Raw genomic sequence first — 52,483 nt, 5'->3', positions numbered from 1 at the left:
TCGAGGCCGCCGTGCGGGCCGCCACCGAGTTGGGGGTCCCGGCCGCCGCTGCCGCGCCCGCCTCCGCCGCGGCGGCGTCGGGGTCGCCGGTGTCGCTGGTCTTCTCCGCGGTCAGTGCCTTGCCGCGCGCGGTGTTCGCCGTGGACTCGGCCTGCTGGGCGGAGCTCTCGTTGGCCGCGGCCGTGGCCGCCGCCGAGTTGGGGCTGTCGCGGAACTGCTGGGCGGTGGCCGCCTGCTGCTGCGCCGCCGCCTCGGCCGCCTGGGCCTTGGCGCGCTGGGTTTCCGCGGTGGCACGGGCGTTCGCGGCGTTCTGGCGTTCCTGAGCCGCCGTCAGGGCGTCCTGGTGGGCGGCGGCGGCAGAGGTCACCGCGTTGGCCTCGGCCTGCTGGGCCTTGACCTTGGCGGCGGCCGCCTTCTGCGCCGCCGTGGCGGCGGCGGTTGCCTGGTCGGCGGCCGAACTCGCCAGCGAGGCAGCCCACTTGGCGTCCCCCTGGGCCGACTCGCGGAGGAACTGCGCGCGCGCCGCGTGTGCCTGGGCACTCGCGGTGGCGAACAGCGTCGCGCTGTCCGTCAAGGTGGCGTTGGTGGCGGCCAGCGCCGTCTGGATCGAGTTCGAAACCGCTTGCGCGGCCGAGGCCGCCGCCTTGGTGACCTGCGCCGACTGCTGGGCGTAGAGCAGGCCGCGGCCCTGCGGCGTGCCGTTGGCCTTGGCGACGGCGGTGGCGGCGTCCTGCGAGGCACCCGCCTTGGCGGCGGCGTCCTGCGCCTGCCCGGCCGCCATCTTGGCAGCCTCGGCGAGGCCGGCCACCCGGGCCTTGATGATGCCCAGGTCACCCGGGATCCGCGACACGTCCGCGCTCCAGGACGGGTCCGAGCGGTACTGCTGGGCCCACAGCAGCTTGCCCGCGTACCAGGCGTAGCTCAGCGCGTCGTTCATCGCCTCCGAGCTGGCACGCAGCGACTCGAGGCCCTGGATCTCGTCGGTGAGGATGTCCGCGCGCTGCTGCGCCTGGGAGTTGAGCTCCGTCTGGTACTCCGCCCAGGCGGTCTCCTCCACGTCGAGCAGCACGCCGTTGATGTCCGGCGGACTGGTCGGGTCGCCGCCGGCCCAGCGGGACTTGACGGCCTCGACCTCGACCCGGAACTCGGGCGAGCCCTTGGCGGGCGCGACCGTCGGGTAGCCGTTGTACTGGATGAAGCGCCGGACGTCGTCCGCCGAGCCGCGGTTGGTGTTGTACTGGTAGATGTCCCAGAGCCAGGCGGAACCCGGGTCCTTGAGACCGTTCTCCTTGGCGATCGCGGTCACCTTGTCCTGCGCGGCCTGGTTGGCGTGCGTGACCGCCGGACCGAAGGCCGCGAGGTCGACGATCCGCCAGTAACTGGACTCGGAGGACATGTAGTTGACGACCTGGCCGACGGGGGTCGGCTCCTGGTCGTAGATCGACAGGTTGTCCAGGAAGTGCCGCCGGCCCGCGGAGCGCTCGGAGCGGTTCTGGTCGGCGATCTTGAGCGCCGCGACGTCCTGGCCGAACGGAGGGGCCGGGCCGTCCTTCAGCCCGCCGGCCCGCCAGCCGTTGTAGGTGGTGAGCAGGTCGGCGAAGTTGCCGGCCAGCGCGGTGCCGGCCTGGGCCTTGATCACGGCGCCGCCACCGTGCATGACCGAGGCCGTCCAGGCCTGGGCCTGGCGCATCGACTGCGCGGTCTTCAGGGCATCGCGGCGCGCGGAGATCTCACCCGACGCGGGCGCGTAGAGCGCCGACGTCGCGGCCACCGGGCCGACGATCGACGGGTGCGGGTACTGCGGTGCGTTCCAGACCTGGGCGCCGGAGTTGTTGCAGTCCCAGAGCTGCAGCTGGGTACCGTCGGTGGTGGAGGACTGCGGGACGTCCAGGCAGCGGCCGGAGACGGGGTTCTGCAGCGTGGTCCGGTTGGCGGTGTCCAGCCGGACGATCCACTGCTGGTTCAACCCGCCGTTGCACTGCCAGAGCTGCACCTTGCTGCCGTTCGGGGTACCGGCGCCGTCCAGGCACTGCAGACCGTGGGTGAGCGTGCCGTTCGGCCGCAGGGCCCACTTCTGGTTGTCGGTGGTACTGCACTTCCAGGTCTGGACCTTGGCACCGTTGGTCATGACGCCGTTGTCGTCGTCCACGCACTTGTTCAGCAGCGGATTGGCGATCTGCCCGACGGGCGGCAGCGGCGCCGACGGCGGCGCGAACCACTGTGCCGGGCCGCCGTTGCAGGGCCAGAGCTGCAACTGGACGCGGTCGTCGGTGGAAGCATTGGGGACGTCCAGGCAGCGCGAGCTGTTGGGGTTGAAGAACCGTGTGGTGCCGTTCGGCGCGAACTGCACGACCCACTGCTGGTTCTTGCCGCCGTCGCACTTCCAGAGGTCGATCTTGGTGCCGTTGGTGACGGTCGTCGGCCCGCCGACGATGTCCAGGCACTGCCCCGGCGCGTTGTCCAGCGTGATCGATCCGGTGAAGCCCAGATCGTAGATGTAGTCCTCGCCGGGGTGGAAGCTCCAGTTCTGGTTGGTCGCCCCGTTGCACGTGTACGAGACCACCGACGAACCGTTGTCGGTCTTGTAACTGTAGTCGTCCATGCACTTGTTGAGGCCGACGTTGTGCACGACCCCGCTGGCCTGGGCGTTGAGGTTGTAGACGCCGGCCAGCCCGGTGTTCCCGAGGTTCCAGGCCGGCACGGCCGCTGCCGCCGCCCCCGCCGTCCCGAGCACCATGACGGCCGTGACCAGCGCGGCAATCAGTCCCGACAACCCCCGTCGGGTGGTTCTTGTTCCGTGATGCATGTGATCCTGACTCGTTGCCATCGATCCCCCGCTGACGTCCTGCTGACGATCAGTCTCAGATCGAGGCGCATCATAGAGGGGGCCCGAACTATTAGCCACCAAATATGTTTGAGGCCCGGTCAGGGAACCAACGCGGAGACCGGACCCCAACCGCCGGGCAACGACGGCCGGCCCCGCGCCGGAGCCGGCGATGCCTGCCGACGGATCAGGGCCAGGGGCGGGTTCAGGGCCAGGGGCGGGGTCAGGGGCGGGGCAGAGCGGCGAGTTCGGCTTCGGCAGCGACGGTGCGGGGGTGGTGCGGGCCGTAGTGGTCGCGCCAGGTGGTGGCGCAGGGCCGCCGCGCGGGCTCGATCGCTCAGTTCCGCGAGTCGCCCAGGCAGTCCCCGGATCCCGCGATCGGTGTGTCGCGGTCGTAGGGGTCGATGATGCCGGTTGAGGCGGGCGGCCCCTGAACGGGGGCGCCGGGGAAGGCCGGCCGGAAGAACCCCGTGCTGGGCCCGCAGGAGGTGTCGCCGACGGAGCTGGGGTAGTCCCGGATGGTCAGGGTGCCGGGCGTGATCATGAACTGCCCGGGGTCGGGGACGTCGAAGACGATGGCCCGTCGCACGATGGTGCGCTTGACGACGTCCGGCGGGACCACGTCACCGGCCGGACGTACCCGGGCCACGCTCTCGGCGCTCGGGGCACCGCCGGGACGCGGCGGTGCGGCGGGCGGGAGCGAGGCGTTGCCCGCCAGCGGTCCCGGACGCAGGGCGTAGACGAAGGTGTAGTCCGTACGGATCCGCAGTCCGTTGCGGCCGTCGCCGCCCACGTTCATGGCGCCCTTGACCTTGACCACCGAGCCGACCATGACGGCCTGACGGGGGTCGAAGCGGCTGAACAACCCGAGCGGGTCGTCGACGTCGGAGGGGTGCTCGAGCGAGCGGTCGAGGAACTTTCGCATGGTCCCGGGCGGGGTGCCCTCGATCGGATCGACCAGGGAGATCGCCTGGTCCGGGTAGCCGCCCGCGATCACGTTCGGGTCGAGGTTGGCCGCGACCAGGAAGTCCTTGACCCGCTGCAGGTCCTGGGCGACCTGGGCACCGCTGTAGGCCCCCACGGGTTGAGCTGCGGGCAGGACGATGCCGCCTGCGTTGTCGGACCAGTCGGCGGCGGGCGACCCCTGGAAAGGGTGCTGGATCGTGGGATCGGCCGTCGTGGCGGGCGGATCCGCGCGGGACGTGTGGAGCAGGCCCCGGCTGGGATCGAGGAAGGCCAGCGCCAACACCACCACGACCACCGCCGCCAAGACCAGCGGCACCGTTCGCCACCACTCGGACCCACTCCGAGCCGCGGCCGGCACCGGTTCCAGGACCCAGCGACGGCCGCCCGGATCCACCGGCGGGTCGTGCCGCCACCGCGCGGAGAGCACCCGGGTGCGCGCAGCGGGCTCCTTGACGACCGCGCCGCGGATGAAGTCCTCATCCAGGACGATGCCGTCGAAGGGGTCGGGCCCGGCCGGCACAGGGTCATCGGCGGGACGCGACTGCGGATCTTCGGCTATCGGCACCGCGCCAGTATGCCAACGCCTCCGAGCCGTCGAACCCGCGGGTGGATCAGGCTCGGCACTGATCGGTGGCACCGAGCGGGAGGTGGCCAATCCTCAGCCCGCCGACAAGCCCCACCCACCACCGAGCCACCGACCTGCCAACCTGCCGACGCCGACCCGCCGACCCGCCGGCCCGCCGCAGGGCGGCTCCTGACGGCACCGCAGAATCGGCGCCCCGTCCCGAGTGCTCGGCGCACACACCCCGCCAACCCAGCGAGCAGGCCGACAGCACCCCCGGCCGCGCCCCAGGGCCGCCTGACCGCGGCGAACGCGAAGCTCGCCCGGCTCGACAAACCCATCGCCCGCCGCACCGCCACGGTCAACCTCGGTGTGCCCGCCTTCCGTGACGCTGCCGGACGTCACGCCACGACCGAACGCGCCCCGAGAGAGCTCGATGCATCGCAGCAGAGCACGACAGACCGATGAAGCCCTTCGTCGCGCGGCCGGCGCGAAGGATCAGAACGGCTCGAAGCTCGGGGCGACCGGGCCGATCTCACCGAGATCCGCCAGGTCGTCGAGGTCCTCCGGCTCAAGGAACTCCAGGGCATCCGGATCGACGCCGTGCTGCGGATCCACATCGCCCAGGCGCTCGACGAAGGCGAGCACGAAGTCGGTGAATGGTCCGTCGAAGAGCTCGGGGTCCGTCCCGTTGATATTCGTGACGATCTTCCAGCGGTCCGGGTCCGGGTCGCACGGCCACAAGAAGTGCTCGTCGCCGGAGTGGTCGTATCCCCAGGAGATGAGGCCGCCCGGGTCAGGGTGGAATCGGAACGGGTACTCGTCCGAGTCACGCCGCCATGACTGGCCGAAAGATTCGTGGATCTTCCGCATCCGGTCCAGCAGCGGGCTGGTCCCCCGAGGGTGGAAGACCACGAGTTCTCCGCAGATCGTGCCGGTGCCGTAGGTGTCAAGGAATGCCTTGAAGTCGCGGGGCAGCGCCGAGCCGACGTAGTCCTCAACCGCGGCCCAGTCGTCGCAGGATGCGTCTCGGATCGGTGGCGGGCCGAGCAGTTGCACCAGGTCATTCAATTCCCGCCACACGCCCACCTGCTTGATCGTCGGTTGTCGGCGGTCAACCTACTCAGACGCGGCTGCGGAGATCAAGGGCAGCCTCGTCGGCACGGGCCCTGCCCTGGACGGCTGACCAGCCGGCACTCTCCTCGCGCCCTCCACGCCGGCGGCGGTCACGTCGCGACGTCAGCATCCTCCGGTGTTGGCGGATGGAGGTCGAGAACCACATCGATTCCCAGCGCGCCGACCTCGACGAGCAGGCGAGCCGGCAGGACGCAGCCCCCTTGGTGATCTTCAGGATGCGAGCAGTACGGCTTTTCGGATCGCGGCCACCGGCTCCGGCCTGGGCGGCGCGGGCAGCACCTCCCACCGCCGCCGAGTGACCCGCGCAGAAGGAATTCCGCCGTTGTCCGGCAGCGTTGCCGGAGCCCGCCGTCGCGGTTCCGCAGGGCGCTGAGGTCGGCGGGCCGGTGGCCGGAGAGTTTGTGGGTGCGGTATTTCAGCTGACGATCGACGGGTTCCGGACAGCTGGGATGGGCCGGGTACACGAAGGACGCGGCGCGCCCGTAGTCTCCCGACGGGCCGTTGCGGCACGGCCGTGCCACCGCGACCCAGCGGACCACCAACGTCCCTTCTGTCAAACCGAGTTCAGCGCACTGACTCCCTCGCACCGAGCACTGCCCGCACGTCGACCACCCATCGACCCGAAAGGCACACCGATGCGTCTTCGCCCCCGCCCCCGCCGGCTGCTCAGCGCGGCGCTCGCCACCGCCGCGACCGTGGCCGCCCTGCTCACCCCCACCGCCGCCGGTGTCGCCGCCGCGGCGCCCGCGCGCCCGAACGACGCCTGGGTGCCGTGCACCGCGGCCTCGCCCGTGAACGTGGTCTTCACCGGCGGCTTCAGCTTCATCAACGGCATGCGCTTCTGCGTCGGCGCCTACCAGCTGGTCATGCAGCATGACGGCAACATGGTGATCTACGGCAACACCGGCGTGGCGCTGTGGGACACCCAGACCGAGGGCTTCCCGGGCGACCACGCGATCATGCAGAGCGACGGCAACCTGGTGGTCTACCAGGGCACCCAGTGGCTGTGGAACTCGCGCACCGGCGGCCGTCCCGGCGCCTACCTGTGCTTCCAGACCGACGGCAACCTGGTCGTCTACGGCCCGCCGGAGATGACTCCCACCGACAACTGCGACCCGCGCAACAGCCCCGCCCTCTGGGCCAGCAAGACCTGAGCCCGGCACGGGCCGCGGCGGCACGCCGGGAACCGGGCGGGAGCGCGGGGTGTCGTGGAGGTGACGGCGGCCCGCCGCGTGCGAGGTCGGGGTCGGCACCGTGCCGGCACCCCTGGGCCGACCTGGCGAGACCGTGGCGGCGTGGGGGCGGCCGGGCGCTCTCGTTCGGGTCGTCCGGCCGGCGGGCGACTCGAGGGGGAGGCACCTACGCGCCGGAGCGCGGGCGGAACGGTACGGCGACGTCCGCCACGTGCTCGCCCGGCTCGGCGGTGGCCCAGTTCGGGTAGTACACCTCCCGGTTGGGGCCGCCGCGGGCGTGCCCGTGCTCGGCGAGCCAGGCGCCGACTGCGTCGTGGGCGCCGGCCATCGCCGGGTAGCCCTCGTGCCGCTTCGTCAGCGCGGTGTACGCCTCACGGTGGGCGGGCTCGATGCGCAGCCCGATCCGCTCCGCCGGTTCGACCGCGTTCAGCGTCGGGGCGCAGACCTCGACCAGGCCCTCGGAGTCCTCGCTCACCAGGCCGTGGTAGACGGCGAAGACCGGTCCGGACAGGCACGCCCCCGCCTGTCGCAGGTGGGAGAAGAGCAGCTCGCCGGCCTGCGCGAGGAATCCGGGCAGGTCAGCGGCGGTCACGTGGCGCCGGGTGAACAGCACCTTCTGCGCGGGTACGTCACGTTCGGCGATCTCGTACATGGTCGAGCCCCTTCCACTCAGAACGTCTCGGGCGTAGTCCACCGCGTCCCGGCGGGACGCGTGCGCGCGCTCCTGCTCTTGCCAGTACGCCTCGACCAGCCCGGCCGACACCTCACCACTCGCATCGAGCACCACCGCGATCCGCGCCAGCGGCATGCCGGTGGCGCGCAGCAGTGCGATGCGGCGGGCCCGTTCGACCTGGGCGAGGCCGTAGCGGCGGAACCCGGTCCGCGGATCGACCCGGGCGGGCGGCAGCAGCCCCCGGTCGCCGTAGAGCCGCAGGGCCTTGGGGCTCAGCCTGGTCCTGGCCGCGAGCTCCCCGATGGTGATCAAGTCCTCTTGCACGGGGCCACTGTGCCCTCTGCCCCTGGGGCAGAGGCAAGCCGGGCCGAACGGCAGCCGCGCACAGCCGCCGCGCCCTCCCCGACAGCACCCCACGGCGTCGGGGTGCACCCGCGAACCGTCCTCGGCGTCGGGACGGGGACCGTGCGCCAGGTGCGCGCCTACCGCGATCGCGTCGGACCAGGACCTAGCGTGGTCGGCAATCAGATCGGGAACGACCCATCCCAGCGAGGAGTGACACGATGACCCAGGTGCAGGCCCGCCGCTCGACCATGCGGCCGGAGGACATGCAGCGTGTGGACCGTCTCTCGGAGGAGGTCCGCGGACGTCTGTACGAGATCGCGCTGATCGTTTCGCGGACCGTCGGCGTGCAGGCCCCGACCGGCCACGTCGAGAAGTTCGTGCCCCGCGAGGCGGTACCTCTGACGGGCCGACACGCCGATGCCGACGCCGGTGGCGGTGACTGGGTGGAGATCGGCGAGGTGGACGGCACCGAGTACTGCTACGGCGAGATCGGTGGGCAGGCGTTCGCCGAGAGCCCCTGCGGCGCGGCACAGTGACCCCGGTTCGCCCCGCGGCCCCGCCCCGCGCTTGACGGACCGACCCGTCCGCACCCCCCAAGCCGGGCGGCAGCGCGGTCAGTCGCGGTATTCGCAGAGGTAGGCGGTCTCGACCGCGGTCCTGACCTGGAACCTGCTGTCGGCCGGGACATCGAACCGCTCGCCGGCCTTGAAGGTCTCCCACTGGTCGGAACCGGGCAGCTTGACGGTCAGGACGCCGGAGACCACCTGCATGATCTCCCGCTTCGCGGTGCCGAACTCGTACTCGCCCGGCGCCATGGCGCCAACGGTCGCCGGTCCTTCCTGCGCGGTGAAGGCGATCGACTTGACCGCGCCGTCGAAGTACTCGTTGACCTTGAACATGGGCGTCCTCCCGGGAGCCGAGCAGAGAAGGGCGGCCCGCACGTCGCGGGCCGACCCTCGGTGGGGGAAGGCTACCGGGGCCCGAACGCCGGCCGGCCGGCCGGGCGGCCGGTCCTCCACCATCGCCTCAGCCGGTGATCGGCAGGCCGCCCAGCCGCCGGACGGCAGCGCCCAGCCGCTCCACCGTGGTCCCCATCAACAGCGGCTCCACCACGATCGGACTGCCGTACTTCCCGATCAACCGGTCGGCGCGCGCCCGCGGCCGTGACAGCGGCCAGGAGACGGGCATCGCCGGCAGCACGACACCGGGGCGCGGGACGAAGACCAGCGCCTGCCGCGGGAGCTTCGCCGACAGCAGCACCAGCCGGACCTCGCTCAGGTCGGACCACGGCACGGTCTCGTGGCCGCGCACGGTCACCCCCGAGGTGTCCAGCCGCAACCGCCAGCCGGCCGCCCGCCTGCGGACCAGTGCCACCAGCCACAGCACGAGCAGCATGACGAGCAGCCCGAGGTCGACCAAGCCGACGACGAACAGGAGCCGCCCTCCCGGCCCGGCGCCTTGGAGAGCGGCGCGCAGGACGCCGAGCCCCGCCACCGGCAGCACGATCAGGAACGACAGGCTGGTGGAGGGCCGCAGCTCCACCGGGGACAGGTCCGCCCTGGCCGCATCCATCGGTTGCATGCACGCAACCTAGCGCCCTCCCCCGGGCGCTACGACGCGGGGACCGGCAGCAGCAGGCCGCCGTCGAGGCGGTCCTGCAGGTACCGGCCGTGCGCGGTGCACACGACCACCGTCCCGCCCATGGCGTCCATCGCCACGAAGGCCGCCGGTTCCCCGCACGGACCCTGCGGCCGGTCCCAGCCGGTCCCACACCGCCGGCACCAGGAGTGGCCCTCCTGCGGCCGCAGGGCCTGTTCGCAGCGCGGGCAGATCCCCCACCACGTCGTACAGGGCCCCGCCCACCGGGCGGCCCGCACCCCGGCCAGCCTCTCGGCCGCCGCGGCGATCCGCCGCGCCGCCAGGGCGAGAGCGTCCTCCACCCCACCGGGCCACGCCCCTCGCACCGCACGCGGCAGGTCCGACTGCCGCTCCAGCCGGGCCCGCATCGCGGCGACGTCCCGCGCCAACGCGTCGGCACGCTCCTGAAGATCCCGCAGCTCCACCACGGTCGGCTCACCACCGCCCCCACCTGGGCAGGCATCCGCGAACACGGCCATCACCCCCGACATGACACCGTCTCGCGACGGCCACCCACAGAAAACATCGTGATCAAACCATGACTCGTGCGGGCCGACAAGAGACCGCCGTCACCCCGCCCCGCACCACCGCCCTGCCAGTCGCCCACCGCACCCGCCCACACCCCGAGCCGCCCGGCCAGGCACCCCCGAGGGCCGGCGAGGGTGCGGATGGCGGGTGCGGGTGCGGATGGCGGGTGCGGGGCGGGTCAGCCGGTGACGGTCTCGGCATGCCGGTGGAGCGCGTCCAGGAGCGCGGTCTGCTGCTCGGTCAGCTTCCCCTCAGTACGGGCCCCCGCCTGCTTGCGCAGCCAGCTGCCGGGCCGGAACGTGGGGTCCTCGCCCAGGCCGGTGCGGTTGGCCGGGCCGTCCAGGGTGCCGCCGGCGGCGAGGTAGGCCAGCAGGCGGCGGTAGGAGCGGTTCCAGTCCGGCTCCAGGCGCCACAGCTCGTCCAGCGCGTCGAGCTTGGCCACCTGGTCGGTGGTGAGGCCCGCGGCCTTGCGCTGGCGACGCATCCACGCACCCACCGCGTACGCGTCCAGCTTCGCGGTCGCGGGGATCGCGAGGTGGCCGTGCCGGCGGTGGAACGCGGCGGCGTACGCGAGGCCGCGTTCCCAGGCGTTGGCGTTCTTCGACCAGATCATGCCGAGCGCGTCCAACTCCGAGACGCGGGCGGGGTCGAGCAGGTGCTGGCCGTGGAGGTGGCGCTGGCGGGCGAGCCAGGAGATCAGCTCCGGGTCCGTCGTCCTGTCGGTGGGGTCGAGGTGGCCGTGCCGGAGGTGGAACACGGCGGCGACGGCGTGCATCCGCTGCCACTCGACCGCGCGCGGGTTGAACGCCCGCAACTTCACGGTCTGCAGGATCTGTGCGGCGTGCCGGCGGGCGTTGATCTTCAGCCACTCGGTCGGCGGGGCCGCCGGCGCCGCCGGCTGCTCGGCCTCCCCGGCCGCGCTCGCCCCGGCCGCGGCCGGCTCGGTCGTGGTGGTGTGCGCGGTGCCCTGGGAGCGGTGGGCGCGCAGCTCGGTGATCCGGCCCACCACCCGGGCGTCGTGCGCCGCCAGAGCGCGCAGGACCCGCCAGATCATGCGGAAGGGGGATGCTTCGATCTCGGTGTCGGCCGCGGCCTTCACGGCCTCGCCGGCGTCGTGGACCTCGGCCGGGTCCGCGGTGGCGGTGTCGTCGCCGACGGCGGGCGAGGGGAGGTGGACGGGGATGACGATCCAGGAGACCTTGCCCTGGCGGTGGGACTGGCGCAGCGCGCGGCCGACGGCCTGGACGATGTCGATGACGCTCGACTTCGGGTCGCCGAAGACGATGGAGTCCACGCTTCTGACGTCGATGCCCTCGGACAGGAGTCGGGCGTTGGCGAGGATGCCGCACTCCTCGCCGTCCTCGCCGGTGTGGGCCTTGAACTCGGCGAACGCGGCCCGGCGGTCCCTGAGGCGGTCGGTGCCGGCCACCGCCTTCGCCCAGATCCGCTCCGGGCGGTCCTCGTCGGGCAGCAGCTCGGCGGTGGCGGCCATGGTCGACGCGAACGCGCGGGCGGCGGCGACCCGGGAGTGGAAGGTGATGACGCGGCGCAGGCCGAGGTCGGCGATGGCGCGCAGCACGGCGATCTGCAGCGCCAGGCGCAGCAGTTCCTCGTTGCTGCGCTGGGAGCGCAGGTCCGCGACGGCGGGGAGGTTGAGCAGGTCGCGCAGGTCCTCGTCCGTGACGACCGGCACCAGCACCCGGTAGTCGGCGAGGTAGCCGTGCTCGATGCCCTGGCCGAGCGTCCAGGTGAAGACGGTCTTGCCGTAGATCGTCTCGTCGTCCATGGAGCAGAGCGCGGGCAGCTTCTCCACGCCCTCGGTGTCGGCGTCGGTGAGGTCGGCCAGGCCGTCCTTGGCCCGCCGGTCGTCCGCGATCCGCGGGGTCGCGGTGAAGTACAGCCGGCGCCCGGCCGGGACCTGGGCGACGTCGTGCACCGCCGCCCACGCCTTGCCCTCGGCGCCGGCGGTGCGGTGTGCCTCGTCGATCACCACCAGGTCCCAGGCCGGCAGGCCGCACAGCCGGTGAGCTGCCACGATGCGCTCCAGCGAGGCGTAGGTGGCGTACACGGTGACCGGCTCGCCCGGCTTCTCCCGGGCGATGAGGTCGGCGATGCGGGCGGCCTGCGTGGTCACCCGGGCGTGGACGCGGCCGCCGGCCTCCGCGCTCTCCAACGCCTCCTCGCGCGAGCACGCCGCGATGGCCAACCCGCGGCGGCCTCCCTTCGTCGACCAGGCCTCGGCGGTCTGCTCCAGCAGCTCGATCGTCGGCACCAGCACCAACACCCGCCCCCTCGCCGCCAAGCGCCGGGCACAGCCCGCGGCGATCAGGGTCTTGCCCGACCCGGTCGCCGCGACCACCGTCGCCCGGCCGCCGTCCCGCACCTCGCGCACGGCGGCCGCCACCGCGTCCTTCTGGAACCGGTGCAACGGCAGCGGGTTCACCACGGTGTCGAACGGCCGCGCCGGGAGGGGAGGTGCGGCCTTAACGCGCAGCCCGGCCGGCACGTCCTGCCCAGCGGGGGTGGTGGTCTCCACGGCGGTGCTTCTCCTTCGTCGGCCGGGCGAGCCGAGGCTCGGTTCAGTCGGGGTAGGCGTAGCGGTTGAGGGCGTCGATCAGACTCTCGACCACGTCGCCGAACGGGGTGATCTCCCAGTCGGCATCGAAGCAGTCCTCGGTGAGGAGGACGTCGGCCAGAGCGTCGGTCAGCTCCTGGGCATCCGCTTCGGTGGGCGGTTCGGCCGGGTCGAGGACCACATCGCGAGCCCGGGCGGCGCGGCGCAGCAGCGCGAGTGTCTCGTCGGGGCCGGTGAACCAGGAGGGGCGGTGGGGATCGGGTGCGTGGGGGTCGCGGGTGGGCGTGGTGAGGAGCCGGCGGGCTGTGCCGGCCGAGATGCGCAGGTTCCAGGCGATCCGGCTGATCGTGTGGCCGCTGTCCCCCAGTTCGACGGCTTGGCGGCGCAGCTCTTCCCGCTCCTCGGTGCTGCGGCGGCGGGAGGCCTGTTCGGCGCTCACCGGCTCTCCTCGGGGATCCAACCGCGGACTTCGAGGTAGGCGATGTCGGCGTCCTCGACGGCGCGGCCGGTCTCCACCAGCCACTCGCGCATCGCCTCGGTGACGTCGCCGTGGTGGTCGGCGACGCGCCGGGACCACGCGGCGGCGTCGAAGCCGCCCGTGGAACTGGAGCCGTAGGTGCGCTCCTCGGTGCCGTCCGCGCGCGGGACGAACCCACGGCGCACCCCACCGGAGTCCTTCTCCGAACCTGCCGAGTACACGTACTGGTCGGCCTTCATCCGGACGGTGAAGGCGAGGCGGCCGCCGGCTCGGCCGGTGGCGTGCACGACCGGCGCGAGGTGGGCGGCGCCCGAGCGGATGGCCTGGCGGCCCGCGCGGCCGGCCATCGACTCGCCGGGCACACCGACGGTGTCCTTGCTCCGCACCCGCGCCTTCTGCCCGGTCTTGGTGCGGCGCCGGGTGGTGTTGGCCTCCGCGATGCCCGACAGCGCCTCGGTGTCGCGCTCACCGCCCCGTACCGCCCGCACCAGCTGGCGCAGCGCGCTGACCATGCTCGCGCCCTTGCCCTTGGTGAAGAACTGCGAGACGAGGGAGGCGTCGCGCCCCAGCATCGTGGCGACCTGCCGCTTGGTGTAGCCCTCGTCCAGGAGCTGCTGGGTGAGGCGGGCGGCCTCGTTCGGGTCGTTCCGGGTACCGGGGCTCACCGCTCACCTCCCCGGGCGAAGTGGGCGCGGCCGAGGTCGCGCAGGGCCAGCAGTTCGTCCAGCGTGGCCGGGGCGGGGACCGGTCCGGGCAGGTGTCCCTTCTTCAGGAACTCGCCGGGCTGGCCGTGGTAGGGCCAGGTGACGTCGGCGGTGGTGTAGATGGCGTCGGTGCGGAACGCCACGATGCTGGCAGGGGGCAGGTGCAGCGCGCCGACCATCACGTCGTCCTCGCGCATCCTCATGCTGAGCAGCGCGGTGCGGGCTCCCGACCAGACGCGGGCGGCCCACTCGGGGTGCGCGTTCGGGTCGCGCGAGAAGCCGGTCGAGCGCTGCCAGGTGACCAGCCGGTCGTCCTGGCCCAGGATCTCCACCCCGGCCGGTAGCGGCTCACCCACCGGTGTGGATCCGCCCACGGTGCGCGGGCGCTGCGCGAAGCCGCCGATCCCGAACAGCAGGATGCTGCGGACCGCGCGGGAGGCGAGGTAGGCGGCGGTGCGCTGCCGCTCGTCACCGTGCAGGGTCGAGAGGTTCGTCAGGTCCGCCCACGCGGCCTTGAGCCTCTTCGCCCAGTCGTCGAGCGGCTTGCCGTCCTCCCACACCAGACCGTCCAACACCTCGATCCGCCACGGCATCAGATGGTTGGTCAGCGCGAGGTGGACCTCCGCGCCCCCGGCCCAGGTGGTGAACGTGGCACCGCCGGTGGCCGGGTACTCCCACGCCCGCTCCCCCGGCACCGGGGCCGGCAGCAGCCCGACGTGCTCCCAGCCGGCGGGCACCGTCACGCGGACGTGCCAGTGCGAGCACGCCATCAGCGCCTTCGCCTGCGCGCCCTCGTCCATCGCGGCGAACGCGCGCGCGGTGACCCGACGCGGCGCGCCGACCCCGCTCTTCCACGTCTGCTTGCCGTACGCGAACGTGGCGTCGAACTCCACCAGCCCCGGCAACCGCTCCGGCACCCGCGGCGGCACCATCAGCTCACTGCGGCCCTGCCCGCCGGTGGCGTGCAGCAGAGCGCGCAGCTCCTCGCTCATGACCGGGTAGCCACCCGCCCACTTGCCCTTCGTGGGGATCGTGCGGGTCCACAGGTCCCGCCCGGTCTGCGAGGGGGAACCCATCAGCACGACGTCGTCCCAGTGCCGGCGCAGCGCCTGCCACAGCAGCCGGAACGCGTCCCGGCACAGGGCCGGATCGGCGCCGTCCGCATCGAACCACTCACCGACCCAGCGGATCTCCACCATGGCGCCGTCGGGAGCGGCGGCGGGGGCGTAGCGGCCCACCGGCTGACGCTGGTGCACGAAGTGCCCGGCCAGCTTGTCCCTGCCCCGGCCCGTCGCGGTCGTCCACCGCTGGGACGGGGTGTGCAGCCAGGCCGCGACGGCGTCCTTCAGCGTGGAGTACCGTTCGGCGCCCTCGTGCCAGGGCGCGCCGGCGGTGACGTAGACCCGCTCGGTGCCCGGCGCCGCCGCCAGCACGGCGTCCAGGATCTCCCCCGGCGACTTCGCACCCAGGTCCAGTCGCAGCGTGTACTCACGGGCCACCAGGTCGCCGGTGGCCGCGTCCAGGAACACCGTCACCCGGGGCTGCTGGACGAAGTTCGGCCGGGTCGACACCAGCCCGGACGTCACCGCGGCGAACCGGTCGCCCGCCGGCCCCTGCGGGATGTGCGGCAGCACCCGCACCTGCCCCTGCACCACCACCGGCGCAGCGGCGGACGAGTCGGCCTGTACGCCGGGTTCTGTCTCCCGGGCGGCCGGCGCGGTGGCGGCGGCCACCGCGGCTGCGGCGGGGGCGGCAGCGGCGTCGGGAGCAGGTACGGGGGGCTGCTCGACTGCGGCGGCGGGGCGCGTCGGCGCGGGGGCCACCGCGACGGCGGTCTCGACGGCCGGCGGGGTCTGGTCCGGGGGCGCCGGAGCGGGCACCGCGGCGGCGCCCCGGTCGTCGGCCCTGACGACGCGGGCGCCGGGCGGGGTCGGATCCAGCAGCGGGGCGATCCGCACCACGTCGCCGACCGACAGGCCGCCGGCCTTCGCGATGGCGTCCGCCTTCGCGCCCTCGTACGCGGCGAGTTCCATGACGCGGCGCCCGCGCTCCTGGCCGAGCCTGCCCAGCGCCCGCTGCGCGTCCGCGACGGCCTTCTCGGCCGCACCGATCTCGGCACGCAGCTCGCGCAGGGCGGCGAGCTTCGCGGTGTACGCCTTACGGTCCATCAGGGCTTCACTCCCCCGTCTCGGCGTCGACGTCGGCGGGCTTGGCGGTGCGCGCCAGCCTCAGCCAGCCATCGGGGCCTTCGGTGCCGTGGACCCCGGCGAGGCCGGCCAGCAACCAGGCATAGGCACCACGCCTGGGCGCACGGGGCTGGGCACTGCCGGCCTCCCACTTCACGAACGTCTCGCGACGAACCCCCAGCGCCGCGGCGACCTCCTCCTGCGTGAACCCGGCCGCCTCCCGCAGACGCCTGCGCTCGGCGGGCTCAGGCAGGTCCCCACCCCCCTGCGCCCGGGCGATCAGGGCATCGACCGCTGCGAAGACCTCAGACACCACACACCTCCTCGCCGGGAAGGTATCACAGGGAGCATCCCTCAACCGCACCCTGTTCCCCGCACCGACAGACACACTGAAACACTCTTCGAAACGGTCCCGGGAGGGAGCGGCGCCAACCCCGATCAGCGGCACCCCCTGGCCCTGAGGTTCGGGTACGTGGTGGGGTGGGCGAGCGGTGGGACCTCCCGGCAGGGGGCACAGGGGCGCGCCGGCGGCGGAACCTCGCTGGTGGCTCCCCGGCACGCCGCCGACCGCTCGGCCGGGTGCTCGGTCGACCGCTGCGCAGGCCCGCCCCGACCGTCCGCCGGGTCCGGCCGGTCAGCGGGCTACGGCTACGGCCCCATCTCCGGCTACGGCTCCGGCTACGGCCCCATCTCCGGCTCCGGCTGCGGCTGCGGCTGCGGTTCGGTGAGGTAGCGGGTGAGGGCGGTGACGACCAAGGCGTGGTCGTCGGCCTGCGGCAGGCCCGAGACGGCGACGGCGCCGACCACTCCGACACCGGCCACGGTGATCGGGAAGGCACCGCCGTGCGCCGCGTAACGGGCGGGATCCAGACGGGACTTGGCCTCGAAGGTGCTGCCCTGCGCGGCGAACCGCAGACCCACCAGGTAGGAGGAGTGACCGTAACGCTCGACCGTACGGGTCTTCCGGCGCAGCCAGGTGTCGTTGTCGGCGCTGCTGCCGGGCAGTGCGGAGTGGAAGAGCTGCTGCGCACCGCGGCGGATGTCGACGGCCACCGGCGCCGCGCGCTCACCGGCCAGCCGGACGAGGATGCCGCCCAGGCGCCAGGCGTCGTCGTTGGTGAAGTGCGGCAGCACCAGGCGGCGTTCCTGCTCCTCGATCAGCAGGATCCGGTCGGCGATCTCGGCGGGGGTCATGCGGGCGACTCCGTTGCGGTGAGCGATCCGACGCCGGTGTCACGGAGGCCGACCGTGCGGCCGGTGGCGGCCGAGTGGCGGGCGGCCTCCAGGACGGTGAGCGTCGCCACCGCGTCCAGTGGGTCGACCGGGACGGGGGCGCCGTCGCGCAGGGCGGCCGCGACGCCCGCGTAGAAGGCGGGGTAGTCGCCGGGGAGAGAGGGGTGGGGCCGCGCGTCCGGACCGGCGCCGAGCGTCCCGTGGTCCGCCTCGGGCACCGTGCCCCAGCCGGGGCCCGGGCGGTGGCCGGCGCGCAGGGCGTCCTCCTGGGGGTCGAGGCGGGGCGCGGTGTAGGCGGCCCGGTCGCCCAGGACTCGCAGGCGCGGTCCCGGCAGGCCGGCCAGCGCGCCCATCCACAGGTGGGACCGCACGCCGCCGGTGTGGGTCAGGGCGAGGAAGGCGTCGTCGTCCACCTGGGCGCCGGACCTGCGGGTGTCCACCTCGGCGTGGACCCGCTCGACCGGGCCGAAGAGCTGGAGTGCCTGGTCCACCAGGTGGCTGCCCAGGTCGAAGAGGACGCCGCCGGTCGCCGCGGCCGCCGCGCTCTGTCGCCAGCCCGGCTTCACCTCCGGCTGCCAGCGCTCGAAGCGGGACTCGAAGCGGTGCACCGCGCCCAGCCGTCCGTCCGCGATGAGCCGGCGAGCGGTCAGGAAGTCGGCGTCCCAGCGGCGGTTCTGGAAGACCGTCAGCATCAGGTCGCGCCGGCGCGCCTCCTGGACCAGGGCGCGCGCCTCGGCGGTGGAGGCGGCCAGCGGCTTGTCGACCACGACGGGCAGACCCGCCGCCAAGGCGGCACGGGCGACGGGGACGTGGGTGTGGTCGGGCGAGGCGACCACGACCAGGTCCAGCTCGTCCGCGGCGGCGAGCAGCTGGTCGGTGTCCGCGACGATCCGGGCGTCCGGGTGGTCGGCGCGCAGTGCGGCCCGGCGCCCGGCGTTCGCGGTGACCACGGAGTGCAGGCGCAGTCCCGGGGTGGTGGCGATGAGCGGGGCGTGGAAGGCGGCGCCGGCCAGTCCGTAGCCGACCAGGGCGACGCGCAGCGGGGAGGAGGGGCTGACATGGGGGCTCATGCGCCCTACTTAAGCAACAGTGTTGCCTAAGTGCAAGCGCGGCAGAATGACCTCCATGAGCACACCGCCCAGCAGCACCCCGCCGCCCCGGAGCACCGCGCCGGCCGGCAGCAACCTCACCGGGCTCCGCGACCACAACACCGCCCTGGTGCTGAGCCTGCTGCGCGAGGCGTCCCGGGGCAGCAGCCGGGCGGAGCTGGCGACCGCGACCGGCCTCACCCCCCAGGCGGTCAGCAAGATCGTGGCCCGGCTGCTGGCCGCCGAGCTGGTCGCCGAGGACGGGCGCGGGCCCTCCACCGGCGGCAAGCCCCGCACCGTGCTGCGCCTGCGCCCCGACGCGGGGTTCGCCGTCGGTGTCGAACTGGACCGTCGGGAGACCACCGTGCTGCTGGTGGACCTGAGCGGCGAGGTCCGCCACCGCGCGACCATGCCGACGGGCCTGGCCGACGCGCCCCCGCGGCGCACCGTCGAGCTGCTCGCGACCGCGGTGCGCGAGGCCCTGCGCGCCGCACCCGACGGCGCGAACCTGCTCGGGGTCGGCGTCGGGTGCCGCGGTCCGCTGGACCACGCGGCCGGCGTGCTGCACCGTCCGGCCGGTCTGCCCGCCTGGGACCGCTTCCCGCTGCGCGAGGCCCTGGCCGCCGAACTGGCTCCGCTGCCGGTCCACCTGGACAAGGACACCAACACCGCCGCCCTGGCCAGCGCGGCCCCCGGCCAGACGGCCTACCTGCACTTCGCCGACGGCCTGGGAGCCGGCCTGCTGCTGGACGGCGCGCTCTACCGCGGGGCGCGGACCAACGCGGGAGAGTTCGGCCACCAGGTCCTGCAACTCGACGGACCGCCGTGCCGCTGCGGCGCGCGCGGCTGCCTGGAGGCGCTCTGCCTGGCCGCCCTCGACCGGGACGACACGCGGACGGCGGCCAGGTTGCTGGCGGTCGGGGCGGCCAACCTGGTCCAGCTGCTGGACGTCGACCGCCTGGTCCTCGGCGGCCGGACCATCCTCGCCGCCCCCGAGCCGTACCTGAGCGAGATCGCCGAGCAGCTGGCCGACCGCCTGCCGGACCGGTCCTGGCAGCACGTCCCCGTCTCGCTCACCCCCGCGGGCCCCGCCGCTGTCGCGATCGGCGCGGCGGAACTCGTCCTCGCACCGGTCTTCGGGCGGGGTCAGGGCCCGGGTCTTCGCGCCGAACCCGTCTCCCGTCCCTGAGTGGCGCTGGACCCACGCGTACGTCCAAGGCGTCCAGGGCCACGCTGGCGCCGACGGGCCCGGGCAGGGCAAGGTGTGGTCATGTCCGAACGACGCGACCGCCGCCGCCTGCACGCCCGAGCCCGCGCACTGGGGGTTCCCCTCGAGCAAGCCGTCCGCCGGGCACCCTCCCGAACGACCCGGCCGGTCATCAGGCCCGACTGGCCGGAGACCACCCTGCCGGAGCGCGACATCACCCGCTCGGAGGCCCGGCAGACACGGCCGCCGGCAGCAGCGCTCTGCTGCGTCGTCACGCGCACCCGCGAAGTGCTCGACGGCGGGACCGTCGTGCTGCTCACCCGTCACGCGACCGACTGCCCGGTCTGGTCCGCCCGCTGATCCGCCGGTGAGGCGGTCGGTCCCGCCCGGAGTCCCGCCACCGGGCCCGGTCACCCGCGCCGGTCGCTGCGGGCGCCGGCGGTCCCGTTCGGCCACGGGCCCCGCAGTGACCGGGCCGGCCGGGCTACAGGAGAACGAGCAGCTTGGTGCCCGGCACCAGCTTGCGGTTGACGGAGGTCGACTGGACGAACACGGTGTACGACGGGTTGTCGCCCGGCTTCACCGTGGTCTGCGACTGTGGCAGGCCCAGGAGTTGGCGGGCCGCCGGACCCGAGAACACCCGGCCCGTCATCCGGCCGGTGGCCGGGTCCTTCTCCGCCACGGCGAGCTGCTTGGTGCCCTGGATCGTCTCGCGCTTGGAGAGCTCGTAGAAGGCGCAGCCGGTCCGGTAGGGATGTCCGGCGCTGGTGACGAAGTCGCGGATCGGGGTCGGCTGGTCGACCGGGACCAGGATGTACGTGCCGGCGTGCAGGGCGTCGAGGTTGGCCTTGACCTCGGCGGGCTTGAGGTCCTGGCCCATGGCGAACAGGTTCCGGGTGCCGCGCACACCCTTCTCGCGGCCCTGCAGGAAGCTCGACGCAGCCGACTTGACGGTGCCGATGGCCTCCTCGACGCCCTTGCTGGAGTCCGCGTCCCAGATGGCGATGTTGCCCGCGGGGAAGCCGTACTCCTGGGCGGTGCGCTTGGCCAGGGAGTTGGGGACCAGGATCGCCGAGGTCCAGTGCTCGGGCAGGTCGCCCATGGCACGGTGGATGCGGTCCATCCACCGGCGCAGGACGGCCCTGCCCTGGCCGGCGCCCATGCGGGTGTGCATCTGGCCGGTCTCCGCGAGGCCCGAGGCGTTCTCCTCGCCGTCGGTGACGACGACCTGGAGGAAGGCGTGCTCCCCGTACCCCTCCCAGATGTTCTTGAGGTCGTCGACGGACTTCACGGCCGCCTCGATCAGCGCCGTCGCCCCGTTGTCGACCTTGTAGAGGCCCCGCAGGGACGGCAGGTGTTTGACGTCCATGTCCCAGACCAGGTTCTGCACGTGGTGGTCGAAGGCGTAGAGGCTGATCCGGGTCTCATGGCCGAGCCGGTCGGACTCCTCCTGCAACCCCTTGACGAACTCGTCGACCACACGCACGAGTTGCGTCTCGTGCTGGCGCATCGAGCCGGACTTGTCGACCACGAGCGAGACGTGGTTGACCTTGTGGCTGAGCCTGTTCGCGGACATGGCTGTGCCCCCTGGGGTGAGTGGTTGCTTGACGCCTCTTCGACGCCTCTGCGGCGTTCCCTCGAGCGTTGATGCCACTCTATGGCGGGGCACTGACAGAACGACCGTCCGCAATTCCGGCTGCTCCCCGCCGCCTCCCGACCGGCGCCCGACGCCCTCGCCTCAGGTCGCACCGAACCCTGTCGGTGCGGTGAACGCCGGCTCGCTGCCGGTCAGGTCGCGGCTGACCGCCCACAGGCGTGCCGCGGTCGTGGTGTCGGTCAGGTGCTTCCAGAGGGGTTCGATCCTCGGCGTACCGCGCAGCCCGAACGCCCGCGGACTCAGCAGCCGGCCGCCGCGCACGCTCGGGTCGAGCACGGCCCGGACGGCGGGCCATGCGGCGGCGTCCTTGCCCTGGACGACCAGACCGAGCGGCAGGCGGCTCAGCCGTTCGCCGGCGGTCCGGACGTGGATCGGCGGGCGCGAGGGGGTGAGGGAGTCGAGGGCGCCGCCGGGGTGGACGAGCACGCTCAGCGTCGTGCTGCCGGCGGCGCGCAGACGGCGGTCGAGTTCGAGGGCGAAGAGCATCTGGGCCAGCTTGGAGCACCCGTAGGCGCGCTTGGGCCGGTAGTCGTGGGCACTCTGGAGATCGTCGAGGTCCAGACGTTCGGACTTGGCCGCGAAGCTGCCGGTGGTGACGATCCGGCTGCCCGGGGTCGCCAGGAGCAGCGGGGCCAGGTGGTGGGTCAGCGCGAAGTGACCCAGGTGGTTGGTCGCGAACATCAGCTCGTGGCCGCCCCCGGTCTCACGGCGCGGCGGGTGGTCGAGTGCCACCCCGGCATTGAGGACGACCCCGTCGAGGCGGTCCAGGCCGAGCCCGTCCACCGACGCCTCGAGCGTGGCGAGGTCGGCCAGGTCCAGCGGCATGTGCCGCACCCTGGCTCCGGGTACCCGCGAGCCGATGGAACCGATCGCGGCCTCGGCCTTCGCCCGGTCGCGGCTGCCGAGCACGACCGTGGCCCCGGTGGCGGCCAGCTGCTCAGCGACGAAGTACCCGATGCCCGCGTTGCCGCCGGTGACCAGGAAGCTCCTTCCCCGCGCGGGCGGCAGCCGGTGGACGTCCCATCGCGGGGCGTGGGGTGCGGAGGGCATGGGGGCTCCCGGGAGCTCGAAGTGGTCGGCAGGAGGGCGGGCCCGCACCTTCACGGCCGGCCCCGCCCGGTGTCGACGGTCCCGGGGGCCGCTGACATCCCACCGACAGATCGCCGTCCCCGCTGACAGCCCGCCGACACCGTGCGGGCCCGGGTCGGCGAGGCGCCCTCTCGTCCGGTGCACGTGCCCGGGGGCCGCGCCCCGCACCGCGCGAGGCGTGCGCCACCTGACCCCACACGTCAATCCGACGGTCGGACGGGCCCCGGCCCTCGATGGGACCGGCTACCGCTCGTCGGCGTCGACGGTGGTGAGCCACTGCGCGACGGTGGCGTCGATGAAGTCGTCACTCGCTTCGGCGCGGTCGAAGAAGAGCCGGGCGAGGAGCGGCCCGTAGAGCAGGGTGTACTGCTCGGGGGTGATCGTCAGGCCGGACGGTTCGAGGAGCTCGTTCAGGGCGGCGTGACGGTCCACGACGATGTGCTGCAGGGCCTGGGCACTGTCCGGGTCGTGGTCGGCGTGGGCGGCCATGGCGAGGGCGGCGGTGCGGGTGGCGGGGTCGGTGATGCCGGCGCGCAGGCTGACCAGCCAGGCGGTGGCGACGGCACGCACGTCGGGGCCGGGCTCGGGGTAGCCGAGGTCGGGGCCCTGCAGCGTGAGGTCGCAGAGGAGGGCCGCCCGGGTGGGCCAGTGCCGGTACAGGGTCTGGCGGGTGACGCCGGCCCGTTCGGCCAGGAGCGCGTAGGTCAGCCCGGTGAGCCCGACCTCGGGCAGCAGTTCGCGGGCGACGGCCAGGATGCGGGCCCGGGTGCGCTGAACGCGGGGGTTGTCCGGGTTCGGCTGACGGAGGTGGACGGGCGGCTTGGACGTCATGGGGGTCATCCTATCCAGAAATCACACACGGAGTGTGACGCAGCCCACTCGACATCGGCTTCACATTTCATACGACTCGTGTGATACACCTGAAAGAGCAATCACACGCACCGGATGATTCTCGGTGAGTGTGTTCCCTCCATCTCTCCTTGGAGTTCCGATGTCCACCGCGATCACCTTCTCCCGCTACGGCAGCCCGGACGTCCTCACCCGGGCCGAGGTCGACGCTCCCGAGCCGGGGCCGGGCCAGGTCCGGATCAGGGTCCGGGCGGCCGCCGTCAACCCGATCGACCTGAAGATCCGCTCCGGAATGATGGCCGGCATCATGCCGGTGGAGTTCCCGCACCTGCCGGGCTGGGACGTGGCCGGCGTCGTCGACCTGGCCGGCGAGGGCGCCGGTGCCGAGGTCGGCGACGAGGTGTTCGGTGTCGCGACCGCCGGCGGCTACAGCGAGTACGCGCTGCTGGAGCGCCCGGTCGCCAAGCCGGCGGACGTCCCGTTCGAGACCGCGGCCGCCCTGGTGACCGTGGGCGAGACCGCCTACCGCGCCCTGCACCACCTGGGGGCCGGCCGGGGCGAGACCCTGCTGATCCACGGCGCGGGCGGCTCCGTCGGCACCTTCGCGCTCCAACTGGCCGTCGCCCGAGGGGTGACGGTGGTCGCCACCGCCGGCGCACACGACCTCGACCGGCTCACCGCGCTCGCCGCCACCGCCGTCGCCTACGGCGAGGGCTGGACCGAGCGGGTGAGGGCGGTCGCCCCGCAGGGCGTGGACCGGGTGCTGGACGCCTCCGGCGCCGGCGTGCTCGCGCCGTCGGTCGCCCTGACCGGGGACGCGGCCCGGGTCATCACCATCGCCGACATGGCCGCCGCCGAGCACGGGGTGCGTTTCACCGGCGCCGACCCCACCGACCGCCTCCCGCAGGCCCTGCCCGAGCTGGCCGGCCGGCTCGCCGCCGGCACGCTCGACCTGCCCATCGGCGCCACCTACCCACTGGCCGAGGCCGCCCGCGCCCACCGCGACATCGAGGCCCGCCGTGCCCGGGGCAAGGTCGTCCTCCTGCCCTGACCGAAGACCCTCGCCCCACCCCACCGCCCCCGCCACCCCGCGCGGGAACGAGCAGGGGCCCCACCGAAGCCGCGCGTGCCCCCCAACACCGGCACGCGACCGGGCCACCCCGACCCGCTGATCACCCACCTCCCGAAGGAGTAGTCCCTCATGTCCGCACGCCCCCTGCCCGAGGCGACCTACGCCCGCACCGTCCTGGGCTCCGGCCCCGGCCTCGCCCTCGCCCACGGTGCCGGCAGCAGCACCGCCGGCACCTACGGACCGATCCTGGAAGGCCTCGCCGCCGGACACACCGTCGTCGGCGTCGACTACCCCGGCAGCGGCGACACCCCCCGCTCCACCACGCCGCTGCACCTGGACGACCTCGCCGACCAGCTCGTCGCCGCCGCCGTCGCCGAAGGCCTGGACACCTTCGCCGTGTCCGGATACTCCCTCGGCGGCCCGGTCGCCGTCCGCGCCGCCACCCGCCACCCCGAACGCGTCACCGCCCTCGTCCTGACCGCCACCATGGCCCACCCCAACAACCAGCAGGCCCTGACCGCCAGGGTCTGGAGCAAGCTCGCCGCCACCGGTGACCGCCGCCTGGTGAGCGAGTTCCTCTTCCCGCACGCCCTCAGCCCCCAGGCCATCGAGGCCATGCCCGCCGAGCAGCTCGAGCAGGTCATCACCCACGCCGCCGCCGACATCGCCGACGGCACCCTCGAGCACGCCGACCTGGCCGGCCGGATCGACGTCCGCGACGACCTCGCCGCCGTGCGCGTCCCCACCCTGGTCATCTCCACCACCGCCGACCACCTCGTCCCGCCCGCCCTGCACCGCCACCTCGCGGAGAACATCGCCGGCGCCCGGTTCGCCGAGATCCCCACCGGCCACCTGCCCATGGTGGAGCGCCCCGAGCAGTGGCAGCACCTCATCACCGCCTTCCTCGCCCGGCACGGCGGGTGAACCGGTGCGGGCCCGGCGTCCACGAACGCCGGGCCCACGCACACGACCCCGGGGGTCCTACTGGAGCCTCACCCTGCCCGGGCGCAGGAGTTCCTTCCAGTGCGCGGGCCAGTTCGCCAACGCGATCGCGGCGACGACCAGGAGGTGGATGGGGGCGTCGAGGCTCTGCGAGATCGGGTCGTGGTTGACCATGTGCGTGGTGACCGCACCGTCGAGGACCAGCACGAGACCCGCGGCGCCCAGGAACCGGGCCGGTCTGCGGGGGACGACCAGGAGCACGGCGCAGATCAGCTCCACGGTCCCCACGAAGAAGCGGAACCAGGCCGGGTATCCCCAGGCCACGAACTTGGCGGCGTAGTCCTGGCCCAACGGTCCCGTGCCGGGCCAGTACTTGGTGATGGCGCCGAGCAGGAACTCGGCCGCGACGATCCAGTAGACCGTGGTGATGATCCGTGTCCGCATGTCAGACCCCCGCTTCCTGAACCAGACCGATGATGTTCCCGTCGGCGTCGACGGCCAGGGCCGTCAGCTTGCCGCCGCCGACGTCGATGACGTCCTGCCGCAGGGTGGCGCCGGCCACCAGCAGGCGCTGAAGGCTCTCCCTGATGTCCGCGACGTGCCAGTAGCAGACCGGTCCCGTCATGCCCTGCCGGTGCCCGTTGGGATCCAGCCCGATCTCCCGCCCGTCGACGTGGTAGCCGACGAAGTAGACCTCGTCCATGTATGGCTGCGTTCCGAGCAGTGCGCCGAAGAACGCCTTGGCCCTCGTGAGGTCGCCGACGGGATAGACGATCGTCTTGACCGTCGCTGCAACCGCTTTCATCATGATCTCCGTTCTCGCTGGTGAGCGGGCTTGTCCCCAACGTAAGGCAGGACGGCTCCCCCGCCATGAGACCAGGACGCGCCACCCACGGGACCGAACGCGCCACGGGGTGAATGGGGTTGACTGTGGGTCAGCCCTCTGTCCTAGGCTGTCGCCCGTGACGAAGGGATCGATACCGCCCTACGTGGTGCGCCTTGTCCTGGAGGCGGCGCGGGCGGCGGGGGCCGCACAGGAGGAGCTCGACCGGCTACCCGGGGTCGGGGTCCTCGACCAGGAGGGCATCCGCGTGCCGACACGGATGCTGACGCGCGTGTGGGAGGTCTCGGCCGACGCCTTCGCGCAGGCCGGCGGAGCCCCGAGAGTCGCGCAGCTGTGGACTCCCGGCCGGTTCCACGTCTGGGACTACGTGATCAAGTCCGCGGCCGACCTGACCGAGGCCTTCCAACTCGCGGCGGAGCACCTTCCCGCCATCACCGATCCGGACAGCGCCTTCGACGTCACCCGTGACGCGGCAGGGCAGTTGACCGTCGCGACCCGCCCGGTCCCGAGCTTCGGCCGGGTCGGCGCCCTGATCGCGGAGTTCGTCCTCGGCCTGCTGCTGAAGCAGGCCTGCACGGCACTGGGCCGGCCGGTCAGCCCCGTCGCCGTCACGGTGGCCGGCGAGCCACCGCGGCTGCAGGAGCACCTGATCGAGGCGTTCGGCACCCGCAACATCCACTTCCACGCGCCGGTCTCGTCCATCACCTTCTCGGCCACCGACGCGACCGAACCGCTGCCCGGCTCCGACCCGGCCCTCGCGGTCATCGTGAACGATCACGCCGCTCACTCGATCAGGTCCGCCCGGATCATCATGGGATGGCTCGACAAGGTCCACTCCGAGATCGGCGAGGAGCTCGCCGGCGGCGCCCCGTCCCTCGACCGGGTCGCCCACCGCCTGACCATGAGCCCGCGCACCTTCCAGCGCCGGCTGCACGAGGAGGGCACCAGTTGGCGCGAGGAGGTGGAGAAGGTGCGCGAGGCCGAAGCCACCCGTCTGCTGCGGGACACCGGCCTCAACATCGACACCATCGCCGCCCGCGTCGGCTTCTCCGACGTACGTGCCCTGCGCCGCGCCTTCCACCGCTGGCACGGCCGCGGTCCCGCCGACTTCCGGCGGCAGCTCTCCCCCCGGTAGCGGCCGAACTCACCCCGCTCCGCCTGCCTTCGGCGGGCCCCACCACCGGCCACCTGCCGCCCCGCGGGCACCACGTGCCCCACGGGCGGACCCCTGCGCCGGTGGCTGTTTTCGGTCGGCTTCGGCCACCCCCATTGACCGTCGGCGGCATCCGGCGTTTGGCTCTGCCTGAACCCACCGACGTGCCGGCCGGGGTGGGGTCGCAGCAGCCATCCAGGAAGGACGGATCAGCGTGGAAACGACCAACCGAACGGCACGGACAGAACGCCGACTCGCGCTCGGCGCCTGCGTGTTGGCGGCGGCCGCAGCCGTCGCGGGCACCGCGGCGCCGGCCCAGGCCGACCCGGCGTGGGCCCCGATCTCCCAGGTCGACGTCGGGGCGAGCGGCGTGCCGGCGGATCAGGCCTCGACGAGCCTCGGGCTGAGCCAGAACGGCCACTACGCCCTGTTCAGCTCGTCGGCGACCAACCTGGTGCCGGACGGCGCGAGCGTCGGCTTCGGCCTGTACGTGCGCGACCTGCGCACCGGCCGGACCGAGCTGGTCAGCCGGGGCGACGACGGCACCCCGCTCACCGCGCTCGACGACGTCGCGGGGATCAGCGGCGACGGCCGCTACGTCGTGTTCTCCAGCGGCGCCGCCGACGTGGCGCCCGGGCAGCCCGCCAACGGCGCGTACAACGTCTACGTCCGCGACCGCGTCACCGCCCGCACCCACCTCGTCTCCGCCGGCCTGGCGAGCGGCGCAGCCGACAGCGACCTCGGCGCCTACCACCCGGCCATCAGCGCGGACGGCCGCAGCATCGTCTACATGTCGACCCGCACCGACCTCGTGCCGGGCGCCCCCGTCCGGCCGAACACCCGCAACATCTTCGTCACCGACCGCGTCAGCGGCCGCACCCGCCTGGCGTCGGTCGGCGCAGGCGGACAGGCCGCCGACAACGACTCGGACAATCCGACGATCAACGCGGACGCCACCACCGTCGGCTTCAGCTCCAGGGCCGGCAACCTGCTCCCGCAGACGGTCCGCCCCAGCGACACCACCGCCCAGCCCTTCGCGCGGTTCACCAGCCTCTACACCTACGACCTGCACAGCGCCACCACCACCGCGACCGGCCTCGCCTCCGACGGCACCGCAGGCTCGGCGGCCCCGAAGATCCGCTTCAGCCCCGACGGCCGCTACGCCGCGTACGCCCTGAGCGCGGCCCCACTACCGGGCGCCAAGTCCCGCACCGAGCTGTTCGTCCAGGACCTACGGACCGGCCGGGTGACGAGCGTGCGCACCTCGCCCGACCCGGCGGCGATCTGCTGGGCGGACCCCTCCGCGGCCATCACCGCCGACGACCGGTGGGTCTACTTCTCCGGCGGCTGCTCCGCCACGATCATCCACGCCTCGCAGGCCCGCTTCGACCTCTACCGGCAGAACCTGACGACCGGCCGCACCGAGGCCGTCAGCACGGCCCCGGACGGCTCGCCACAGGAGGGCGCCGCGGTGGACCCCTACGTGTCCGACAACGGCAGGACGGTGCTGTTCAGCGACAACAGCACCAACCTGCTGCCCGGCGGGACCGCGTCCGCCGACTGGCACGTCTACGCCCGCACCCGGGGCTGAGAGCGGGCCGTCCCGGTGGGCCCGACCGGCCACCGGGCCCACCGGTAGGCCGGGGTGCACCGGAGTGCCGCGGGTGCCGACCGGCGCGCGGCGACGGTCCTGGGACGACGGATAATGGTCGAGCCGCCGGCCGGTCGCGCCGGCGGCACCGATCGAGGGAGAGGCAGCGGACGGATGACCCTGGAGGAAGGCCGGCGTGTCAGGTTGGCCGAGGACGTCGGGATCGGCGAGGCGGTCGCCGGGCAGCCCGAGGCCGTCGTCGGATTCCTCTCGCTGGGATCCGGGATCGAGGGCACCGTCGAGCGGGTCGACGGGGAACTGCCGCAGAGCGAGGAGGCCCGCGAGTACCAGCGGCTCAGCGAACTGTTCGAGGACTACGGCCACACCATGCCGGCGGCGAGCCGGAAGCGGCTGGAGGGGAAGATCGCCGCGCTGGAACCGCAGTGGGCCGCCGCCCGCGAGCGCGGGAGGCAACGGACCTTCCGGGTGCGGCTGGACAACGGCTTCGTGCTGGACGGCCTGCACCAGGACATCCTGACCCCGCTGTGACGCACGAGGTCCTCGTGCCCCGGCGGCAGGGGCCGCGGGGACGAGGGGCCCGCCTGCCGGCTACGGCTCGGTGAGGGCGTCCCGGTCCCCGGACCGGACGGGGGCGAATCGCCACGCCTCGAGGTCGCGGTAGCGGATCGGCCCGGGGCCCGGGCCGACGGGCCCGGCGACCAGGTGGAGACGCTCCGTCCACCACGGCCGGCCCACGAAACCCGTGAGCGCGGCCGCCACCTGCGACACGCTGGCGGGATCGTCGCGGCGCGAGCGCGCCAGGGTCAGATGGGGATGCAGCGGGCGGTCCCGGAACTCGATCCCGCAGGACCTGATCAGGTCCCGGACATCGGCGGCGAGCCGGTGCAGCCCCTCCAGGTCCCCCTCGACCCCGCTCCACAGCAGTCGCTCGTCGAAGTGGCCACCGCCCCGCAGCTCCAGACGCAGAGCGGGGTGCGCGGCGGTGGGGCCGGCCAGCGCGCGGCGCAGCGGCGGCACGGCCGTGGACGGCAGTTCACCGAGGAAGGCCAGGGTGATGTGCCAGTCCTCGATCCGGTTCCAGCGCAGCTGCGGATACCTGGCGTAAGCCGGCTGCAGGGCGCGGGCCAGTTCGTCCTTGGCCTCGTCGGGCGGGGCCAGTGCCACGAAGACGCGCAGGGTCGAGGGCTCGGGGAGATCGTCCACGAGGGGGGAGAGTAGTCGAGAACGGGACGCCCGCCGGCACCGGTGCCATCGGGCCGGGGCGGTGGTGGAACGCCGCGGCCGGCGGACGCTCAGCCGCCCGACCCCCTGCCGGCGGCGGCACCGACCACGAACCACTGGGCCGGCAGCGCGACCCGGGCGCCGTCCGGGTGGTGCTCGCTCATCGCGAGATCGCTCTCTCCCTGGTCGAGGATCTCCAGGGCGACGCCGCGCAGCAGCTCGGGCAGTTCCCCCGGGGCGACTTCGGCCGGCCGCAGTTGGTGCTTGCGCACCTGTCGGAGCCTGTGCGGCGGGCCGCCAGGCTGTTCGGCGACCTCCTGGAGCACCGCCTTGGCGGCAGCGGTCGGTTCGACCACCAGGCCCCGTCCGCGCCGGCCCAGCAGCAGGGCGACGGCCGTCGCCACCGGCACCCGGTCCCCCGGGTCGCTCTGGTGGAGCACGGCCCGCAGGTAGACGTTGACCTCGCCGAGGCGCTCACTCAGCCGCCGAACCGCCACCAGGTCCGTGAGGTCCAGCTGTTCGAACTCGGCGACGGCGTCGCGATCCGCCCGCCGCGCGTGTGCCACGGCCGAGGCGGACAGGTCCACGCCCACCGCGCGCGGGAAGTGCCCGGCCAGGTAGCGGGTCTGGGTGCCGTTGCCGCAGCCGAGGTCGACGATCGGCAGCGTGCGGTCGGCATGGGCCGCGAGCAACGCCGTGTGCGGGGCCGCCGTCAACGTGGCGTCCGCGTCCCAGAACGCCTCCCCCGGCTCACCCGTGTTCTCGGCCCAGAAGCCCTCCCACGCGCGTACGTAGCGCTCCGAAGCACCCATCAGCAGCTCTCTCCCCTGCGTCGTGACAGCGATAACAGCGATACAGCCCTCCCTACCGGCCCTGACACCGGCAAAACCACACCACCCAACCCCTCCACACCACGTTCGAGCCCACGGCGGGAGAACCACCCGGCCGGGTGAGTGCTCGCCGGGCCGAAGGCGCCGGCCGAGAAAGGCCCCGCCCCACCCCGGAGCCCCCGATGCGGGCAGATCCGGGCAACCGTCAGGACCCGCGGGTGGGGCCCGGTATCGGATCACCGGTGCGCAGGACGAACGTCAGCCGGGCGATCTCCCCCGGGGGAGTTCCTGCTCGCGTCGCATTCGATGTCACGGCCGGCGCCAGGCACCCCCGGCCGAGCGGGTGATCCGCGCCCCCGGGCGGCAGCGGGCGCGGTGTGGCGAGGCGGGGCCGGCGGCCCGGTGTCCAGACTCGTGGTCAGGACAGCCAGCAGAGAGACCGGCAGGAAGGCCGAGATCGCCGATGCATGACTCACCGACCGACCACCACCGGCGGAAGAACGTCGCCGAACCGGCCACCAGGCGCCGCTTCCTCGTCGGCGGCGCCGGGGCCCTGGCCGCCGTCCCCCTGCTCGCCACCACCCGGGCGTTCGCGCAGCCCCGCGGCATCACCGATCCGTCGCAGCCGCCCCTGCCGGACACGGACACACCCGGACCGGACGAGGCGCTGCGGTGGCTGGTCGAAGGCAACGAGCGCTGGGTGCGGGGAGAGCTCCTGCATCCGCACCAGAGCGTGGCCCGGCGCCTGGCCGTGGCCGCGGGACAACACCCGCTGGCGACGGTCTTCTCGTGCATCGACTCCCGGGTACCGCCGGAGATCGTCTTCGACCGTGGCGTCGGGGACCTGTTCGTCGTGCGCACCGCGGCCCAGACCAATGACGACCTGATCCAGGGCGCGGTCGAGTACGGCGCGGAGGAGGCCGTGACCCCGCTGGTCGTGGTGATGGGCCACCAGCGCTGCGGCGCCGTCACCTTCGCCGTGGACGCGCTCAACGACGGCCGCGAGGTGCCCGCCCACCTCGTCGCGGTGGTCGAAGCCCTGCGGCCCGCCTACGAGGTGGCCCAGCCCCTCCCCGGCGACCAGGTCGACAACACCATCCGCGCCCAGATCCGCCTCACCGCCGACCAACTCCGCCAGGACCCCCTGCTCGCGCCCCTCCTCTCCGAGCACCGAACCCGGGTCCTGGGCGCCTACTACTCCCTGGACACCGGCTGCGTGGAGTTCAACCTCCCCTGACACCCATCGAGGTGCGTGGCCGCGGCCCGGCAGACGTCAGGATCAACCGGGCCCGGCACGTGCGCGCCACTCGCCCACCCGGCAATGTATCTTGATATCGAGATACTTTGCCGAGCTGAGACGTCTGGAGCCTCGATGACCGCCGTCAACTGGGACCCCGAGCAGTACCTCCGCTTCGCCGACGAACGCACCCGTCCGCTGCACGACCTGCTGACCCGGGTGCCGCCCCTGCCCGGCGCGCCGGCCGCCGTCGTCCTGGACATCGGCTGCGGGCCCGGCAACTCCACCGCCGTGCTGCGCGAGCGCTGGCCCGAGGCCCGGATCACCGGGGTCGACAGCTCGCCCGAGATGCTCGCCCGCGCCCGCGGCCACGGCGAACCGAGCGCCGACTACCTGCTCGCCGACGCCCTGGACTACGACCCGGCCCCCGCCGCACCCGACCTGATCGTCAGCAACGCGACCCTGCAGTGGATCAGCGGCCACCTGGCCCTGCTCCCGCGCTGGGCCGCCGCCCTGCGCCCCGGCGCGAGCCTCGCCGTCCAGGTCCCCGGCAACTTCGACGCCCCCAGCCACACCCTGCTCGTCGAACTCGCCCGCAGCCCGCGCTGGAACGAGGCCCTGGGCCACCTCGTGGGCCGCGCCGGTGTCCACCACCCGGGCGAGTACCTGACCACCCTGGCCGCCACCGGCTGCACGGTCGATGTCTGGGAGACCACCTACAGCACCCTGTTGACCGGCCCGGACCCGGTCCTGGAGTGGACCAGCGGCACAGCCCTGCGCCCGGTGCTCACCCAGCTCACCGACCCGGCCGACCGGCAACGCTTCACCGACGAGTACGGCGCCCTGCTCCGCGAGGCCTACCCGGCCGGACCGCACGGCACCGTCTACCCGTTCCGCCGGATCTTCGCCGTCGCCACCCGCGACCACGGGTGACCATCCCCGAACCGGCACCGAGCATCGAGCCGGAGCGGTCGCGTCGGCCCGGCTGGGCAGGCGGCCGAGGACGAGCGAGCCCGACGTCCCCCCGGTGATCCCCGGTCAGCGGCGGCCGGTGGCCAGGATGACGAGGAACTGGCCGCCGCCCGGCTCGATGTCGGCGGTCACCGGCAGCTCCGGCACCAGCCGGGAGAACCGGTCCACCAACCAGTCCGCCGCCGCCTGGGCGTCCTGCCTGGTGGGACAACGGCCCACCATCTCGCGGCCCCCCTTGCGCTCCAGCCTCCCGGCCACCGTGATCAGCGGCGCGGGTTCGACCACGTAGAGGCGCTCCGGCCATTCGATGACCACCTTGACCGCACCCTTGCGGGAGTTGCACCCACGGTGCGCGAGCCGCTCGGCGACCTTGGCCTTCCGATCGGCGGTCCGGCTGTCCACACTGGGACCCCGCGGATCGTTCACCGACTCGTCGGGGTCGACCGGCTCGTCGCACACCCAGCATCGCCAGCCATCACGCTCGGCCACATCTTCAAGGAGACTCACCCGAGCAAACTAGCCTGCCCGACCATCACCGCGCACACCAGGGCCTCCGGCGCCCCCATCGATCCGCTGCTCGTCGAACCTGCCATCGAACCAGTCGTCCGTGACTCCACCAGGCCGGCGTTCGAGGCGGTTTCCCCCACCGGGTGGGTGACCATCATTTAGGCTGACGGACAGTTGAATCGCCTCGGCTGGGAGTGGGATGGAATCGCGGATCACCATCGCGGGGGCGGACCCGGCGGCCGCCGCTTCGGATCTCCGGTCGCTGCATGCCTGGCTGCGCCACGAGGACGAGCTGCGGGGGCGGGTGCGGCTGCTGGACGGCGAGATCGGTCCCGAGGAGATGGGCGGGCTCGCCGAGGTCCTGGTGGTGGCCCTCTCCACCGGCGGGGCGGCCACCGTCCTCGCCCAGGCGGCCGTCGAATGGGTGCGGCAGCGCACCCAGGACGTCACCGTCCGGGTCACCAGGCCGGACGGCGGGTCCATGGAAGTCCAGCTCAGCCGGGTGAAGGCCGGGGACGGGACGGTCGCCGAACTGCGCCGCTTCATCGCCGGGGAGCAACCGGACGCCCTGCCCGATGCGACTCCCTGACGGCGACCGCTCCCGGATCATCCTGATCGGCACGGCGAACTATCCGGCGGACCCCGACCTGCTCGACCTTCCGGCGGTGCTCAACAACCTGGCCGACGTCGCGGACGCCTTCGGCCTGCCGCTGCACGGCTGGTCGACCTCGCAGACCTGCGTGACCATCGCGAACCCGGGCAGCAACGAGGAGTTGGTGGACCAGCTCACCGAGCTGACCGCGCAGGCGGAAGACCTCCTGCTGATCTACTTCGCGGGCCACGGACTGCTGGACAGCGCGGGGAAGCTGCACCTCGGCCTGTCCCGCACCCGTCGCGGCAGACAACTGCGCCACACCGCGCTGCCCTTCGACGAGCTCAGGGAGTTCGTCATCGACAGCCCCGCGCGCAAGCGGGTGGTCATCCTCGACTGCTGCTTCTCCGGGCGTGCCATCGACATCATGGCTCCCGGCGATTCGCTCGCGCTGGACCAGATCGACATCGCCGGGACCTTCGTGCTCACCGCCACCTCCGCCAGTACGACCGCGCGCGCACCACACGGCGAACGGAACACCGCGTTCACCGCCGAGCTGGTGCGGCTACTCACCGAGGGGGATGAGAACGCGCCGCTGGACCTGACCCTCGGGCAGCTCTACCAGCTCCTCCACCAGCGGCTGGTGAGCAGGGGCCTGCCGAAGCCCCGCCGGCAGGGCACCGACACCGTCGCCGACCTGGTGATCGCCCGCAACAGGAGCTACCGGCCCGCGACCGAGGGCGAGCGCTGGGCTCGGAGGGAGGACAGCGGCCAGGGGACACCGCGCATGCTGCTCGACGAGGAGGAGTTCCTCGGCCACAACGGGGACCCGGACGGGGCCGCCCGGAAGTACGGCAGGATCGCGGGTTTGCTGGCCAGGCTGTACGGACCGGAGTTCGTCGATGCGAAGGCCGCAGAGGCGAGCCGGGCCGTCTGGGCCGAGTTCGGCACCGCGCGGACGGCCTCCCCGTCGGCGCCCGCTCCGCCGAGCGTCCGCCGAATCCGTGCGGTCGGCATCGACCTCGGGACGACGAATTCCGTCGTCAGCGTCCTCATGGACGGTGAGCCCAGGATCGTCACCAACGCCGAGGGCACCCGGAGCACGCCGTCCGTCGTCGCCTTCGCCGAGAACGGCGAGGTGCTCGTCGGTGAGGTCGCCAAGCGCCAGGCGGTCGCCAACGTCGACCGCACCATCCGCTCGGTCAGGCACCACATGGGCACCGACTGGAGGATCGGCATCGACGGCAACGACTTCACGCCGCAGCAGATCTCCGCCTTCCTGCTGCAGAAGCTCAAGCGGGACGCCGAGGCATACCTGGGCGAGACGATCACCGACGCCGTCATCAGCGTCCCGGTGCACTCCTCGGACGCCGAGCGCCAGGCGGTCAGGGAGGCCGGCGAGATCGCCGGCCTAGCCGTCGTGCGCATCGTCGAGGGGCCGGCCGCTGCCGGTACGGGCTACGGCGCGGACGAAGAGAGCGACCAGACCGTCCTGGTCTTCGACCTCGGCGGGGGCACCCTCGACGTCGCCGTCCTCGAGACCGGCTCCGGCGTGGTCGAGGTCAAGGCCCTCGGCGGCGACAGCCACCTCGGTGGCGACGACTGGGACCAGCGCGTCGTCGACCACCTGGTGAGGACCTTCCAGGCCGGCCACGGCGTCGACCTGTCCAAGGACGAGATGGCCGTCCAGCGCCTGCGCGAGGCCGCCGAGAAGGCCAAGATCGAGCTCTCCTCGTCCTGTGAGACCTCGATCCACCTGCCCTACATCGCGGCGTCCGCCGAGGACCCGCTGCACCTGGACGAGAAGCTCACCCGAGCCCAGTTCCAGCAGCTCACCGCCGACCTGCTCGACCGATGCAAGCACCCGTTCGACAACGTCATCAAGGACGCGGGCATCCGGCTGTCCGAGATCGACCAGGTGGTCCTGATCGGCGGCTCCACCCGCATGCCGGCCGTCGCCGGGCTCGTCAAGGAGCTGACCGGCGGCAAGGAGCCCCTCGGTGCCGCAGACCCGGACGGGGCCGTCGCGATCGGCAGCGTCCTGGAGGCCGGTGTGCTGAAGGGCGAGGTCAAGGACGTCCTGCTGCTTCGGGTCGCCCCGCAGTCCATCGGCATCAGGATCACGGACGGCACCATGAACGCACTGATCGAGCGCAACACCACGATCCCGACCAGGCGATCCGAGATCTTCACCACCGCCGAGGACAACCAGCATTCCCTGCGGTTCAAGGTCTATCGGGGCGAGCACCGCAACGCAGCGGACAACGAACTGCTCGGCGTGTTCGAGATGACCGGCCTGCCACCGGCCCCGCGCGGCCTGCCCCAGATCGAGGTCACCTTCGACATCGACGCCAACGGCATCATGCACGCGTCCGCGAAGGACCTCGGAACCGGCAAGGAGCAGAGGATGACCGTCACCGGCTTCTCCGCACTGCCGAAGGACGAACTCACCCGCATGCGCGAGCAGGTCGAACGCTACCTCTCCCCGCCGTCGACCCCGTCACCGCGGCAGCCCTCGTCATCTGGCTCCACACATGATCGGCCGGACAGTCCTCAGCCGACGACATGGCCGCCGCAGGAGCACCGCCGTCCCACCTGGTAGCACATGTATCGCAGGCAGCCCAGGCAGATGGTCGCGTTCTCCATCCTCCAGGAGTCGCGATGGCAGGTGCAGAGCACGCGTTGGCGGAGCATGTCGTTCCAGCCGGCCGGGCCTGCGATGTAGGCGTGGGCGGCTTCCACGTAGGCCTCGGTGAGGGGGTCTCCCTGCTGCCTCTTCCGCTTGCTGTCGTGCCACCACAGGTGGACGGCGAAGAAGACGGTCCCGGCCACCAACCAGTCGCGATTCCGGCGTGCTCACGCCGGCCGGGGCGATCATCGTAGTCACCAGTGACAACTCCACACACGAGCCTCCAGCAGCCTCCGCGCTCAATCGGGGAGGGCTGCCCGTCGTAGACGCGGGTTCGTCCGGTCGGACACGACTTCTTCCGGTGGTTCGTCCTGTTCCTCTTCCTGGTGCCCCGGGCCGGCTCGGTGGTCTGATCGGTACCAGCACAACCGGCCGAACCCGCCGGCGCGGTTCCGTGCCCTGCGGGCGGGCCGGGCCCCGTCCACTAGTGCCGACGAACCCCGAGCCCGTGGTGGCGACCGAATCGAAGAGCGCCGGGTTCGGCCGGCAGGTATCCCCACGCCTGCCGGCGAGCTCGGCGCGGCCCCCCACACACGAGGAGTCGGTGACGTGCGAGGCATCGCGCTCGGGCGGTCCACGACCGGGCGAGGACCCGTTCACGTCGGCGGGGTCTGCCTCGGCGCCCGCCGGCTCGCCGCCCGCCCGGGGCGACCGGTGCCGCCGCACCGGGACGTCCGCGGATCCGCAGTCCGGACCCCGACCCCCGGCACCGCCGGCAGAGCGCCGTCCGCGAAGAACGGGGCAAGGACCGGGCGGGCATCTGCCCCGGTCCCACCGGCACCCACCGGGGTGCCGGCCACACCGGGTCCGCCCACCCTCGCGTACCCGGACACCGACAAGGAGTCCCTGTGTCAGTTCCCCGAATGAGAAAACTCCTCGGCGTACTCGCCGCCGCGGCCCTGGCCCTGACCGCCGCCGGTCTGACCACCACCGCCTCGGCCGCCGCACCGACCCTGCCGAACGCCACCCACGCCACCACGCCCAACGCCGCGGCGTTCGTTCCCATCGTCCTGAGCGGCACCCACACCCTGGCCACCGGCGGCCTGGACCTCGAAGTGCCCGGCAGCAGCCCCAGCACCGGCACCCAGCTCGACACCTGGGCCGTGGTGGCCGGCAGCGCCAACGAGAACTGGCAGTTCGACCAGCTGTCCGACGGTGCCTATGAACTCGTCAACAGCTCCTCGGGCCTGTGCGCCGAGGTCAACGGCGGCTTCACCAACGCCGGCGCCGTCGTCGACCAGTGGACGTGCGTAGTCACTGCCGACGGAGGGCCGCCACCCAACGAGCAATGGCTCCTCACAGCGCTGTCCAACGGCTCCTACCTCGTCACCTCGGTGAACAGCGGGCTGGTGCTCACCACCGCCTCGACCGCCAACGGCGCCACGCTCACCCAGCAGGTGAACACCGACTCGCCGCAGCAGCAGTGGACGATCGGCACGATCAACCCCGGACTGAACGGCAACCACAACCTGGTCACCGGCGGCCAGAACCTCACCTACGAAGACGGCAACGTCTACACCACGTCCGGGGACGACTACACCCAGACCTGGACGTTCATGCCGCAGTCCGACGGAACCTACGAACTCGACGTTGCGACATCCTGCATCACCGTCACCGGCGCGGGGGTGGTCGGGGCCGAGTGTCTCGACACCACCAACCAGCGCTGGATCCTCACATCGCTGTCAAACGGCTCCTTCACCGTCACCTCGGCGCTCAACGGTCAGCTGCTCACCTCGAACCGTGAAGGTACTGAGGTGACGACCCAGCCGAACAGCAACTCGCCGCAGCAGCAGTGGACGGTCGCCCCGCCCTCCATGACCGTCCCCGCCCTGAACGGCAGTTACGAACCCCTGGTGACCACCGGCGAGCTGTACCTCGACAACGGCGGCAGCTCCACCGCCGGCGAACCGCTCGTCATCGCGACCCCCGGCCGCGGCAGCCAGGGCTGGGGCTTCGAACAGCAGTCCGACGGTTCCTGGGAACTCGTCAACATCGTGTCGAACCTGTGCGCCGAGGTCAAGAACGGGTCCACCGCCATCGGCGCCCTCGTGGACCAGTGGGGCTGCGTGGGCAGCACCAACGAGCGCTGGTACCTCACGCAGCTAGCGAACGGCCTCTACATCGTCTCCTCGGCACGCAGTGGGCTGCTGCTCACCGCCAGTCACGCCGCCAACGGCTCCGGGGTCGCGCAGCAGGCGAACACCAACTCGCTGCAGCAGGAGTGGATGATCGGCGTATGAGGCAGGGTGTGAGACACCAGCCGGTCCAGTGGGACCGGACACGATGACCCGCATGTCTCACGTGATCTGGTCTCTCACAGCGGAATCGGACCAGATCACGTGAGACCGGGACCAGATGGAGCGAGACAGGACAACGCCGTCCATCTTCGCTGTCACACGACATCCTTGACCTGTCTCATCGAAGTTTGACGAGTCTCACGGAAGTTTGACCGCCGTGGGTTTGTCTCATCGGAGTTTGACCGTCTGTCGGCGGGGGCTGGCATCGTGTGCGGTCCGTACCCCTGGAGATTCCGGAGCCCGAGGATGCTGCCCGTCATAGCCGGCCGCGATGAGTTCGCCGCGCTGGTCATCAGAACCGACTTCGGCGACGAGGGAGCTTGGCAGGCCATACTGGCGGAGCTCGTGAAACCCTGGGAGTTCGACAGTGGCGATGTCGATCCCTATCTGCACATCGTCGATGATCCGGCTTGGTCAGGAGCGGCGGCCGACGAGGTGGTAGCCACCTTGTCCGGGGACGAGGAGCTGAGCGTCGTCTATCTGGCGGACCGTTTCACGATGGACGACGACGAACACGCGCTGCTGGTGCTGGCGGTGCTGACCAGGGAGGAGTGCGAGAGCGACGAGGAGTTCGAGGCCTACAGCGGGTCGGTGCGGACCACCCCGGGCGGCATCGGCCACATCCACGCGAACCTGTCGATCGCCAACCTCGACTTCGCGGACGTCCTCGACGCCGCCCAGTCCGACCCCGCTGGTGTCTTCCGGTCCTTCTGAGGCTCACCACGACGGCCGGTCAAACTTCGTTGAGACGCCGTCAAACTTGGTTGAGACGGGTCACCCCGGCTCCGACGGCCACCGTCAGCAGGTCGACGGCCGAGCCCAGCTCGTTCTCACCGATCGACCGCCGGACGGCCCGGCCCCGTCCCCGCAGCTCATCCTCGTCGACCAGCCACGCGTACAACGAGGACAGCTCCTCGCCGGACCCGTCGACCACGGAAATCCGTGCGTCCAACTCCCCACCCCTGCCCGGTCGTCCAACTGGCGGCGACACTGTAGCCGAAACGGGGCGGGGTGGGGACGATGCCGGGGCGGGGTGGGTGGTGGCCCGGGCCGGCTCGGGCGACAGGCGTCACCTGGCTGATCACGCCGACCCGCGCACGACTGACGGGCTGTCAGGAGCGCGCGGCTCGGCGGTGATCCGTCCGACGGGCCTGGCGGGGAGGGGTGGGACGGGGTGGGGTGCGGTGGGGTGCGGTCAGCGGGGGTGGACTTCGAGGAAGGCGCGGACCGCGGACTCCAGGGCGCCTTCGATCCAGGCGGGCTTGAGGCTGGTGTGTTCGCCGGCGAAGTGGACCCGGCCCTCCACGGTGCGGCTCGCGGGGTGCAGTTCGTGCAGCTGGCCGGGGGTGAACATGACCGCCTCGCCGAGCGCGTAGCGGGCGCGGGCCCAGGACTGGGTGGCGCCGACGCCCGTGAACTCGCTGCGCACCTTGGGTCCGAAGAGGCGTTCCATGTCGTTCAGGGCGAAGGCGTAGCGCTCCCCGGGGGTGAGGGAGTCCCAGCGCATGGCGTCGTCGGACCAGGTGTAGGCGGCCAGGACGACGCCGCCGGGCGAGCCGTCGGGGGCGTGCGAGGGGAAGTAGGTGAAGCGGCTGGCGCTGTCGGCGGCGCAGCCCCCGCCGGTGAAGCCGCCCGGTCCGTTCTCCCAGAAGCGGGTCTTGAACTCCAGGAGGACCTTGGTGGCGCTGTCGTAGTGGAGTTCGGTGACGGCGCGGCGCTTCTGGTAGGACATCAGGGGCTGGATGTCGCAGAAGCGCAGGGCGCTGAAGGGGATGGTGATGATGGCGTAGTCGCCTTCGAAGACCTCGGTGGGGTCGGTGGGGGCGCCGTCGGCGGAGTCCTCGTCGCCGGTCTCGGCGGTGGTCTCGATGCGGACGCCGGTGTCGGTCTGGGTGAGGCGGGTCATGCGTCGACCCAGGCGCAGGTCGTTCTGGAGGGGGGCGGCCATGGCCTGGGTGAGGGTGTCGGTGCCTCCTTCGAGTTCCCAGTAGCGGTTGGTGGGGCTGATGACGGAGTGGTCGATGAGGGTGGGGATGAGGGAGTAGTGCAGGCGGGACGTCATGTTCTCCAGGGTGCCGACGGCCTGGAGAGTGGGGAGGTCCCAGCCGGCTTCCTCGAGGAGGTAGCGGTGGGTGGAGTGGCCGTCGTACGTCCGGAAGATCCTGGACCAGGAGGCGAGTTGGTCGGCGATCGGGCCGTCGGGGACGGTGACGTTCTTGAAGGCGCGGTCGACGGCGGCCGACGTGGTGCTGCCCAGGGCGGTGCCGAAGGTGGCGTTGAGGGCGCGCGGGGACTGGGCGTAGGCGGCACGGGTGCTCTGGGTGCCGTTGACGGAGATCTTGGTGCGGTAGGTGGCGGTGGGCGGGGTGAACGGGGCGCGCTTGGGCCCGCTGTCACCGTTGGTCCACGTCTCGCCGGTGTGGGAACGGTAGGAGACCGGCGGGACGTCGCCGGTGGCGGCGGCGCCGGGGGTGATGTCGACGTTGTAGAAGAGACGGCGCTTGAGGGCGAGCTTGTCGGCCAGCGCCAGGACCAGCGGGTGGAAGTCGGGCAGGCGCATCGCACCGGCCTCGGCGTGCAGGGCCTTGTCCTCGAAGATGCCGCGGAAGGTCTTGACGCGGCCACCGACGCGGCTGCCGTTGGCCTCGATGACCACCACCTCGTGTCCGGCCTGCTTGAGGAGGCCGGCGGCCGCCATCCCCGCCACTCCGGCACCGACGATCAGGACCTTCTTGCGGGGCGCGCGGGCGGGCAGCTTGCCGTCGATGAGGATCTTCAGATAGTCCAGCTTCAGGTCGCTCTGCTCGTCATCACCGACCAGCAGCATCTTGCGGGCCAGGTCGCGTGCCTGGGCCTCGTCCGCCCCGCCGCCGTGGCCCGAGCCGGACGAGCCGGGCGAGGTCGACTGGGCGGAGGCGCGGCCGACCAGGCCGGCGCCCGCCGCGACCGTGGTGACCGCGGCCGCCGAACCGAGCACGGCACGCCGCGAGGGCCCCGGACGGCCGGGGGCGGGGGCGGGGGCGGGCTGACTGGTGGACAGATCCACGAGGAACTCCAAAGGGGCGTCGTGAGCGGGGAGTAGGAAGCGGGGAGTAGGAAATACCCGGCCAACCCGCGCCGCCTCGTCGAGGACACGACAGCCCCGTCAAGATCACCCGATCGTGCTGTGCCACCCACATGCAGGGGCGAGAATCCCCGGCCTGTTCGGTCCGGCCGGTCGACCGCGACCTCGGCGACGGCCTCGGCGGCGGCCTCGGCGGCGGGGGGCATCTGGTTGCGGGGGCGGGCGTGAACTCCGCCGGCCCCTTCATCCAGGTGCCCGCACCGTAGGAGCCGCCCGCGGTTCCTGATATGTGGACGTCCTTCGCTTCCCGCGGTGGCGAGGTGTGGGCGACCGCCATGGACAGCTCAGACGCCGGTCACGAGGGTGGGGACAGGCTCGACGCGCTGCCCGACGCGCTGCCCGAGGCTCCGTCCGAGGCCCTGCCCGGACGCAGGCCGTCGGGGCGCCACTCCCCCACCCAGGAGCGCACCATGTCGCACGCACACCCCCACCCGAGTACTGCCCCGTCCGCCCCGAGGCGCCTTCTCGCGCTGCTCGCCGGCGCCCTGCTCCTCGTCACCGGCCTCGTGGCGGCGCAGCCCGCCCGGGCGGCCTCGCTCACCCAGGTCGGCAGCTTCGGCGCCAACCCCGCCGGTCTGAACATGTACAGCTATCTGCCGGACAACCTCCCCGCCAACGCCCCGCTGGTGGTGGCCCTGCACGGCTGCACCCAGTCCGCAGGCGACTACTACAGCCACTCCGGCTGGCCGAAGTACGCCGACCTCTGGGGCTTCGCCGTCGTCTTCCCCGAGCAGCCGTCCTCCACCAACCCCCTGCTGGACTGCTTCGACTGGGGTACCCCCTCCGATGACGGCCGGGGTCAGGGCGAGGCGAGGTCGATCTACCAGATGGTCCAGTACGCGCTGACCCACTACGGCGTCGACCCGCACCGGATCTACCTCACCGGCCTGTCCGCCGGTGGCGGTATGACCGCTGACCTGCTCGCCGACTACCCCGACGTCTTCGCCGCCGGATCGATCGACTCCGGCCCGCCGGCGCAGTGCTCAACCAGCGGCATCTCCAACTCCAACTGCACCTCGGGCACCACCAGTCACACCCCGCAGCAGTGGGGCGACCTGGTCCGCGGCTCCGATCCCGGGTACGGCGGTCCCTGGCCGCGCGTGGCGATCTGGCAGGGCAGCTCCGACGCCACCGTCAACCCGGCCCACATGACCGCCTCGCGTGACCAGTGGACCAACGTCTGGGGCATCGGCCAGTCCCCCTCCAGCACGCAGACCCTGCCCGGCAACACCAGTTTGAGCGTCTACGACGACAGCGCCGGCAACCCCGCGGTGGAGACCTACGCGATCTCGGGCATGGCCCACGGTCTGGCCGTCCACCCCGGCTCGGGCATCGACCAGTGCGGCTCGACCGGCGCCTACTACCTCGACTCCATCTGCTCCAGCTACTACACCGCCAGGTTCTTCGGCCTGGACCGCAGCACCCTGCCCGCGCCGACTGGACTCGCCGTCACCGCCACCACCGACACCACCGCCACGCTGAGCTGGAACTCCCTGACGGGCGCCGCTGGTTACACCGTCTACCGCAACGGCACCAGGACCAACACCACCCCCGTCACCACCACGGGCTACACCGACACCGGCCTCACCCCCGGCACCACCTACACCTACACCGTCGCCGCCCTCGACAGCACCGGAGCCACCGGAACCACGTCAACGGCCGTCAACGCCACCACCACCGCGAAGGCGCCGTGCTTCACCGACAACAACTACAACCAGACCGTCGCCGGCCGCGCCCACCAGATCGGCGGCTACGTCTACGCCAACGGCTCCGACCAGGCCATGGGTCTGTGGAACGTCTACACCACCCACACCCTCAAGGAGACCGCCACCAACACCTACGTCATCGCCGACGGCCAGTGCTGAACCCCCACCGGCCCACCCACTGGTAACGCACGGGCGCCGCCCGCCGCCCGCCGCCACCCGCGGCAGGCGGTGCCGGCGCACGTCGGGGTGGGCGCCACCCGACGGACCAACAGTAAGGGGTGGCAGGGATGCGCGGTACGGACACGGTTCACGCCGACCCCGATGACCTTGCCGCGATGCGCGCGGCCTTCGACATCGAGGACGGCGCCGAGTCGACGCTCGGACGGCTGACACGCCAGGACGGTCGTCGGCCGGCCGTTCCCCGGACGCGTGGACCTCAACCGAAGAAGTCCTGCGTGTAGTAGAACCTGCCGTCGGGGGCTTGAACGATGCCCACCCCAACGGACCTGAAATCGCAGTTGAGGATGTTTCTGCGATGCCCATCGTTGGGCGGCGTTTCGTTGAACCAGAAATCGAACGCCGCGTCCGCATCCGGGAAACCGGCGGCCACATTCTCGCCTTCGGAGCCGGAGGCACCCATGAACTTCGTGATCCGGCCCGGTACGTTCGGCCCGCCCGACACAAGGGGTTCGTCCCAGCCCAGTGAGCCATCGGAACCGTAGTGACTGGGATGCGGCGGCCGGTCGGCGGGAGGCGGGGCGTTCAGGAGATCGGGGTGGTCGGCGAGGTCCTGACTATGGGTGCGGGCCGCCCGCAGCAGCCTGACGTCGAGCTGCACGGGAGCGCATCCACTTCCCACCGTCGCCCCGGCACGGCCCGTGCGCATCCGGAGGCCGCACTCGGGCCGGACAGCGCCGGTACCCGCCCATCGGACACGACCGGGGCCGGGCCCGGGACCGCGGCGGCGCACCGCAGAACTGGGGGCTACGTAGGGGGTTTGCGTGTTTTCACTGATGCCTCCCGACCCCGTGACCGGAAGACTCGCCACCGATCGGCGCAGCCGACTGCGACGGACCGGCTGTCCGGGCGCAGCTGGCTGCCGCGCTGCCGGCCGAGACGGTCGGGAACATCAGCGCCTTGTTCCAGCGGTACAACAGCACCAAGCAATGTGGAGGTTCAGATGGGCCTGGCGGAACGCCGCAGCGTCGAGCGGTTCAAGAACGACGACTACCCCGGCTGGAAGGCGCGCATCGACGAGGCGGCGGGATTCGAGGTGCCGATCGAGGTGGAGTGGCCGGAGCTGGCCGTCGCCGACTACGCCGACAGCTACGCCGAGTACTTCCCCCAGGTCTACTTCCAGCCGCTGGTGGACGCGTTCGGCGCGGTCGCGGCCGATGACATGGGCAGGGACGCGCTCCGCGAGGGGATGTCCAAGGTCGTCATCAGGAACACCGGGGTCTTCTTCAGCACGACGGGGATCGTCTTCGCCGACGGCGTGCTGACGTTCGACCACATGTCGGACACCAACACCCACCATGTCGAGGAGCGCACCAAGCACATCCAGGACATCCTCGAGTCCGGGCTCTGACACTCCACCCGAACGTCTCCCCTCCCACAGGTCAACGCCGTGGGAGCGGGGAATGCAGCGGGGAGACGACGGGGGCGGGGCGGTCAGGACCGCCCCGCCCCCGTCGCGTCCCGCCGCCCAGCGGCCCCTGCGCGCGTGGCGACAACGGCAGAGGCCGCTTTCGCCTCACGGGCCTCACGGGAAGTACAGCGACGCCTTCTCCAGGACGTGCCCCGTGAACATCCCGCCCCACCTCACCCGGCCGCGGTACATGGCCACCCGGGCACCCCCGGGAGCCGGCGTCTCCACCGTGATCGGCCGGCCGAGCACCGAGGTCCCGAGGAGCCGGGCGTCGGCGGTGGCCCACTTCGTCGCGGACGGCTGAACACCGCCACTGATCAGCGCCGGCAGGACCAGCGCCGCGTTGCGGGCACCGGGCAGACCGCTCCGGATGCCCTTGACCCGGTCCATCGACCATCGCGTGAACTCCGCCAGCGCGGCTTGGTCGATCCCGGGAACCGCGGCAGCGAGAACGAACAGCTCGGCCTTGGTACCGAACCACCGCGCCCTGCGGTCCGATCGACTGCCGACCACCACCCGGAACTCACGCCAGGTCGTCGTCGTCAGATGGCAACCGTCAGCCCCCATCCGCTCGGCGAGTCCCGCAAGATACGTATCGGCCGCGTCGATCGGCGGCGCCCCGTCAGCCTGTTGCTTCGTCATGACGAGGATCCTGCACCACCGGTACGACAGCCGGCGCACCGCGGACCCACCAGTCCGTCACCAGTGGCCATCCCCAGGCGATTTCCGGCGACCCGAGCCCACCTCGGCTGTCCCGTCGGCGGCCAGGAGCCTCAGGGCATCGACCCGCCGCTGACGACCGTCGCGATCAGCCGGGGCGATCGGGCTTCATCCTCGAGACCCGGGGCGGGCCTTCGGCTGCCGAACGCATCGCGACCGCAACACCCGGCGCGTCATTGGGGTCGCGCCGCGACCTTGCGGAGAAGCTCCCCGGACGTACAGCTCTGGTCGGGGTCCATGACGAGACAGAGGTTGAAGCCCCGTTGATCGCGCTGCACCTCCACGTCGACGTCACAGCTCTCGTTGGGGTCGGCCGTGGCCGTCCTCAGCGCCAGCGTGAACGAATCACCCTTGGTCGCCGAATCGGAGCCGACATAGCTGCCCGGTGCTCCGACCGGCACCCAGAACTGCCATGCGGCGTCCGACGCGTCCGCAGGGCACTTGGTGTCCGGCACGGCCTGGTTGAGGCCACTCACGGTCGCACGGTGATCGACCGCCACGTGCAGCCGGGCGCCGGCCGCGTTACCCCAGTCGCCCACCAGGTCGGCCCGCTCGATCACGGCGGACTGGCCCCCGGCGCCCCCACAAGCGGTGCACCCGAGAAGTAGGCACCCCAGCACCGTCGCGACCCGCCGACCTCGCCAGCCGGCCTGACGCGTCCAACGGCGCTTCCTCGCGCCTCCCTTCGGCACATCCGCGCCGACCGCCGCTGAGAACCCGCGTCCCGGTTCCATGCTCTTCCCCCAGATGTACACAGCTGCAACGTATGGCCACCCGCTACATCGGCCAGGGGTTAGCTTGTCAGAGAATTTGAACGCGTTCAATCCACTGACTCCGGTGCTCTTCCGCGGCTGGCACCAAGGGGCGGACAGAGCGCCGTGGGTGCTGGAGCACTCGGACGGGTACGGGACACACGCTCGCCTGATGGGCCACCAGCCGGGACACCCGACAGCCGCCCGCCTGGGCGTCTCCATGGCCGTTGACAATGCGGTGGCACCGCGCCGCGCCGGCTGCCTACCCTGGCGGCTGCCACGCGCGAAGGCGAGGCAGCCCGGGCCTCCGGTCCGCGGCCCGACCGACCCTCTGGTGATACATGAAGCGCGCAACTGGCGCCCTGCTCGGACTGGCGATCGGGGACGCGATGGGCCGGCCGACGGAGTTCGAGGACGTCGAGGACCTGGCCCGGCGCTGGCCGGACTGGCGTGCACTCCCCCTGCCGGAACCGGCGTTGGTGACCGACGACACCCAGATGACGCTCGCCCTCGCCCGTGCCCTCCAGCGGGCCGGCGAGCTGACGCCGCAACGGCTGCTGCCACCCCTGCGCGAGGAGTTCGTGGCCTGGGCCCGCTCCCCGGAGAACACCCGTGCCCCCGGGATGACCTGCCTGGCCGCCTGCGCGCTGCTCGGCCGGCCCGGGAAGCCCTGGCAGGAAGCCAGCCAGCCGGGTTCCAAGGGCTGTGGTGCCAACATGCGGGTGGCACCACTCGGCCTGCTGCCGGGTCTGGACGAGCGGCAACTCGCCGGTGCCGCGCAACTGCAGGCGGCGCTGACGCACGGCCACCCCACCGCGCTGGCCGCGAGCGAGCTCACGGCACTGACAGTGCGTCTGCTGGTCGACGGCGTCCCGCCCGCCCAGCTCCCCGGCCGGCTGCGCGCCCGGGCCCAGGCTGCCCGGGAGCACTACGACGCCTACTGGCTGGACGACTTCGCCGCCCGGGTCGGCATCAAGCGGCCCGAGCTGTTCCTCGCCCGGGGCTGGGACGAGTGCCTGACCGTCCTCGACCGACTCGACGCCGCACTGGCGGCCCCGACACCGGATGCCGACCCCTGCCTGGCCACCGGCGAGGGTTGGATCGCCGAGGAGGCACTCGCCACCGCACTGCTCTGCTTCCTGCTCTTCCCGCACGACCCGGTGCTCGCCGTCCGCCGCGCCGCCTACTCGGGTGGCGACTCCGACTCCATCGCCTGCCTGACCGGCGCCTTCGCCGGCGCCCATCACGGCGCCGCCGCCTGGCCCGCCGACTGGAGGGCGCGCCTCGAGCACCACGACGAACTCCTCGCCTTCGGCGCCCTCTGGGACTGACAACCACCGTGGCCCACGGCTGCCCGACCGCCACCTGGCAGGCGTCAGGTGCGGCTCGGCTCGGGCCCCGGGGTCGCCTCCTCCTCCGCCTCCGGTTCCGGTTCCGGCTCGGTGGGGAGGGGGGCCGGGCGGCGTGGGAGGAGCAGGGGGGTCGCCAGCAGGAGGGCGCCGGCCAGGGCGATGGCGGTTCGCGGGCCGAGCAGGGTGCCCAGGACACCCCAGAGGGCGGTCAGTAGCGCGGTGCAGGCCTTGGTCGTCACGGCCCAGGCGGACAGGGTGCGGGTGAGGCGGTCGTTCGCGGTGCGTTGGAGGCGGTAGGTGGCGGAGAGGGGGTTGAAGACGCCGCAGCAGAGGATCAGCCCGAACTCGACGCCCGTCACCAGCACCAGTCCCCCGGTGCCCGGCCGCACGAAGGCCAGGCCGACGGGCCACAGCGCGCGCAACGCACCGGCCGCGACCAGGACCCGGTGCCGGCCGAAGCGGATGGCCAGTGGTCGGGCCAGCCGCGAGCCGAGCAGCCCGCCGATCGAGGGCGCGGCGAAGGCGAGCCCGTACTGCCACGGTGCGAAGCCGAGTCGCCCGAGCATCAGGACGGCCAGCAGCGGCTCGGCGGCCATCACCAGGGCGTTGAAGACCGCGGTGTTGAAGAAGAGTGGGCGCAGCGCCCGATCGGTGAGGATGTAGCGCCAGCCGTCGAGCAGGTCGCCGGCCCGCAGCCGCGTGGCCGGCCGGCGCTCGGGCCGCGGCTCGGGCCCGCCCATCGCGCGGATGCCCAGGGCCGAGAGCAGGTAGCTGGCCGCGTCGGCCAGCACCGTCGCCACCGGGCCCAGGAGCCCGAGAGCCGCGCCGCCCAGGGGCGGTCCGACGATCGTGGTCGTCCAGGCCGTGGACTCGAACCGGGCGCCCGCCACCAGCAGGTCCTCGGCCGGCAGCAGCGTCTTCAGGTAGGCGCCGGAGGCGGCGCGGAAGGTGATGTCGGCCGCCGCGACGACGACCGAGACCAGCAGGAGCTGGACGAAGGTGAGCACGCCGAGCGCGTACGCGGTGGGGATCGTCAGCAGCGCCGCGAACCGGACCAGGTCCATCGCGATCAGCACCGGCCGCTTGCGGCGGAACTCCACCCACGGGCCGAGCGGCACCGCCACCAGCGCGCCGACCGCGGCCCCCACCGAGGAGAGCGCGGCGACCTCGGCCGGTCCGGCGTGCAGGACCCGGATGGCGATCAGCGGGAAGGCTCCGAAGGCGAGCCAGGTGCCGAGCGCGCTGGTCCCGTACGCTCCCCAGAACCATCCGAACCGCCGCCCGAGCCGAGGGCCCGGCCAAGGTCCTAGTCGACGTCCCAGCCGTTGCCAGCTCCCCATGCCCGACGCCCCTCACCGCTCACTCGCACAACCGATCCGCGATCGGATCCATCAAAGCGGGCGCCGTGGCCGGGGATCAAACAACCGCCGAGTCCTCAGCCACAACCAGCGGTTGTTCCCTTAGGGTGTCGGGCATGGATCTCGTCACCGTCCGGACCTTCGTCGCCGCAGCGGATGCGGGGCAGTTCCAGGAGGCCGCGACCGAGCTGTCGGTCACCCAGCAGGCCGTCTCCAAGCGCATCTCCGGGCTGGAGCGCGACCTCGGGGTTCGGCTGTTCACCCGCACCGCGCGCGGCGCCGAGCTCACCATCGACGGGCAGGCGTTCCTGCCGCACGCCCGCGAGCTGCTGCGGGTGGCCGAGCGCGCGGTCGACTCCGTGCACGCCGGCCGCCGCCCGCTGCGCGTCGACGTGCTCACCTCCCGCAGTGCGCAGTCGGGCCTGATGCGCGGATTCCACCGCGCGCACCCCGAGATCGAGCTCGACGTGGTGATGCTGTTCGACATCGAGACGGCCGTCGCCGCCATCCGCTCCGGTGCCATCGACGCCTCCTTCCGCGCCGTCGCCGTGCCCGGCCGGCCGCTTCCCGAGGACATCGAGTCCGTGCGGGTGCTCGACGAGTCGCTGCAGCTCCTGACCGGCCCCACGCACGCACTGGCGGGTGCCCGGTCGGTGACCGTCGCCCAGCTCGCCGGGCACCGGATCTGGATGCCCGGCATCGTCCCGGGGACCGAGTGGGCCGCCTACTACGACGACCTGGTCGCCGAGTTCGGCCTCACCATCGAGGCGACCGGCCCCAACTTCGGCTCCGACGCGCTCCTCGACACCATCGCCGACACCCCGGCCCTGGCCACCTTCATGGGCGAGCAGACACGCCTGGTCTGGCCCGCCGACCACGGCCTGCGCCGCATCCCCGTGACCGACCCGGCGCCCGTCTACCCGCACTCGCTCCTGTGGCACCGCGACAACCCCCATCCGGCGCTGGCCACCCTGCGCACCCACCTCGCCGCCGCGACCGCCGGCCACGACGCGGCCGGGACCTGGGTGCCGGGCTGGGTGATCCCGCGGTGAAGGGCCCAGCGGCTCAGCGCTGAAGGGCGCGGCGGCTCAGCGGCGCCCCAGGGGCCCGGCTCAGGGAACCGACTCAGGGGACGAAGTGCGCCCCCAACAGCCCCCGGCCGGCCCCGGCCGCGGCGCGCCAGACCGGGGGGACGCCGTCGAGCAGCGCGTCGATGTCCTCCCGGTCGCCCTCGTCGCGCAGGGCGGCGGTCAGGAGGCGCTCGGCCTCGGCCCGGTCCCCTGTGCTCCAGGTGAAGGCGCGTTCGATCGCGGGAAGGGTCCGGCGGACCTGCTCGGGGGTCAGGACGAGGTCCCCGATCCAGCCGGGCAGGTGGGCGAAGCGCTCCGGGCCGAGGGCGAAGGCCATCGCGGCGGCCGGATAGGAGTTGCGGCAGGAGACGGCGAGGTACGGGAGGGCTTCGTCACGGCCGCACTCCCACGCCTCGTAGACGCGACAGATCCGCTCGTCCAGCGCGGACGGAGCGGCCGCCTCGACGAACCGGTGCCGGGACTCCTCGGTACTTCCCACCTCGCGCCACCACCGCAGGAGGTCCCCGGAGGAGGGATGGGCCGCTTCCTCCTCGACGGCCGGCAACAGGTCCGGCGCGTACCGCGTGATGGCATCGGCCTGCATGGGCACCAGGCACCACATCCCCAGGAAGCTCATGGTGCCCTCCTCTCTCTCCGCGCTGTCCTGCCGGCATGCTGCCACCGCGGTCCGACAGTCACCCGTGGCTTCCCGGCCGAGCGAGCCGAACGGGTCGAGCGAGCCGAGCGGGTCGAGCGGGTCGAGCGGGTCGAGCAAGCCGGCCCAGCGGGTCGATCACGGCGGGCGGCCCGACTTTTTTTCGTTGACACACCTTCAGGCCGTCCCGACGATGGGCCTCATGCGTTTTCTTCGGCGGTTGCGTGCGGATCTCTCGGCAGGGGAGAACCTGGAGATCTACACGACGGCACTGCTCTCCCTGGTGCTGGCCGTCCTCGGGATCATCGGCACGGTCGGGGGTGACGTGCTGGCCGCCGCCACGCTCGCGACGCTGGCCCTGCTGGCCGGCGGGATGCTGGGCAGCCGCCGGCAGGTGGCGGAGCTGACGGCCGAGGTCCGCGCCCGGGGCAGCGGCGAGGTCCGCGCCGAGGACTTCCTCGGCCGGGAGAAGGCGGACCTGGTCGAGCACGTGCGCACCGCACAGGACATCCGCATCGTCGGGGTGACGCTCTCGCGGACGCTGCGCAACCTGGTGGACGAGCTCCAGCGCAGGACCGTCGCCGGCGCCGTGGTCAAGGTGGCACTGATCGACCCCACCGGTACGGGCCCCGACGAAGCGGCGCACCGCAGCACGATCCCCGAGCGGGGCGAGATGTACCGCAACCGGCTGCGCTCGTCCGTCGACCTGCTCCGCGAACTCGCCGAGACGCCCGGCGCCGCGGGCCGGGTGGAGGTGCGCTTCCTGCGGTTCGTGCCGGCCTTCGGGCTGCTCCTGCTCGACCCGCAACGACCCGGCGGCCGCATCCACGTCGACATCTACTCGCACGGTTCGGCCAGCGGTGACGCCGTCTTCACCGTCCTGCCGCACCGCGACGAGCAGTGGTTCCAGCACTTCCAGAGCGAGTTCGACAGCGTGTGGGAGCACGGCCGGCCGGCCGACGCCTCGGACGGCTTCCCCGTGGCCGCGAGCGCATGAGCGGAGCGAGCCGGCCGGCCGGTGAGCTGCGGCTGGAGTACGAGAGGTGGCGCCGGTGGTGTTCGGGGGTGGCGTACGCGGTGTTGGTGGTGAGCGCGGCGGCCGCCGTGGACAACCGGCCGGCGGCCGTGGCCGGGGTGGTGGCCGCGGGGTACCGGGGGGGGCGGGCGGGGGGGGGGGGGGGGGGGGGGGGGGGGGGGG

49 protein-coding genes and 2 pseudogenes are annotated in these 52,483 nt (G+C 72.6%); 21 read left to right on the top strand and 30 right to left on the bottom strand.

Annotated features, from left to right (window positions below; translation table 11 throughout):
• The 3 genes from ABD323_RS14405 to ABD323_RS14395 form a co-directional block, all read right to left on the bottom strand.
• Positions 1–2,773: RICIN domain-containing protein (locus tag ABD323_RS14405; RefSeq protein WP_344441905.1), on the bottom strand; the 2,773-nt coding region annotated here is incomplete at its 3' end.
• Between the two features lie 388 nt (positions 2,774–3,161).
• Positions 3,162–4,355 carry an SCO2583/SCO2584 N-terminal domain-containing protein gene (locus ABD323_RS14400; RefSeq protein ID WP_344441903.1) on the bottom strand — a complete coding sequence of 398 codons (1,194 nt, stop codon included), beginning with the start codon at positions 4,353–4,355 and terminating at the stop codon, positions 3,162–3,164.
• Between the two features lie 495 nt (positions 4,356–4,850).
• Positions 4,851–5,441 carry an SMI1/KNR4 family protein gene (locus ABD323_RS14395; RefSeq protein WP_344441902.1) on the bottom strand — a complete coding sequence of 197 codons (591 nt, stop codon included), beginning with the start codon at positions 5,439–5,441 and terminating at the stop codon, positions 4,851–4,853.
• A 683-nt stretch (positions 5,442–6,124) separates the two neighbouring features.
• On the opposite strand from ABD323_RS14395, the gene ABD323_RS14390 reads away from it, so the two are divergent.
• The gene (locus ABD323_RS14390; RefSeq protein WP_344441901.1) at positions 6,125–6,643 is read left to right on the top strand and encodes a hypothetical protein; all 519 of its coding nucleotides are present in this window, start codon (positions 6,125–6,127) and stop codon (positions 6,641–6,643) included.
• Positions 6,644–6,848: 205 nt separating this feature from the next.
• On the opposite strand, the gene ABD323_RS14385 is transcribed toward ABD323_RS14390, so the two are convergent.
• Positions 6,849–7,679 (bottom strand): MerR family transcriptional regulator, encoded by an 831-nt coding sequence (locus ABD323_RS14385; RefSeq protein ID WP_344441899.1) that lies wholly within the window; start codon positions 7,677–7,679, stop codon positions 6,849–6,851.
• 239 nt (positions 7,680–7,918) lie between these two features.
• On the opposite strand from ABD323_RS14385, the gene ABD323_RS14380 reads away from it, so the two are divergent.
• On the top strand, positions 7,919–8,236 hold the full coding sequence (locus ABD323_RS14380; RefSeq protein WP_344441898.1) for a hypothetical protein: 318 nt from the start codon (positions 7,919–7,921) through the stop codon (positions 8,234–8,236).
• Positions 8,237–8,314: 78 nt separating this feature from the next.
• Here ABD323_RS14380 and ppnP read toward each other — a convergent pair whose 3' ends face one another.
• From ppnP to ABD323_RS14330, 10 genes are all read right to left on the bottom strand, one after another.
• Positions 8,315–8,599 (bottom strand): pyrimidine/purine nucleoside phosphorylase, encoded by a 285-nt coding sequence (gene ppnP, locus ABD323_RS14375; RefSeq protein WP_344441897.1) that lies wholly within the window; start codon positions 8,597–8,599, stop codon positions 8,315–8,317.
• A 127-nt stretch (positions 8,600–8,726) separates the two neighbouring features.
• Complete coding sequence (locus tag ABD323_RS14370; RefSeq protein ID WP_344441896.1) at positions 8,727–9,281, bottom strand: hypothetical protein; 555 nt, start codon at positions 9,279–9,281, stop codon at positions 8,727–8,729.
• 29 nt (positions 9,282–9,310) lie between these two features.
• The gene (locus ABD323_RS14365; protein ID WP_344441895.1) at positions 9,311–9,766 is read right to left on the bottom strand and encodes a hypothetical protein; all 456 of its coding nucleotides are present in this window, start codon (positions 9,764–9,766) and stop codon (positions 9,311–9,313) included.
• Positions 9,767–10,044: 278 nt separating this feature from the next.
• Complete coding sequence (locus ABD323_RS14360; RefSeq protein ID WP_344441894.1) at positions 10,045–12,402, bottom strand: DEAD/DEAH box helicase; 2,358 nt, start codon at positions 12,400–12,402, stop codon at positions 10,045–10,047.
• A gap of 43 nt (positions 12,403–12,445) precedes the next feature.
• Positions 12,446–12,880 carry a hypothetical protein gene (locus ABD323_RS14355; RefSeq protein ID WP_344441893.1) on the bottom strand — a complete coding sequence of 145 codons (435 nt, stop codon included), beginning with the start codon at positions 12,878–12,880 and terminating at the stop codon, positions 12,446–12,448.
• Positions 12,877–13,584, bottom strand: coding sequence for a helix-turn-helix domain containing protein (locus ABD323_RS14350; protein WP_344441891.1), 708 nt, complete (start codon positions 13,582–13,584; stop codon positions 12,877–12,879). The genes ABD323_RS14355 and ABD323_RS14350 overlap by 4 nt, the downstream gene beginning before the upstream one ends.
• Positions 13,581–15,791 (bottom strand): hypothetical protein, encoded by a 2,211-nt coding sequence (locus ABD323_RS14345; RefSeq protein ID WP_344441890.1) that lies wholly within the window; start codon positions 15,789–15,791, stop codon positions 13,581–13,583. Before ABD323_RS14345 ends, ABD323_RS14350 begins: the two co-directional genes overlap by 4 nt.
• A gap of 7 nt (positions 15,792–15,798) precedes the next feature.
• Positions 15,799–16,122: a helix-turn-helix transcriptional regulator gene (locus ABD323_RS14340; protein WP_344441888.1), complete on the bottom strand. Its 324-nt coding sequence runs from the start codon at positions 16,120–16,122 to the stop codon at positions 15,799–15,801.
• Between the two features lie 365 nt (positions 16,123–16,487).
• Positions 16,488–17,003, bottom strand: coding sequence for a heme-degrading domain-containing protein (locus ABD323_RS14335; RefSeq protein ID WP_344441887.1), 516 nt, complete (start codon positions 17,001–17,003; stop codon positions 16,488–16,490).
• Positions 17,000–18,112 carry a Gfo/Idh/MocA family protein gene (locus ABD323_RS14330; protein ID WP_344441885.1) on the bottom strand — a complete coding sequence of 371 codons (1,113 nt, stop codon included), beginning with the start codon at positions 18,110–18,112 and terminating at the stop codon, positions 17,000–17,002. The genes ABD323_RS14335 and ABD323_RS14330 overlap by 4 nt, the downstream gene beginning before the upstream one ends.
• A 55-nt stretch (positions 18,113–18,167) precedes the next feature.
• Here ABD323_RS14330 and ABD323_RS14325 point away from each other — a divergent pair, with 55 nt between their 5' ends.
• Positions 18,168–19,319 carry an ROK family transcriptional regulator gene (locus ABD323_RS14325; protein WP_344441884.1) on the top strand — a complete coding sequence of 384 codons (1,152 nt, stop codon included), beginning with the start codon at positions 18,168–18,170 and terminating at the stop codon, positions 19,317–19,319.
• A gap of 81 nt (positions 19,320–19,400) precedes the next feature.
• Complete coding sequence (locus tag ABD323_RS14320) at positions 19,401–19,697, top strand: hypothetical protein (RefSeq protein WP_344441883.1); 297 nt, start codon at positions 19,401–19,403, stop codon at positions 19,695–19,697.
• Between the two features lie 124 nt (positions 19,698–19,821).
• Here the strand turns inward: ABD323_RS14320 and ABD323_RS14315 are convergent, their stop codons facing one another.
• From ABD323_RS14315 to ABD323_RS14305, 3 genes are all read right to left on the bottom strand, one after another.
• Positions 19,822–20,913 (bottom strand): vWA domain-containing protein, encoded by a 1,092-nt coding sequence (locus ABD323_RS14315; protein WP_344441882.1) that lies wholly within the window; start codon positions 20,911–20,913, stop codon positions 19,822–19,824.
• Between the two features lie 162 nt (positions 20,914–21,075).
• A complete protein-coding gene (locus ABD323_RS14310) occupies positions 21,076–22,044 on the bottom strand; it encodes an SDR family NAD(P)-dependent oxidoreductase (RefSeq protein WP_344441881.1) in 969 nt (322 codons plus the stop codon).
• 282 nt (positions 22,045–22,326) lie between these two features.
• Complete coding sequence (locus tag ABD323_RS14305) at positions 22,327–22,914, bottom strand: TetR/AcrR family transcriptional regulator (protein ID WP_344441880.1); 588 nt, start codon at positions 22,912–22,914, stop codon at positions 22,327–22,329.
• A gap of 160 nt (positions 22,915–23,074) precedes the next feature.
• Here ABD323_RS14305 and ABD323_RS14300 point away from each other — a divergent pair, with 160 nt between their 5' ends.
• Positions 23,075–23,983 carry an NADP-dependent oxidoreductase gene (locus ABD323_RS14300; protein ID WP_344441879.1) on the top strand — a complete coding sequence of 303 codons (909 nt, stop codon included), beginning with the start codon at positions 23,075–23,077 and terminating at the stop codon, positions 23,981–23,983.
• Between the two features lie 150 nt (positions 23,984–24,133).
• Positions 24,134–24,928: an alpha/beta fold hydrolase gene (locus ABD323_RS14295; protein WP_344441877.1), complete on the top strand. Its 795-nt coding sequence runs from the start codon at positions 24,134–24,136 to the stop codon at positions 24,926–24,928.
• 57 nt (positions 24,929–24,985) lie between these two features.
• Here ABD323_RS14295 and ABD323_RS14290 read toward each other — a convergent pair whose 3' ends face one another.
• On the bottom strand, positions 24,986–25,390 hold the full coding sequence (locus ABD323_RS14290) for a DoxX family protein (protein WP_344441876.1): 405 nt from the start codon (positions 25,388–25,390) through the stop codon (positions 24,986–24,988).
• Between the two features lies 1 nt (position 25,391).
• Positions 25,392–25,754 carry a VOC family protein gene (locus ABD323_RS14285; protein ID WP_344441875.1) on the bottom strand — a complete coding sequence of 121 codons (363 nt, stop codon included), beginning with the start codon at positions 25,752–25,754 and terminating at the stop codon, positions 25,392–25,394.
• A 154-nt stretch (positions 25,755–25,908) separates the two neighbouring features.
• Between ABD323_RS14285 and ABD323_RS14280 the strand changes: the two genes are divergently transcribed.
• The 3 genes from ABD323_RS14280 to ABD323_RS14270 all read left to right on the top strand — a co-directional run bounded on the left by ABD323_RS14280 (position 25,909) and on the right by ABD323_RS14270 (position 29,083).
• Positions 25,909–26,925, top strand: a complete 1,017-nt coding sequence (locus ABD323_RS14280) for a helix-turn-helix domain-containing protein (RefSeq protein WP_344441874.1) — start codon at positions 25,909–25,911, stop codon at positions 26,923–26,925.
• Positions 26,926–27,157: 232 nt separating this feature from the next.
• Positions 27,158–28,534 carry a TolB family protein gene (locus tag ABD323_RS14275; protein WP_344441873.1) on the top strand — a complete coding sequence of 459 codons (1,377 nt, stop codon included), beginning with the start codon at positions 27,158–27,160 and terminating at the stop codon, positions 28,532–28,534.
• 174 nt (positions 28,535–28,708) lie between these two features.
• Positions 28,709–29,083: a hypothetical protein gene (locus ABD323_RS14270; RefSeq protein WP_344441871.1), complete on the top strand. Its 375-nt coding sequence runs from the start codon at positions 28,709–28,711 to the stop codon at positions 29,081–29,083.
• Positions 29,084–29,143: 60 nt separating this feature from the next.
• On the opposite strand, the gene thpR is transcribed toward ABD323_RS14270, so the two are convergent.
• Together thpR and ABD323_RS14260 are read right to left on the bottom strand one after the other, a co-directional pair.
• Positions 29,144–29,758 carry an RNA 2',3'-cyclic phosphodiesterase gene (gene thpR, locus ABD323_RS14265; RefSeq protein WP_344441870.1) on the bottom strand — a complete coding sequence of 205 codons (615 nt, stop codon included), beginning with the start codon at positions 29,756–29,758 and terminating at the stop codon, positions 29,144–29,146.
• Between the two features lie 89 nt (positions 29,759–29,847).
• Complete coding sequence (locus ABD323_RS14260) at positions 29,848–30,588, bottom strand: class I SAM-dependent methyltransferase (RefSeq protein ID WP_344441869.1); 741 nt, start codon at positions 30,586–30,588, stop codon at positions 29,848–29,850.
• Between the two features lie 481 nt (positions 30,589–31,069).
• Here ABD323_RS14260 and ABD323_RS14255 point away from each other — a divergent pair, with 481 nt between their 5' ends.
• Together ABD323_RS14255 and ABD323_RS14250 are read left to right on the top strand one after the other, a co-directional pair.
• Positions 31,070–31,843: a carbonic anhydrase gene (locus ABD323_RS14255; protein ID WP_344441868.1), complete on the top strand. Its 774-nt coding sequence runs from the start codon at positions 31,070–31,072 to the stop codon at positions 31,841–31,843.
• Positions 31,844–31,978: 135 nt separating this feature from the next.
• Positions 31,979–32,776: a methyltransferase domain-containing protein gene (locus tag ABD323_RS14250; RefSeq protein ID WP_344441867.1), complete on the top strand. Its 798-nt coding sequence runs from the start codon at positions 31,979–31,981 to the stop codon at positions 32,774–32,776.
• 105 nt (positions 32,777–32,881) lie between these two features.
• Here ABD323_RS14250 and ABD323_RS14245 read toward each other — a convergent pair whose 3' ends face one another.
• Positions 32,882–33,322 carry a hypothetical protein gene (locus ABD323_RS14245; protein ID WP_344441866.1) on the bottom strand — a complete coding sequence of 147 codons (441 nt, stop codon included), beginning with the start codon at positions 33,320–33,322 and terminating at the stop codon, positions 32,882–32,884.
• A gap of 199 nt (positions 33,323–33,521) precedes the next feature.
• Here ABD323_RS14245 and ABD323_RS14240 point away from each other — a divergent pair, with 199 nt between their 5' ends.
• From ABD323_RS14240 to dnaK, 3 genes and pseudogenes are all read left to right on the top strand, one after another.
• Positions 33,522–33,911: an effector-associated constant component EACC1 gene (locus ABD323_RS14240; RefSeq protein WP_344441864.1), complete on the top strand. Its 390-nt coding sequence runs from the start codon at positions 33,522–33,524 to the stop codon at positions 33,909–33,911.
• Positions 33,898–34,551: pseudogene (locus tag ABD323_RS14235) on the top strand (caspase family protein); the annotation flags it as partial. The gene ABD323_RS14240 and the pseudogene ABD323_RS14235, both read left to right, overlap by 14 nt.
• Positions 34,552–34,914: 363 nt before the next feature.
• A pseudogene (gene dnaK, locus ABD323_RS14230) lies at positions 34,915–36,393 on the top strand (molecular chaperone DnaK); the annotation flags it as partial.
• A gap of 74 nt (positions 36,394–36,467) precedes the next feature.
• On the opposite strand, the gene ABD323_RS14225 reads toward dnaK, so the two are convergent.
• A complete protein-coding gene (locus tag ABD323_RS14225) occupies positions 36,468–36,746 on the bottom strand; it encodes a hypothetical protein (protein WP_344441863.1) in 279 nt (92 codons plus the stop codon).
• Positions 36,747–37,451: 705 nt separating this feature from the next.
• Between ABD323_RS14225 and ABD323_RS14220 the strand changes: the two genes are divergently transcribed.
• Both ABD323_RS14220 and ABD323_RS14215 read left to right on the top strand, forming a co-directional pair.
• Positions 37,452–38,843, top strand: coding sequence for an RICIN domain-containing protein (locus ABD323_RS14220; RefSeq protein ID WP_344441862.1), 1,392 nt, complete (start codon positions 37,452–37,454; stop codon positions 38,841–38,843).
• Positions 38,844–39,146: 303 nt separating this feature from the next.
• Complete coding sequence (locus ABD323_RS14215; protein ID WP_344441861.1) at positions 39,147–39,614, top strand: DUF6924 domain-containing protein; 468 nt, start codon at positions 39,147–39,149, stop codon at positions 39,612–39,614.
• 40 nt (positions 39,615–39,654) lie between these two features.
• Here ABD323_RS14215 and ABD323_RS14210 read toward each other — a convergent pair whose 3' ends face one another.
• Both ABD323_RS14210 and ABD323_RS14205 read right to left on the bottom strand, forming a co-directional pair.
• Positions 39,655–39,852, bottom strand: coding sequence for an effector-associated constant component EACC1 (locus ABD323_RS14210; protein WP_344441860.1), 198 nt, complete (start codon positions 39,850–39,852; stop codon positions 39,655–39,657).
• Between the two features lie 243 nt (positions 39,853–40,095).
• Positions 40,096–41,946, bottom strand: a complete 1,851-nt coding sequence (locus tag ABD323_RS14205; protein WP_344441859.1) for a flavin monoamine oxidase family protein — start codon at positions 41,944–41,946, stop codon at positions 40,096–40,098.
• 488 nt (positions 41,947–42,434) lie between these two features.
• On the opposite strand from ABD323_RS14205, the gene ABD323_RS14200 reads away from it, so the two are divergent.
• Positions 42,435–43,889, top strand: coding sequence for an extracellular catalytic domain type 1 short-chain-length polyhydroxyalkanoate depolymerase (locus ABD323_RS14200; protein WP_425555987.1), 1,455 nt, complete (start codon positions 42,435–42,437; stop codon positions 43,887–43,889).
• A gap of 277 nt (positions 43,890–44,166) precedes the next feature.
• Here ABD323_RS14200 and ABD323_RS14195 read toward each other — a convergent pair whose 3' ends face one another.
• Positions 44,167–44,616: a CAP domain-containing protein gene (locus ABD323_RS14195; RefSeq protein ID WP_344441857.1), complete on the bottom strand. Its 450-nt coding sequence runs from the start codon at positions 44,614–44,616 to the stop codon at positions 44,167–44,169.
• 294 nt (positions 44,617–44,910) lie between these two features.
• On the opposite strand from ABD323_RS14195, the gene ABD323_RS14190 reads away from it, so the two are divergent.
• Positions 44,911–45,318 carry a hypothetical protein gene (locus ABD323_RS14190; protein WP_344441856.1) on the top strand — a complete coding sequence of 136 codons (408 nt, stop codon included), beginning with the start codon at positions 44,911–44,913 and terminating at the stop codon, positions 45,316–45,318.
• Between the two features lie 174 nt (positions 45,319–45,492).
• On the opposite strand, the gene ABD323_RS14185 is transcribed toward ABD323_RS14190, so the two are convergent.
• Together ABD323_RS14185 and ABD323_RS14180 are read right to left on the bottom strand one after the other, a co-directional pair.
• Positions 45,493–46,020: a hypothetical protein gene (locus tag ABD323_RS14185; protein WP_344441855.1), complete on the bottom strand. Its 528-nt coding sequence runs from the start codon at positions 46,018–46,020 to the stop codon at positions 45,493–45,495.
• A 251-nt stretch (positions 46,021–46,271) separates the two neighbouring features.
• Positions 46,272–46,658, bottom strand: coding sequence for a hypothetical protein (locus tag ABD323_RS14180; protein WP_344441853.1), 387 nt, complete (start codon positions 46,656–46,658; stop codon positions 46,272–46,274).
• Positions 46,659–47,191: 533 nt separating this feature from the next.
• Between ABD323_RS14180 and ABD323_RS14175 the strand changes: the two genes are divergently transcribed.
• Positions 47,192–48,181, top strand: a complete 990-nt coding sequence (locus tag ABD323_RS14175; RefSeq protein WP_344441852.1) for an ADP-ribosylglycohydrolase family protein — start codon at positions 47,192–47,194, stop codon at positions 48,179–48,181.
• Positions 48,182–48,225: 44 nt separating this feature from the next.
• Here the strand turns inward: ABD323_RS14175 and ABD323_RS14170 are convergent, their stop codons facing one another.
• A complete protein-coding gene (locus ABD323_RS14170; RefSeq protein WP_344441851.1) occupies positions 48,226–49,542 on the bottom strand; it encodes an MFS transporter in 1,317 nt (438 codons plus the stop codon).
• 134 nt (positions 49,543–49,676) lie between these two features.
• Here ABD323_RS14170 and ABD323_RS14165 point away from each other — a divergent pair, with 134 nt between their 5' ends.
• Positions 49,677–50,612: a LysR family transcriptional regulator gene (locus ABD323_RS14165; protein WP_344441850.1), complete on the top strand. Its 936-nt coding sequence runs from the start codon at positions 49,677–49,679 to the stop codon at positions 50,610–50,612.
• 73 nt (positions 50,613–50,685) lie between these two features.
• Here ABD323_RS14165 and ABD323_RS14160 read toward each other — a convergent pair whose 3' ends face one another.
• Entirely contained in the window at positions 50,686–51,405 is a 720-nt protein-coding gene (locus tag ABD323_RS14160; protein WP_344441849.1) for a hypothetical protein, read from the bottom strand.
• A gap of 82 nt (positions 51,406–51,487) precedes the next feature.
• On the opposite strand from ABD323_RS14160, the gene ABD323_RS14155 reads away from it, so the two are divergent.
• The gene (locus tag ABD323_RS14155) at positions 51,488–52,282 is read left to right on the top strand and encodes a hypothetical protein (protein WP_344441847.1); all 795 of its coding nucleotides are present in this window, start codon (positions 51,488–51,490) and stop codon (positions 52,280–52,282) included.
• Positions 52,283–52,483: the final 201 nt, after the last annotated feature.

Source organism: Kitasatospora nipponensis (assembly GCF_039528135.1).
GTDB classification, from domain to species: domain Bacteria; phylum Actinomycetota; class Actinomycetes; order Streptomycetales; family Streptomycetaceae; genus Kitasatospora; species Kitasatospora nipponensis.
This window is presented reverse-complemented; position numbering and strand designations above follow the sequence as displayed.

What these genes read in the sequence shown, in the direction of transcription:
- ABD323_RS14390 (WP_344441901.1), top strand. Translation starts at nt 6,125, where the DNA reads ATGCGTCTTCGCCCCCGCCCCCGCCGGCTGCTCAGCGCGGCGCTCGCC.
- ABD323_RS14380 (WP_344441898.1), top strand. Translation starts at nt 7,919, where the DNA reads ATGACCCAGGTGCAGGCCCGCCGCTCGACCATGCGGCCGGAGGACATG.
- ppnP (WP_344441897.1), bottom strand. Translation starts at nt 8,599, where the DNA reads ATGTTCAAGGTCAACGAGTACTTCGACGGCGCGGTCAAGTCGATCGCC.
- ABD323_RS14370 (WP_344441896.1), bottom strand. Translation starts at nt 9,281, where the DNA reads ATGCAACCGATGGATGCGGCCAGGGCGGACCTGTCCCCGGTGGAGCTG.
- ABD323_RS14345 (WP_344441890.1), bottom strand. Translation starts at nt 15,791, where the DNA reads ATGGACCGTAAGGCGTACACCGCGAAGCTCGCCGCCCTGCGCGAGCTG.
- ABD323_RS14335 (WP_344441887.1), bottom strand. Translation starts at nt 17,003, where the DNA reads ATGACCCCCGCCGAGATCGCCGACCGGATCCTGCTGATCGAGGAGCAG.
- ABD323_RS14330 (WP_344441885.1), bottom strand. Translation starts at nt 18,112, where the DNA reads ATGAGCCCCCATGTCAGCCCCTCCTCCCCGCTGCGCGTCGCCCTGGTC.
- ABD323_RS14325 (WP_344441884.1), top strand. Translation starts at nt 18,168, where the DNA reads ATGAGCACACCGCCCAGCAGCACCCCGCCGCCCCGGAGCACCGCGCCG.
- ABD323_RS14320 (WP_344441883.1), top strand. Translation starts at nt 19,401, where the DNA reads ATGTCCGAACGACGCGACCGCCGCCGCCTGCACGCCCGAGCCCGCGCA.
- ABD323_RS14315 (WP_344441882.1), bottom strand. Translation starts at nt 20,913, where the DNA reads ATGTCCGCGAACAGGCTCAGCCACAAGGTCAACCACGTCTCGCTCGTG.
- ABD323_RS14310 (WP_344441881.1), bottom strand. Translation starts at nt 22,044, where the DNA reads ATGCCCTCCGCACCCCACGCCCCGCGATGGGACGTCCACCGGCTGCCG.
- ABD323_RS14305 (WP_344441880.1), bottom strand. Translation starts at nt 22,914, where the DNA reads ATGACGTCCAAGCCGCCCGTCCACCTCCGTCAGCCGAACCCGGACAAC.
- ABD323_RS14300 (WP_344441879.1), top strand. Translation starts at nt 23,075, where the DNA reads ATGTCCACCGCGATCACCTTCTCCCGCTACGGCAGCCCGGACGTCCTC.
- ABD323_RS14295 (WP_344441877.1), top strand. Translation starts at nt 24,134, where the DNA reads ATGTCCGCACGCCCCCTGCCCGAGGCGACCTACGCCCGCACCGTCCTG.
- ABD323_RS14290 (WP_344441876.1), bottom strand. Translation starts at nt 25,390, where the DNA reads ATGCGGACACGGATCATCACCACGGTCTACTGGATCGTCGCGGCCGAG.
- ABD323_RS14285 (WP_344441875.1), bottom strand. Translation starts at nt 25,754, where the DNA reads ATGATGAAAGCGGTTGCAGCGACGGTCAAGACGATCGTCTATCCCGTC.
- ABD323_RS14270 (WP_344441871.1), top strand. Translation starts at nt 28,709, where the DNA reads ATGACCCTGGAGGAAGGCCGGCGTGTCAGGTTGGCCGAGGACGTCGGG.
- ABD323_RS14260 (WP_344441869.1), bottom strand. Translation starts at nt 30,588, where the DNA reads ATGGGTGCTTCGGAGCGCTACGTACGCGCGTGGGAGGGCTTCTGGGCC.
- ABD323_RS14255 (WP_344441868.1), top strand. Translation starts at nt 31,070, where the DNA reads ATGCATGACTCACCGACCGACCACCACCGGCGGAAGAACGTCGCCGAA.
- ABD323_RS14250 (WP_344441867.1), top strand. Translation starts at nt 31,979, where the DNA reads ATGACCGCCGTCAACTGGGACCCCGAGCAGTACCTCCGCTTCGCCGAC.
- ABD323_RS14240 (WP_344441864.1), top strand. Translation starts at nt 33,522, where the DNA reads ATGGAATCGCGGATCACCATCGCGGGGGCGGACCCGGCGGCCGCCGCT.
- ABD323_RS14215 (WP_344441861.1), top strand. Translation starts at nt 39,147, where the DNA reads ATGCTGCCCGTCATAGCCGGCCGCGATGAGTTCGCCGCGCTGGTCATC.
- ABD323_RS14200 (WP_425555987.1), top strand. Translation starts at nt 42,435, where the DNA reads ATGTCGCACGCACACCCCCACCCGAGTACTGCCCCGTCCGCCCCGAGG.
- ABD323_RS14195 (WP_344441857.1), bottom strand. Translation starts at nt 44,616, where the DNA reads ATGCGCACGGGCCGTGCCGGGGCGACGGTGGGAAGTGGATGCGCTCCC.
- ABD323_RS14190 (WP_344441856.1), top strand. Translation starts at nt 44,911, where the DNA reads ATGGGCCTGGCGGAACGCCGCAGCGTCGAGCGGTTCAAGAACGACGAC.
- ABD323_RS14185 (WP_344441855.1), bottom strand. Translation starts at nt 46,020, where the DNA reads ATGACGAAGCAACAGGCTGACGGGGCGCCGCCGATCGACGCGGCCGAT.
- ABD323_RS14175 (WP_344441852.1), top strand. Translation starts at nt 47,192, where the DNA reads ATGAAGCGCGCAACTGGCGCCCTGCTCGGACTGGCGATCGGGGACGCG.
- ABD323_RS14170 (WP_344441851.1), bottom strand. Translation starts at nt 49,542, where the DNA reads ATGGGGAGCTGGCAACGGCTGGGACGTCGACTAGGACCTTGGCCGGGC.
- ABD323_RS14165 (WP_344441850.1), top strand. Translation starts at nt 49,677, where the DNA reads ATGGATCTCGTCACCGTCCGGACCTTCGTCGCCGCAGCGGATGCGGGG.
- ABD323_RS14155 (WP_344441847.1), top strand. Translation starts at nt 51,488, where the DNA reads ATGCGTTTTCTTCGGCGGTTGCGTGCGGATCTCTCGGCAGGGGAGAAC.